The 54729-nt window shown below is 61.8% G+C and carries 60 protein-coding genes, 1 tRNA gene and 1 pseudogene (1 of these 62 running past the window's edge); 41 read left to right on the forward strand and 21 right to left on the reverse strand.

The genetic code is table 11. The features are described 5' to 3' along the window. The 3 genes in view from C7I87_RS13855 to C7I87_RS13865 are tightly spaced (at most 22 nt apart) and all read right to left on the reverse strand, a layout consistent with a single transcriptional unit that may run on beyond the window. Positions 1–447, reverse strand: partial view of an ATP-dependent Clp protease proteolytic subunit gene (locus tag C7I87_RS13855; protein WP_149904748.1) — the 5' portion only. It extends 159 nt beyond the left edge of the window; the window shows 447 of its 606 coding nt (coding positions 1–447); its start codon is at positions 445–447; its stop codon lies beyond the left edge, outside the window. Between the two features lie 22 nt (positions 448–469). Then, positions 470–928 (reverse strand): SRPBCC family protein, encoded by a 459-nt coding sequence (locus C7I87_RS13860; protein ID WP_149904749.1) that lies wholly within the window; start codon positions 926–928, stop codon positions 470–472. Further along, a complete protein-coding gene (locus C7I87_RS13865; protein WP_149904750.1) occupies positions 925–1239 on the reverse strand; it encodes an ArsR/SmtB family transcription factor in 315 nt (104 codons plus the stop codon). The genes C7I87_RS13860 and C7I87_RS13865 overlap by 4 nt, the downstream gene beginning before the upstream one ends. 226 nt (positions 1240–1465) lie before the next feature. On the opposite strand from C7I87_RS13865, the gene C7I87_RS13870 reads away from it, so the two are divergent. Together C7I87_RS13870 and C7I87_RS13875 are read left to right on the forward strand one after the other, a co-directional pair. Next, a complete protein-coding gene (locus C7I87_RS13870) occupies positions 1466–1990 on the forward strand; it encodes a single-stranded DNA-binding protein (RefSeq protein WP_023773877.1) in 525 nt (174 codons plus the stop codon). A gap of 128 nt (positions 1991–2118) precedes the next feature. Then, positions 2119–2544, forward strand: a complete 426-nt coding sequence (locus tag C7I87_RS13875; RefSeq protein ID WP_149904751.1) for an OsmC family protein — start codon at positions 2119–2121, stop codon at positions 2542–2544. 16 nt (positions 2545–2560) lie between these two features. On the opposite strand, the gene C7I87_RS13880 is transcribed toward C7I87_RS13875, so the two are convergent. From C7I87_RS13880 to C7I87_RS13890, 3 genes are all read right to left on the reverse strand, one after another. Next, on the reverse strand, positions 2561–3190 hold the full coding sequence (locus C7I87_RS13880; RefSeq protein ID WP_149904752.1) for a MarC family protein: 630 nt from the start codon (positions 3188–3190) through the stop codon (positions 2561–2563). 122 nt (positions 3191–3312) lie between these two features. Next, positions 3313–3726 carry a hypothetical protein gene (locus C7I87_RS13885; protein ID WP_210250633.1) on the reverse strand — a complete coding sequence of 138 codons (414 nt, stop codon included), beginning with the start codon at positions 3724–3726 and terminating at the stop codon, positions 3313–3315. Positions 3727–3927: 201 nt separating this feature from the next. Beyond that, positions 3928–4461, reverse strand: a complete 534-nt coding sequence (locus tag C7I87_RS13890) for a hypothetical protein (RefSeq protein ID WP_149904753.1) — start codon at positions 4459–4461, stop codon at positions 3928–3930. Positions 4462–4546: 85 nt separating this feature from the next. Here C7I87_RS13890 and C7I87_RS13895 point away from each other — a divergent pair, with 85 nt between their 5' ends. Continuing rightward, positions 4547–5377, forward strand: a complete 831-nt coding sequence (locus tag C7I87_RS13895) for a helix-turn-helix transcriptional regulator (RefSeq protein ID WP_149904754.1) — start codon at positions 4547–4549, stop codon at positions 5375–5377. A gap of 23 nt (positions 5378–5400) precedes the next feature. Here C7I87_RS13895 and C7I87_RS13900 read toward each other — a convergent pair whose 3' ends face one another. Together C7I87_RS13900 and C7I87_RS13905 are read right to left on the reverse strand one after the other, a co-directional pair. Further along, positions 5401–6021 (reverse strand): ParB-like protein, encoded by a 621-nt coding sequence (locus C7I87_RS13900; protein ID WP_149904755.1) that lies wholly within the window; start codon positions 6019–6021, stop codon positions 5401–5403. Continuing rightward, positions 6018–7712: a SulP family inorganic anion transporter gene (locus C7I87_RS13905; protein WP_373424701.1), complete on the reverse strand. Its 1695-nt coding sequence runs from the start codon at positions 7710–7712 to the stop codon at positions 6018–6020. Before C7I87_RS13905 ends, C7I87_RS13900 begins: the two co-directional genes overlap by 4 nt. A 210-nt stretch (positions 7713–7922) precedes the next feature. On the opposite strand from C7I87_RS13905, the gene gyrA reads away from it, so the two are divergent. Continuing rightward, on the forward strand, positions 7923–10727 hold the full coding sequence (gene gyrA, locus C7I87_RS13910) for a DNA gyrase subunit A (RefSeq protein ID WP_149904757.1): 2805 nt from the start codon (positions 7923–7925) through the stop codon (positions 10725–10727). Positions 10728–10783: 56 nt separating this feature from the next. Here gyrA and C7I87_RS13915 read toward each other — a convergent pair whose 3' ends face one another. After that, positions 10784–10936 (reverse strand): hypothetical protein, encoded by a 153-nt coding sequence (locus C7I87_RS13915; RefSeq protein ID WP_149904758.1) that lies wholly within the window; start codon positions 10934–10936, stop codon positions 10784–10786. 194 nt (positions 10937–11130) lie between these two features. Between C7I87_RS13915 and coaD the strand changes: the two genes are divergently transcribed. From coaD to C7I87_RS13950, 7 genes are all read left to right on the forward strand, one after another. Next, the gene (gene coaD, locus C7I87_RS13920) at positions 11131–11631 is read left to right on the forward strand and encodes a pantetheine-phosphate adenylyltransferase (RefSeq protein WP_149904759.1); all 501 of its coding nucleotides are present in this window, start codon (positions 11131–11133) and stop codon (positions 11629–11631) included. A 110-nt stretch (positions 11632–11741) separates the two neighbouring features. After that, positions 11742–12236 carry a peptidylprolyl isomerase gene (locus C7I87_RS13925; RefSeq protein ID WP_246696279.1) on the forward strand — a complete coding sequence of 165 codons (495 nt, stop codon included), beginning with the start codon at positions 11742–11744 and terminating at the stop codon, positions 12234–12236. Positions 12237–12263: 27 nt separating this feature from the next. Then, on the forward strand, positions 12264–12776 hold the full coding sequence (locus tag C7I87_RS13930) for a peptidylprolyl isomerase (protein WP_109669164.1): 513 nt from the start codon (positions 12264–12266) through the stop codon (positions 12774–12776). A 12-nt stretch (positions 12777–12788) separates the two neighbouring features. Further along, the gene (locus C7I87_RS13935) at positions 12789–13238 is read left to right on the forward strand and encodes a DMT family transporter (RefSeq protein ID WP_149904761.1); all 450 of its coding nucleotides are present in this window, start codon (positions 12789–12791) and stop codon (positions 13236–13238) included. Then, a complete protein-coding gene (queA, locus tag C7I87_RS13940; protein ID WP_149904762.1) occupies positions 13238–14326 on the forward strand; it encodes a tRNA preQ1(34) S-adenosylmethionine ribosyltransferase-isomerase QueA in 1089 nt (362 codons plus the stop codon). The genes C7I87_RS13935 and queA overlap by 1 nt, the downstream gene beginning before the upstream one ends. 55 nt (positions 14327–14381) lie before the next feature. After that, entirely contained in the window at positions 14382–15512 is a 1131-nt protein-coding gene (gene tgt / locus C7I87_RS13945; RefSeq protein ID WP_149904918.1) for a tRNA guanosine(34) transglycosylase Tgt, read from the forward strand. Between the two features lie 154 nt (positions 15513–15666). Further along, positions 15667–17070 carry a glycosyltransferase family protein gene (locus C7I87_RS13950; RefSeq protein WP_210250634.1) on the forward strand — a complete coding sequence of 468 codons (1404 nt, stop codon included), beginning with the start codon at positions 15667–15669 and terminating at the stop codon, positions 17068–17070. Between the two features lie 22 nt (positions 17071–17092). On the opposite strand, the gene C7I87_RS13955 is transcribed toward C7I87_RS13950, so the two are convergent. Then, complete coding sequence (locus C7I87_RS13955) at positions 17093–17512, reverse strand: DUF4864 domain-containing protein (RefSeq protein WP_149904764.1); 420 nt, start codon at positions 17510–17512, stop codon at positions 17093–17095. A gap of 392 nt (positions 17513–17904) precedes the next feature. On the opposite strand from C7I87_RS13955, the gene C7I87_RS13960 reads away from it, so the two are divergent. From C7I87_RS13960 to glpK, 10 genes and pseudogenes are all read left to right on the forward strand, one after another. Continuing rightward, positions 17905–18141: an Lrp/AsnC family transcriptional regulator gene (locus tag C7I87_RS13960; RefSeq protein WP_010909609.1), complete on the forward strand. Its 237-nt coding sequence runs from the start codon at positions 17905–17907 to the stop codon at positions 18139–18141. Between the two features lie 170 nt (positions 18142–18311). Beyond that, positions 18312–19724: a circularly permuted type 2 ATP-grasp protein gene (locus C7I87_RS13965; protein WP_188393839.1), complete on the forward strand. Its 1413-nt coding sequence runs from the start codon at positions 18312–18314 to the stop codon at positions 19722–19724. Between the two features lie 126 nt (positions 19725–19850). Then, positions 19851–20792: an alpha-E domain-containing protein gene (locus tag C7I87_RS13970; protein WP_149904766.1), complete on the forward strand. Its 942-nt coding sequence runs from the start codon at positions 19851–19853 to the stop codon at positions 20790–20792. Between the two features lie 7 nt (positions 20793–20799). Further along, positions 20800–21594: a transglutaminase family protein gene (locus C7I87_RS13975; protein ID WP_149904767.1), complete on the forward strand. Its 795-nt coding sequence runs from the start codon at positions 20800–20802 to the stop codon at positions 21592–21594. Positions 21595–21624: 30 nt separating this feature from the next. Continuing rightward, on the forward strand, positions 21625–22356 hold the full coding sequence (locus C7I87_RS13980; protein WP_149904768.1) for a proteasome-type protease: 732 nt from the start codon (positions 21625–21627) through the stop codon (positions 22354–22356). 117 nt (positions 22357–22473) lie between these two features. Beyond that, positions 22474–23886 carry a pyridoxal phosphate-dependent decarboxylase family protein gene (locus tag C7I87_RS13985; RefSeq protein ID WP_149904769.1) on the forward strand — a complete coding sequence of 471 codons (1413 nt, stop codon included), beginning with the start codon at positions 22474–22476 and terminating at the stop codon, positions 23884–23886. A gap of 127 nt (positions 23887–24013) precedes the next feature. Beyond that, complete coding sequence (locus C7I87_RS13990) at positions 24014–24781, forward strand: DeoR/GlpR family DNA-binding transcription regulator (RefSeq protein WP_149904770.1); 768 nt, start codon at positions 24014–24016, stop codon at positions 24779–24781. A 126-nt stretch (positions 24782–24907) separates the two neighbouring features. Beyond that, positions 24908–26434, forward strand: coding sequence for a glycerol-3-phosphate dehydrogenase (glpD, locus tag C7I87_RS13995; RefSeq protein WP_149904771.1), 1527 nt, complete (start codon positions 24908–24910; stop codon positions 26432–26434). Between the two features lie 44 nt (positions 26435–26478). Beyond that, positions 26479–26731 (forward strand): annotated as a pseudogene (locus C7I87_RS14000) (carbohydrate ABC transporter substrate-binding protein); the annotation flags it as partial. 92 nt (positions 26732–26823) lie between these two features. Then, positions 26824–28314 (forward strand): glycerol kinase GlpK, encoded by a 1491-nt coding sequence (gene glpK / locus C7I87_RS14005; RefSeq protein ID WP_149904772.1) that lies wholly within the window; start codon positions 26824–26826, stop codon positions 28312–28314. Between the two features lie 70 nt (positions 28315–28384). Here the strand turns inward: glpK and C7I87_RS14010 are convergent, their stop codons facing one another. Beyond that, on the reverse strand, positions 28385–28852 hold the full coding sequence (locus tag C7I87_RS14010) for a BA14K family protein (protein WP_149904773.1): 468 nt from the start codon (positions 28850–28852) through the stop codon (positions 28385–28387). Between the two features lie 259 nt (positions 28853–29111). On the opposite strand from C7I87_RS14010, the gene C7I87_RS14015 reads away from it, so the two are divergent. Further along, positions 29112–29187 (forward strand) — tRNA-Lys (locus C7I87_RS14015). Positions 29188–29245: 58 nt separating this feature from the next. Here C7I87_RS14015 and C7I87_RS35225 read toward each other — a convergent pair. Continuing rightward, on the reverse strand, positions 29246–29767 hold the full coding sequence (locus C7I87_RS35225; protein WP_246696280.1) for a hypothetical protein: 522 nt from the start codon (positions 29765–29767) through the stop codon (positions 29246–29248). 138 nt (positions 29768–29905) lie between these two features. On the opposite strand from C7I87_RS35225, the gene C7I87_RS14030 reads away from it, so the two are divergent. The 5 genes from C7I87_RS14030 (at position 29906) to C7I87_RS14050 (ending at position 36083) form a co-directional block, all read left to right on the forward strand. After that, positions 29906–30967, forward strand: a complete 1062-nt coding sequence (locus C7I87_RS14030; protein WP_149904774.1) for a glycosyltransferase family 4 protein — start codon at positions 29906–29908, stop codon at positions 30965–30967. A 44-nt stretch (positions 30968–31011) separates the two neighbouring features. Further along, entirely contained in the window at positions 31012–33174 is a 2163-nt protein-coding gene (locus C7I87_RS14035; protein WP_149904920.1) for an amylo-alpha-1,6-glucosidase, read from the forward strand. Positions 33175–33280: 106 nt separating this feature from the next. Further along, entirely contained in the window at positions 33281–35071 is a 1791-nt protein-coding gene (locus tag C7I87_RS14040) for an alpha,alpha-trehalose-phosphate synthase (UDP-forming) (protein ID WP_188393846.1), read from the forward strand. Beyond that, positions 35071–35871 (forward strand): trehalose-phosphatase, encoded by an 801-nt coding sequence (gene otsB, locus C7I87_RS14045; RefSeq protein ID WP_149904775.1) that lies wholly within the window; start codon positions 35071–35073, stop codon positions 35869–35871. The genes C7I87_RS14040 and otsB overlap by 1 nt, the downstream gene beginning before the upstream one ends. Continuing rightward, the gene (locus C7I87_RS14050) at positions 35871–36083 is read left to right on the forward strand and encodes a hypothetical protein (protein ID WP_149904776.1); all 213 of its coding nucleotides are present in this window, start codon (positions 35871–35873) and stop codon (positions 36081–36083) included. The genes otsB and C7I87_RS14050 overlap by 1 nt, the downstream gene beginning before the upstream one ends. Before the next feature lie 6 nt (positions 36084–36089). Here C7I87_RS14050 and dprA read toward each other — a convergent pair whose 3' ends face one another. The 4 genes from dprA to C7I87_RS14070 are packed head-to-tail and all read right to left on the reverse strand — an operon-like array spanning position 36090 to position 40125. After that, positions 36090–37223, reverse strand: a complete 1134-nt coding sequence (gene dprA, locus C7I87_RS14055; RefSeq protein ID WP_149904777.1) for a DNA-processing protein DprA — start codon at positions 37221–37223, stop codon at positions 36090–36092. Next, positions 37220–37807 (reverse strand): glycerol-3-phosphate 1-O-acyltransferase PlsY, encoded by a 588-nt coding sequence (gene plsY / locus C7I87_RS14060; protein ID WP_149904778.1) that lies wholly within the window; start codon positions 37805–37807, stop codon positions 37220–37222. Before plsY ends, dprA begins: the two co-directional genes overlap by 4 nt. A 54-nt stretch (positions 37808–37861) precedes the next feature. Beyond that, the gene (locus C7I87_RS14065; RefSeq protein WP_149904779.1) at positions 37862–39148 is read right to left on the reverse strand and encodes a dihydroorotase; all 1287 of its coding nucleotides are present in this window, start codon (positions 39146–39148) and stop codon (positions 37862–37864) included. Beyond that, on the reverse strand, positions 39145–40125 hold the full coding sequence (locus tag C7I87_RS14070) for an aspartate carbamoyltransferase catalytic subunit (protein ID WP_149904780.1): 981 nt from the start codon (positions 40123–40125) through the stop codon (positions 39145–39147). The genes C7I87_RS14065 and C7I87_RS14070 overlap by 4 nt, the downstream gene beginning before the upstream one ends. Positions 40126–40308: 183 nt before the next feature. Between C7I87_RS14070 and C7I87_RS14075 the strand changes: the two genes are divergently transcribed. From C7I87_RS14075 to C7I87_RS14085, 3 genes are all read left to right on the forward strand, one after another. Further along, a complete protein-coding gene (locus tag C7I87_RS14075; RefSeq protein WP_135915885.1) occupies positions 40309–41937 on the forward strand; it encodes a DNA alkylation response protein in 1629 nt (542 codons plus the stop codon). A 136-nt stretch (positions 41938–42073) separates the two neighbouring features. Next, positions 42074–42622, forward strand: a complete 549-nt coding sequence (locus tag C7I87_RS14080) for a hypothetical protein (protein ID WP_149904781.1) — start codon at positions 42074–42076, stop codon at positions 42620–42622. Then, on the forward strand, positions 42622–42963 hold the full coding sequence (locus tag C7I87_RS14085) for a DUF6105 family protein (RefSeq protein WP_149904782.1): 342 nt from the start codon (positions 42622–42624) through the stop codon (positions 42961–42963). The genes C7I87_RS14080 and C7I87_RS14085 overlap by 1 nt, the downstream gene beginning before the upstream one ends. On the opposite strand, the gene ruvX is transcribed toward C7I87_RS14085, so the two are convergent. Beyond that, complete coding sequence (ruvX, locus tag C7I87_RS14090) at positions 42881–43387, reverse strand: Holliday junction resolvase RuvX (RefSeq protein ID WP_149904783.1); 507 nt, start codon at positions 43385–43387, stop codon at positions 42881–42883. The genes C7I87_RS14085 and ruvX overlap by 83 nt on opposite strands. Positions 43388–43512: 125 nt before the next feature. Between ruvX and C7I87_RS14095 the strand changes: the two genes are divergently transcribed. The 7 genes from C7I87_RS14095 (at position 43513) to C7I87_RS14125 (ending at position 48142) form a co-directional block, all read left to right on the forward strand. Further along, entirely contained in the window at positions 43513–44220 is a 708-nt protein-coding gene (locus tag C7I87_RS14095) for a metal-dependent hydrolase (RefSeq protein ID WP_149904784.1), read from the forward strand. A 101-nt stretch (positions 44221–44321) separates the two neighbouring features. Next, entirely contained in the window at positions 44322–44609 is a 288-nt protein-coding gene (gatC, locus tag C7I87_RS14100) for an Asp-tRNA(Asn)/Glu-tRNA(Gln) amidotransferase subunit GatC (RefSeq protein WP_149904785.1), read from the forward strand. Between the two features lie 7 nt (positions 44610–44616). After that, positions 44617–45072, forward strand: coding sequence for a GNAT family N-acetyltransferase (locus C7I87_RS14105; RefSeq protein ID WP_149904786.1), 456 nt, complete (start codon positions 44617–44619; stop codon positions 45070–45072). Further along, complete coding sequence (locus tag C7I87_RS14110; RefSeq protein ID WP_149904787.1) at positions 45072–46637, forward strand: amidase; 1566 nt, start codon at positions 45072–45074, stop codon at positions 46635–46637. The genes C7I87_RS14105 and C7I87_RS14110 overlap by 1 nt, the downstream gene beginning before the upstream one ends. Before the next feature lie 4 nt (positions 46638–46641). Further along, positions 46642–46863 carry a hypothetical protein gene (locus tag C7I87_RS14115; RefSeq protein ID WP_149904788.1) on the forward strand — a complete coding sequence of 74 codons (222 nt, stop codon included), beginning with the start codon at positions 46642–46644 and terminating at the stop codon, positions 46861–46863. Between the two features lie 50 nt (positions 46864–46913). Next, entirely contained in the window at positions 46914–47342 is a 429-nt protein-coding gene (locus C7I87_RS14120) for a hypothetical protein (protein WP_149904789.1), read from the forward strand. Between the two features lie 2 nt (positions 47343–47344). Continuing rightward, on the forward strand, positions 47345–48142 hold the full coding sequence (locus C7I87_RS14125) for a YdcF family protein (protein ID WP_149904790.1): 798 nt from the start codon (positions 47345–47347) through the stop codon (positions 48140–48142). Here the strand turns inward: C7I87_RS14125 and C7I87_RS14130 are convergent. The 3 genes from C7I87_RS14130 to C7I87_RS14135 are packed head-to-tail and all read right to left on the reverse strand — an operon-like array spanning position 48091 to position 49553. Beyond that, on the reverse strand, positions 48091–48831 hold the full coding sequence (locus C7I87_RS14130; RefSeq protein ID WP_149904791.1) for a DUF599 domain-containing protein: 741 nt from the start codon (positions 48829–48831) through the stop codon (positions 48091–48093). The genes C7I87_RS14125 and C7I87_RS14130 overlap by 52 nt on opposite strands. A 27-nt stretch (positions 48832–48858) precedes the next feature. Next, a complete protein-coding gene (locus C7I87_RS36465; RefSeq protein WP_281409054.1) occupies positions 48859–48993 on the reverse strand; it encodes a hypothetical protein in 135 nt (44 codons plus the stop codon). After that, the gene (locus C7I87_RS14135) at positions 48990–49553 is read right to left on the reverse strand and encodes a cysteine hydrolase family protein (RefSeq protein ID WP_210250635.1); all 564 of its coding nucleotides are present in this window, start codon (positions 49551–49553) and stop codon (positions 48990–48992) included. Before C7I87_RS14135 ends, C7I87_RS36465 begins: the two co-directional genes overlap by 4 nt. Before the next feature lie 186 nt (positions 49554–49739). On the opposite strand from C7I87_RS14135, the gene C7I87_RS14140 reads away from it, so the two are divergent. The 3 genes from C7I87_RS14140 (at position 49740) to C7I87_RS14150 (ending at position 52633) form a co-directional block, all read left to right on the forward strand. Continuing rightward, entirely contained in the window at positions 49740–51143 is a 1404-nt protein-coding gene (locus tag C7I87_RS14140; protein WP_149904792.1) for an L-serine ammonia-lyase, read from the forward strand. Positions 51144–51219: 76 nt separating this feature from the next. Next, positions 51220–51657 (forward strand): DUF1489 family protein, encoded by a 438-nt coding sequence (locus tag C7I87_RS14145; protein ID WP_149904793.1) that lies wholly within the window; start codon positions 51220–51222, stop codon positions 51655–51657. Positions 51658–51931: 274 nt separating this feature from the next. After that, complete coding sequence (locus tag C7I87_RS14150; RefSeq protein ID WP_149904794.1) at positions 51932–52633, forward strand: DnaJ domain-containing protein; 702 nt, start codon at positions 51932–51934, stop codon at positions 52631–52633. Positions 52634–52679: 46 nt separating this feature from the next. On the opposite strand, the gene C7I87_RS14155 is transcribed toward C7I87_RS14150, so the two are convergent. Then, on the reverse strand, positions 52680–54101 hold the full coding sequence (locus C7I87_RS14155; RefSeq protein ID WP_149904795.1) for a D-alanyl-D-alanine carboxypeptidase: 1422 nt from the start codon (positions 54099–54101) through the stop codon (positions 52680–52682). A gap of 283 nt (positions 54102–54384) precedes the next feature. Here C7I87_RS14155 and C7I87_RS14160 point away from each other — a divergent pair, with 283 nt between their 5' ends. Beyond that, positions 54385–54714, forward strand: coding sequence for a phasin family protein (locus C7I87_RS14160; protein WP_095774324.1), 330 nt, complete (start codon positions 54385–54387; stop codon positions 54712–54714). The last annotated feature ends 15 nt before the right edge of the window (positions 54715–54729 follow it).

A 54729-nucleotide genomic window follows, 5' to 3' on the forward strand; every position in this document is an offset into this window, starting at 1 on the left:
CTGCCCGATGCGTTCGGCGTGCCGCTGGATGTCGGAAGCCTGGCCCTGGAAGCCGCCCAGCGGCTGATGCAGCAGGATGGTGGCGTTCGGCAGGGCGATGCGGCGCCCGGCCGTCCCAGCCATCAGCAGGAACGATCCCATCGATGCGGCAAAGCCCATGCACACGGTCGACACCGGGCAACTGATATACTGCATCGTGTCGTAGATGGCGAAGCCGCTGGTCACCATGCCGCCGGGCGAGTTGATGTAGAGCGAGATTTCCTTCTCGGGATTGTCCGACTCCAGCGACAAAAGCTGCGCGCTGACCAGCGCCGAGACGTCGTCATTGATCTCGCCGTTGATGAAGACGATGCGCTCGCGCAGCAGCCGCGAAAAAATGTCGAAGGCACGTTCGCCGCGGCTCGATTGCTCGATCACCATAGGCACAAGACTGGCAACACCGCTCATTTTCTTCTCCGATTTTCCGTGTTCAGGCCGCGCGCAGCAGAAGGTGTGGTGTGTTCGCGGCGATAGGCTTTCCGGCTCCGCGCAGCGAAAGCCGGCAGCCGGCGCCCGCCATGGCAACGGCAGGCATCGTCTTGCGGGCAAACCCGTCATGGATGATGCGCAGATGCGTGCCGCCGGAAACGGTACGGGCGAGCGTGAAGGTGACGGTGCTGTCGAGCGGGTGCGCCGCATCGTCCGACTGCTCGCGCCAGGAATAGCGCAGCAGGCGCTCGGGCTCGGCGTCGAGGATCTCGCATTCGATCACCGCCTCAGGCCCGGCGAAAGCAAAGCGGCTGCCGGCCTGCGGCCTGATGTCGTTCGGCATCATCCAGGCGGCGAGCAATTCCGGCACGGTCAGCGCCCGCCAAACCTTTTCCGGCGGCTCGGCAAGGTCGTATTCGAATTCGAGCGCATCCGGGGCGACTTCGTGTTGGCTCTTCATTGATCCATGTCCTTCAAAACGGCCTTCAGCCTTTCTATGCGTTCCGGCCAGAACGTCCGATAGCGTTCGATCCAGGAGAGCAGCGGGGCAAGTCCCCGCGGATCGGCGCGGTAATAGGCGTTGCGGCCGGCCCGCCGCTCGACCACGAGACCGGCACCGCGCAGCACCGCCAAGTGCTGGGAGACGGCCGGCTGCGACACAGTCAGGCCGCTGCGAAGTTCCGACACGCTCATCTCGCTCGTCGCGAGACGCTCGAAGACGGTGCGGCGCGTCGGGTCGGCCAGGGCACGGAAAATCTCTGCTTCGATCATGGCAAAAGCATAAGTCAATACTTATTGATTTGGCAAGCGCTGTTTTGAAACCCATATGCAGCCTTCAGGCATTGCTGCCATTCCTTGACAATCAGCGGCAGTGCATATAGGAACGAAAAGGGAACAAAAACCTTGTGGGAAAAGCCAGCCTTGGCAGGCGGCTGACGTTCGTAGCCTGTAAGGTGCTGCGACAAAAATTTGTTTCGGATGAGCGCGGAGAAATATCATGGCGGGTAGCGTCAATAAGGTCATTCTGGTCGGCAATCTCGGCGCGGACCCTGAAATCCGCCGATTGAATTCCGGCGAGCCGGTCGTCAACATCCGCATCGCCACGTCGGAAAGCTGGCGCGACAAGAATTCCGGCGAGCGCAAGGAAAAGACCGAGTGGCATAACGTCGTCATTTTCAATGAAGGCATCGCCAAGGTGGCAGAGCAATATCTGAAGAAGGGCATGAAGGTTTATGTCGAGGGCCAGTTGCAGACGCGCAAATGGCAGGACCAGACCGGAGCCGACAAATACACGACCGAAGTCGTGCTGCAGAAATTCCGTGGCGAGCTGCAGATGCTCGACGCGCGCGGCCAGGGTGAGGGCGGCCAGGTCGGCGGCTACAGCGGTGGCGGCAGCAGCCGCGGTTCCGATTTCGGCCAGTCGAGCCCGAACGAGGGGTTCAACCGCGGTGGCGGCAACGCCCCTAGGGGCGGCGGTGGCGGCGGTTCGTCGCGCGAGCTGGACGACGAAATTCCGTTCTGATCGGAAGCCATACCAAACGGCGAATGCTTGTGCTTGATATGCCCCGGGGGTCCTGCATGGACTTTCGGGGTTTTGCATTGTCGATTGAGCTGACGCCAACTCGATCAAGGGATTGAAAGGACAGGGCGATGAAGGCACGGGTAAAATGGGTCGAGGAACGCACTTTCGTCGGCGAGTCCGGCAGCGGCCACAAGGTCGTGCTGGGCACGGCGTCCAGCCCGGAAGGCAGGACGCCGGGACCGAGCCCGATGGAGCTGGTGCTGATCGGCACTGGCGGCTGCTCTGCCTATGACGTCGTCCATATCCTCGAAAAGGGCCGCGAGGCGGTCGAGGACTGCGTGGTCGAACTCGACGCCGACCGTGCCGAGACCGACCCGAAGGTGTTCACCCGCATCCACATGCATTTCATCGTCAAGGGCCGCGCACTGTCGCGTGACAAGGTCGCGCGCGCGATCGATCTGTCGATCGACAAATACTGCTCGGCTTCCGCCATGATGGCCAAGACGGCCACGCTTACGCATGATTTCGAGATCGTCGATACGACGGCGAAGTAGGGCCGTAGGGTACCGCTCAACCCGCCATCAGCGCCTTGATACCATCCGCCACGAACTGCACGGCCAGTGCCGCCAGGATGACGCCGAGCAGGCGGGTCAGGATCGAGCGGCCGGTCTGGCCGAGGATGCGGTCGATGCGTTCCGACAGCACGAACACCAGATAGGTTATGACCAGGCAGACGAAAATGATGCCGACCAGGGCCGCCTGAGCGGCAAAACCCTGAAACGAGCCGGAGAGCAGCACCGTCGCTGAGATCGCGCCGGGCCCTGCGATCAGCGGGATCGCCAGCGGGAAGGCGGCGATGTTGTGGATCATGTCCTTGGTGATGGCGACGTCGCCGATCTTCTCCTTGCGGTCCTGCCGGCGTTCGAAGACCATTTCGAAGGCGATGAAAAACAGCAAAAACCCGCCGGCGACGCGGAAGGCGGGCAGCGTGATGCCGAACACCGACAGAATCGAGGCGCCCGCGACAGCGAACAGCGCCATCACCAGGAAACCGATGATCGAGGCGCGCACGGAAACCTGCTGGCGCTCGTCGCGGTTCATGCCGCGTGTCACGGCCAGGAACAGAGGCGCCAGGCCGGGCGGGTCGATGGTCACGAGAATGGTAACGAAGGCATTGAACAGGCTGTCGAAGCTCGGCATCGCTGACCCCTCCCGCCGGGCTGGGCCCGCACTCCGACATTGGTAGAGCAAAGCCCGGTCGGTGGGAACTGTCAGAGGGCTGGAGACTTCGATGCGGTATGGCGCGTCGCGTCGAAATGGATTCAGGCGACGCGCTTTGTTCGGTGGGCTAAATGTTCATAGGTGATTTGCCAAGGGTCGTTCTCGGAAGGTCTTTCCTCGCCGATCCAATGGAAGCTGTTGGCCGTGATCTCGGTGAAACGCCATCGAGTTTGCAGACCGCGCGAGTCATCGCCGATCTGGACAATGTCCTTACCCTCGGCCCGCCCGATCTGGCGCGAGTAATCTTGGTTGAGCGGATCATTCCAGATGATGTGCCAGCCACCGATCCGAGGATCGAAGATGCGCAAAGTCGTGCCATACATAGTGGACCGCGCAGGGCGCCTTGGCCTGATCCAGATATCCTGAATCGCGCGGCCTTCGAGCACCCAGCCGAAATGGCATTCTCCAGTCCACTTCTGGATTGTGCCATCGTCAAGGTGGCGGACCGTGTCCATTTCCCAGCTTCCGATCAGCCATCCATACAGGTCCATGTCTTTCGCTCGGTCGGCTGGGGGAGCTTCGGATCCGAGAGCGGTGAGAAACGAAGAAATCGCCATAGTCACGAGGCCTTTTCGCATCTGGCACATTGGGCGTCGCGGATACCGATCGAGACATGATCGAACATGTTTTTCTCCATTCTTACAATGCTTTGGAGGTCATCTTGCAGATTGGCGGCGCGCCAGGAACTCGACTTCGAGGTGCCAGTCCGCACCGTCGTGCGAGCGCTCGCCAAGCCAGCGGAAGGAATTCTCGGTGATCCGAGAAAAGCTCCAGCGCACCGAGGAGCCCGTGTCATCGGCCCCGACCTGCACGATGGTGTCGCCTTCGGCGCGGCCGAGCTGGCGGCTGAAATACTGGTTGCGCGGATCGCTCCAGAAGATGTGCCAGGCGTCGACGCCGGGGTCATAGACCCGCAATGTCGTGCCGTAAAAGGTCCATTTGCCGAGCGATGGCGAGGGGCCGGCGTCGCGGGCGGGCAGGATCCAGACATCCTGGACGGCGCGGCCTTCCAGCACCCAGTCGAAATGCACCTCGCCACGGCCGGTCAGCAGCGTGCCGTCTTCGAGATGGCGCGAGGCGTCAAACGTCCAGGCGCCGACGAAGCGGCCGTAAAGGTTCAGTTTTTCGGCAAACTCTTCGATCGGTCCGGGACTGTGCAAGGCCTCGGCAAATGAGGATTGGTCGAACATGTCTGCGGTCTCTTCTTGTCAGGAGACCGCGAGGAATAGGCGCTGGCGGGGTTCAGGGCTTGGGAAAAATTGCTATATTTCGGCCATGACGGCGACGGCGAATATCCTTGCATCCGGACCTGGCTGGCAGGTGGCGGACGTGATCTGCACGGCAAGCGCCGGCGATCGGCCGTTCGAGGAAACGCATCGGGATTTTTGCGTCGCGGCGGTCACCAGCGGCACGTTCCGCTACCGCGCGCAGCAAGGCACGGCAATGCTCGCGCCAGGCAGCCTCCTGCTCGGCAATTCCGGCACGTGCTACGAATGCGGGCACGAGCACGGCGGCGGCGACCGTTGCCTCTCTTTTCATTTCGGGCCGGCCTATATGGACCGGATCGTGGCCGATGTGCCGGGCGCCAGGACGCTCACCTTCACGGCGCCACGCCTGCCGCCATTGCCGGCCTTGGCACCGCTGCTGGCCGAGGCGGAAGCCGCGCGCGACATGGCCGACGCGGACGCCTTCGAGGAACTCGCCCTGCGCATCGCGGGTGCCGCCGTGGCCACGATCTCCGGCGTCACGCATGCCGGGCGCGACCCAAGCCGCCGCGATCAGAAGAGGATCGCCCAGGCGGTGCGGCGGATCGAACTGGATGCCGACGGGCCGATCACGCTTCCGGCGTTGGCGGACGAGACCTCGACCAGTCCCTATCATTTCCTGCGCACCTTTCGGCAGGTTGCCGGCATGACGCCCTATCAGTACCTGCTCAGGACGCGGTTGCATCGCGCGGCGGTGCGATTGCACACGTCGAACGATGCAATCTCGGCGATTGCCTTCGAAGCCGGCTTCAACGATCTGTCGACCTTCAATCGCCGGTTTCGGTGGGTCATGGGGGAGGCGCCAGGCCGGTATCGTGCCAAGCGCGCGGGCGGCCGCTGAAAAAGTGCGTCATCACGGCGGCATCAGTCCATGGTCGGCCCGCACCAGCCGGGCAGATAGTCGGCGTCCTTGCCCTTGGCCAGCACGAGCGCATCCGTCATCGCCTTGTCGAAGTTTTTCGCGACCGCACTCCTGTCGATGCGCCGGCGCAGGAAATCCGCCCACAGGAATTCGCTGAACGGGGTGGTGTCCTTGGCGTAACCGCCCAGCCGGCGCAGTTCGCCCGCCATGCTCCGGTAGGGGTCATCGACCAGTTCGCCGATGGTCTTGGGCAGGGCGGCATAGTCGCGGCGCTGGCCGTTTTCATCGAATGGGTGCATCCAGCCACGGTTGTCGAGCATGAAAAGGAACGCGTCCTTGTCCAGCGCCGACAGGTCGCTGATCACCGTCACGAGCACATCCTTGACACCTTCCTCGATCAGGGCGCGGGCAAGATGATGGTGATCGGTGACGTAGTTGCGTTGTTTGGGACCCAACACGACCGGGATCATATGCTTACCCAGAAAGGCGCCTGTCTTTGCGGCGCTCTGTGAGCGGATCAACTGGCGTTTGAGGTCCACCTCGCGCATCCCTACGGTAATCTGTGTTGGTCGCAGTTCCTTGACGGGAACCGGGGTCACCAGCGGCTCTCTCGGGACGATCATGGTGTACTCTCCTGGTTTTCCGGCGGACCGGAATGCAGAGCCCTGACGGCTGCATCGACACTGTGGAAGATCCGCTGCGGGCCGACGAGATCGATGATGCCAAACCGCGCAAGGGCTGCCTGGGCACGCACCGATTCCATCCGAGCAATGGCGAATATTGCGCCCGCATTGCGGCAATGGGTGATGGTTTCGATCAATGCCTGGGCGGCGGTGTAGTCGATCTCGACAATGTTACTGGCCTCCAGCACGACGAGCTTCACATCGCCCTTGCCAGCGTCGACCAGATCACAAAAGCCGCGCTTGAAACGGTCGGCATTGACGAAGGACAGTGGCGCCTGGAACGCCGCGACCAGCACGCCGGGGAGTTGCTTGCCAGTGCTCGACTTGCCCGGCGGCCACCAGACGGAAGTTCCCGGCACTTGTTCCAGCTCGATCGGCAGCGTCCGGGTCGCGCTCCAGATTCCATGCAGCAGCGACAGGCCGATGCCGACCGCCACGCCGGTTTCGATGGGCAGCACGACGATGGCCGCCATGGTGATGAGGATCAACACGAATTCGACTGGCGCCTGCCGGTAGACATTGGCGAACACCTTCCAGCGCAGGATGTGCTGGGCGACGAACATCAGAACTCCGGCGAGGGCAGCCTGCGGAACATCGGCGAGCAGACCGCCGCCAAAGGCGCCGAGGGCTAGAACGATAGCCGCTGCAATGAGGCTCGAGAGTTGCGAGCGGCCGCCCGATTGGGAGACGATTGCCGTGCGTGGTGGGCTGGCGTTGACGGCGAAGGCGCCAAACAGGCTGGACGCGATGCTGCCGGCGCCGACACCGACGAAATCGCGATTGACGTCGGGCGCGTCGCCTTGCGGGGCGAAGGAACGGGAGGTGGCGGCCGTCTGCACCATGACGACGATGGCGATCAGCAATGCCAGCGGAACGAGCGCCTGCATGTCGTCGATGCCGGCCAGTGGCGACCCTGCCCGTGGCAGGCCATTCGGCAAGGCGCCAAGCACCTCGACACCACGATCCTTGAGGCCGAACACGGCGACTGCGACGGTGGCAAGCACCATGCCGATCAGCGCGCCGGGGATGCGGGCGCTGATACGCTCGGAAAGCAACACGATTGCGAATACCCCAAGACCGAGCGTCAGGCTCCAGGGGTTGGTGAGATGGAGGCTGCCGGCGATCTCGCCGATGCGCCGCACGGTTTCGCCGCTTTCCGCCGGCAGGCCGAGCAGTCCGGGCAATTGCGACACGATGATATGGACGGCAATGCCGGCCAGAAAGCCCGTCGTGACCGGCACCGAGAGCAGGTCGGCAATCCAGCCGAGGCGAAAGACGCCGCTCAGCATCACGATCAGCCCGACCAGCAGCGCCAGTGTGGCCGCCAGCGCCAGATAATGTGGCGATCCAGCGGTGGCGAGCAGCGCGAGGCTGCCGGCAAACAAAGGCGTGATGGTCGAATCCGCGCCGGCCGAAAGGTGGCGATTGGCGCCGAACAGCGCAAACGCCACCGAACCGGCGACAAAGGCGAAGAAGCCGACTTCGGGCGCAAAGCCGCCGAGCCTGGCTGTCGCCATCTGCTCGGGAATGGCGATCGCGGCCAGTGTCACGCCCGCGATCAGATCGCCATTGAAATCCCGGGGCGTCCAACCGTGCAGCGCCCGCAAAGGCAGCCATGAGCTCCAATTCATGGTGATCGCGGCTTTTGCTTGGGGAGTTGGTCCATTGCCGGCTTTTGCCTTGCTGGCGGCGAAAAGCGTAACGGCCATATCGTCGCAATTAGCGGTATCCTTTTGAAATTACCACTAAAAATGACACCGGAAAAGTGCCGTGAACATTGGAGTTTCGGCCGTGCTTCCTATATAAGCGGTCAGTGATTCCTGATTAGATTGTGATCCGATTTGACCGACCAAAAGACACCGCGCGGCGCCGACGGCGGCCCCACCGGCATCGAACCCATCTCCATCATCGAGGAGATGCAGAGTTCTTATCTCTCTTACGCCATGAGCGTGATCGTCAGCCGTGCGTTGCCCGATGTGCGGGATGGCCTGAAGCCGGTGCACCGTCGCATTCTCTATGCGGCGCATGAGAGCGGCTACCATTGGAACCGCAAATATGTGAAGTCGGCGCGTCCTGTCGCCGACGTGATGGGTAAATACCATCCGCATGGCGATGCCTCGATCTATGACGCCTTGGTGCGCATGGCGCAGGACTGGTCGCTGCGAGTGCCCTTGATCGACGGACAAGGCAATTTCGGCTCGATCGACGGCGATCCGCCGGCGGCGATGCGCTATACCGAATCGCGCCTGACCAAGGTCGCGCATGAGCTTCTGGAGGATATCGACAAGGACACCGTCGATTTCCAGGACACTTATGATGCGTCGGACACCGAGCCGAAGGTTCTGCCGGCGCGCTTTCCCAATCTGCTGGTCAACGGCTCGGGCGGCATTGCCGTCGGCATGGCGACCAACATACCACCGCACAATCTCGGTGAAGTCTGTAATGCCGCGATTGCCGTCATCGACAATCCGGCGATCGACCTGCCTGCGCTGATGGAAATCATTCCGGGCCCTGATTTCCCGACTGGCGGCATCGTGCTTGGCCGTTCCGGCATCTACAGTGCCTATTCGACCGGGCGCGGCTCCATCGTCATGCGCGGCAAAGTCAACATCGAGCAGCGCGGCAATGACCGTGAATCGATCATCATCACCGAGGTTCCCTATCAGGTGAACAAGGCCTCGATGATCGAGAAGATGGCCGAACTGGTGCGCGACAAGCGCGTCGAAGGCATTTCCGACATCCGCGACGAAAGCGACCGCCAGGGCTACCGGGTCGTCGTCGAGTTGAAGCGCGACGCCGTCGCCGACGTCGTCCTCAACCAGCTCTACCGTTTCACGCCGCTACAGACTTCTTTCGGCGCCAATATGGTGGCTCTGAACGGCGGCAAGCCGGAACTGCTGAATCTGACCGATATGCTGAAGGCGTTCGTCACCTTCCGCGAGGAGGTGATCAGTCGGCGGACGAAATTCCTGCTCCGCAAGGCGCGCGACCGTGCCCATGTGCTGGTTGGTCTGGCCATCGCTGTCGCCAACATCGACGAAGTCATCAAGCTTATCCGCACCGCGCCGGATCCGCAGACGGCGCGCGAGCAGTTGATGGAGCGGCGCTGGCCTTCGGGTGACGTCGAATCGCTGATCCTTCTGATCGACGACCCCCGCCACCGCATCAACGAGGACGGCACCTACAATCTGTCCGAGGAACAGGCGCGCGCCATTCTCGAACTGCGCCTGCAGCGCCTGACTGCGCTTGGCCGCGACGAAATCGCCGACGAGCTGAACACGATCGGCGACGAGATCAAGGACTACCTCGACATCCTGTCGTCTCGCGCGCGTATCCAGCAGATCGTCAAGGACGAGCTCGCCGCCGTGCGCGACGAGTTCGGCACGCCACGCCGCACCGAGCTCACCGATGGCGGCGCGGACATGGAAGACGAGGACCTGATCCAGCGCGAGGATATGGTCGTGACGGTGAGTCATTCCGGCTACATCAAGCGCGTGCCGCTTTCGCTCTACCGGGCGCAGCGCCGCGGCGGCAAGGGCCGCTCCGGCATGTCGACCAAGGAAGAGGATTTCGTCACCCGGCTGTTCGTCGCCAACACGCACACGCCGGTGCTGTTCTTCTCCTCGCGCGGCATCGTCTACAAGGAAAAGGTCTGGCGCCTGCCGATCGGCAATCCGCAGTCACGCGGCAAGGCGCTGATCAACATGCTGCCGCTGGAGCAGGGCGAGCGCATCACCACGATCATGCCGCTGCCCGAGGACGAGACGAGCTGGGGCGAACTTGACGTGATGTTCGCCACCACCCGCGGCACCGTGCGCCGCAACAAGCTTTCGGACTTCGTCCAGGTCAACCGCAATGGCAAGATCGCCATGAAGCTGGAGGAGGAGGGCGACGAGATCCTCGGCGTCGAGACCTGCACCGACAATGACGACGTGCTGCTGACCGCCAGCTCCGGCCAGTGCATCCGCTTCTCCGTGGGCGACGTGCGCGTCTTCCAGAGCCGCAACTCTGTCGGCGTGCGCGGCATCACCATGGCTGACACCGACCGCATCATCTCCATGTCGGTGATCGAGCATGTCGATGCGCCACCGGCCGAACGGGCCGCCTACCTCAAGCGGGCGGCGGCCGAACGGCGGCTTGCCGCCGGCATTGCGGCCGGTGAGGAGGAAGAGATCGCGCTGACCAACGAAGAGGTCGGCGAGGAGACGGAGCTTACCGACGAACGCTACGAGTTCCTCAAGATGCACGAACAATACGTGCTGACGGTGACCGAGTATGGTTACGGCAAGCGCTCTTCGTCCTATGACTTCCGCCTGACCGGACGCGGCGGCAAGGGCATACGTGCTACAGATGTATCGAAGGCGGCCGAAATCGGCCGTCTTGTGGCAACCTTCCCGGTCGGAAATGACGACCAGATCATGCTGGTGTCGGACGGCGGCACCGTCATTCGGGTTCCCGTCAACGGCATCCGTTTCGCCAGCCGCGCCACCAAGGGCGTAACCATCTTCAACACGGCTGAAGGTGAGAAGGTGGTTTCGGTCGAGCGGATTTCTGAGCCGCAATCGGACGAGGAAGTGGCAGAGGCCGTCGAGGGTGGCGCGGAGCCCGATTCGACGACTGAAAGCAGTCCGGACAGCGCCGAATAGTCCTGGGTCTGACATAGCAACGCCGGCCTGATGGCCGGCGCGGCAGCAAGTCGAGATTAGTAGTGACGATACGGCTTGCGCGAGCCGAAGCCTTCCAAGCGCTTGGTGGTTGCCTTGACCCGGATGCGCTGTGCCTCCTGATGCAGCCCGAATACTGTGGCGATCAGCATGGCGACGGTCATTGCGGTGGCGAGCATGTAGATCAGCATGTGCGTGTTCTCCTGCGCCTTACAACGGATATATGGGACATTGGTTTCATCTTATTAAGGGTGCAACCTAGTGAACGCTGCGTGAAGGCTTCGTGATCAGCGTATTCATCTGTCGTTCATGTGCCGGAAAAGGTTCATGGGCCGCCTGCCAATCGGATTTGCCTTTGTGAGAGAGGCTCGCTAGAAGCTCCGGCATGACCGAACGCATCGCCCTTTATGCGGGCTCCTTCGACCCGCTGACCAACGGCCATCTCGATGTGCTGAAAGCCTCGCTGGCGGTTGCCGACATCGTCTATGCCGCGATTGGCATTCATCCGGGCAAGAAGCCGCTGTTTTCCTTCGAGGAGCGGGTGCAGATGATTGAAGCCGCCACGAAAGCGGAATTCGGTCGTGATGGCGCCCGCATCAAGGTCGTCGCCTTCGATGGCCTGGTGATCGATGCCGCCAGAAGAGAAGGCGCCTCGATCATGATCCGCGGTCTGCGCGATGGCACCGACCTCGACTACGAAATGCAGATGGCCGGCATGAACGAAACCATGGCGCCGGAGCTGCAGACGGTTTTCCTGCCCGCCAGCCCGTCGGTGCGAACCATTACCGCCACACTTGTGCGCCAGATAGCCTCGATGGGCGGCGACATCCGTCCCTTCGTACCGGCCGCCGTGGCCGGTGCGCTCGCCGCAAAATTCGCGAAATAAGCTCGGAGAAAATCCTCATGCAGCTCCAAAGGCTCGCCTCATTCCTTGTTGTGTTCGCCGGTCTCTTGACGGCATCCGTTTGTGCCCATGCCGCCGATCCGGAAAACACCATGATCATCACGCTCAAGGATGGCGACGTGACCATCGCGCTGCGCCCCGACCTGGCGCCCAAGCATGTCGCGCAGATCAAGAAGCTGGTGCGTGATCACGCCTACGACAACGTCGCTTTCCACCGTGTCATCGGCGGCTTCATGGCGCAGACCGGCGACGTCAAGTTCGGCAACATGGAGAAGGGTTTCAATGCCCAGGCCGTCGGCACAGGTGGTTCCGACCTGCCCGACCTGCCGGCCGAGTTCTCGCAGACCGAACACTACAAGCGTGGCGTGGTCGGCATGGCCCGCTCGCAGGATCCGAACTCCGCCAATTCGCAGTTCTTCATCATGTTCGCGCCGGCACCGCCGCTCGATGGTCAGTACACCATCGTCGGCAATGTCGTCAGCGGCATGGACCTGGTGGACAAGATCAAGAAGGGCGACGAGGCGGACAATGGCACGGTCACAGATCCCGACCGCATGATCAAAGTGCGCATCGCCGCTGACAAATAATTCCATCTTTTAAAAAGGACATCTGACATGGCTGAGATCAAGGACCGCGAGAACGCGCTCATCATGGAAACGACCAAGGGCAAGGTCGTCATCGAACTGTTTCCCGATTTGGCGCCCGGCCATGTCGCCCGCATCAAAGAACTGGCGCGCGAAGGCGCCTATGATGGCGTCGTCTTCCACCGCGTCATCGAAGGCTTCATGGCGCAAACCGGCGACGTCAAGTTCGGCAATTCGAGCAAGCCGACCTTCGCGCCTTCCCGCGCGGGCATGGGCGGCTCGGAAAAGCCTGACCTGAAAGCTGAGTTCTCCAACGCGAACCACGGCCGCGGCACCTGCTCGATGGCCCGTTCGCAGAACCCGAATTCGGCCAACTCGCAGTTCTTCATCTGCTTCGACGATGCCGCTTTCCTCAACCGCCAGTACACGGTCTGGGGCCAGGTCATCGAAGGCATGGACAATGTCGACAAGATCAAGCGCGGCGAGCCGGTGCAGGATCCCGACAAGATCGTGTCGCTGAAGGTCGCGGCAGACGTCAAGTAAGGCGAAACGACAATGATGGGCGTCGTCTGGTCGCTTCTCGGCATCCTGTCCGGTGCCTTCATTGCCATTCAGGCGCCGATCAACTCGCAGCTTGCGCGCGGCCTGGGTCTCCCGGTCGCGGCGGCCGCGTTTTCTTTCCTTTCGGGCGCGGTCGTGCTTGGCGTCATCTCCGTCGCGGTGGTGAAGCTGCAAGGCATTTCGCTTGACTGGAAGGCGCCGGCGCCCTGGTTGTTCGTCGCCGGAGGCATTCTCGGCGGCTTCTATGTCACGCTCTCCACCATCCTGACGCCACGCATCGGTGCTGCCGCCCTGATGGCATTCCTGGTGGCGGGTCAGTTGCTCGCCGGCATGCTCATCGACCGCGTCGGCTTCCTCGGCGTCGCGGTGCGTGAAATCTCGCTCGGCCGCATCGCCGGCGCCGTGCTGCTGCTGGCCGGAGCGCTGCTCGTCCGGCTCTACTGATGCGTGTCGACCTCTTTGATTTCGACCTGCCGGAGGAGCGCATAGCGCTTCGCCCGGCAGAGCCGCGCGACAGCGCCAAAATGCTGGTGGTCAGGCCGGGCGAGGAGTTGGAGGACCGGACGGTTGGCGACCTGCCATCCTCGCTCCGCGCAGGCGACGTGCTGGTCTTCAACGACACCAAGGTCATCCCAGCGCAGCTGAAGGGCATCAGGCGGCGCGGCGAAGCGGCTGCGCAGGTCGAGGCCACGCTGCACATGCGCATGGCTCCTGACCGTTGGCTGGCGTTCATGCGGCCGGGAAAGCGCATCGCCGCCGGCGACCGCATCCATTTCGGCCATGACGGCAATTCCTGTTTCCTCGGCCAACTCGACGCCACCGTGGTCGAGAAGGGCGAGGCGGGCGAAGCCTTGCTTGGCTTTGATCTATCCGGGCCTTTCCTGGATGAGGCGCTGCACGCGGTCGGCCACATTCCGCTGCCGCCCTACATCGCCTCGAAGCGCGACGATGACGAGCGCGACCGCGCCGATTACCAGACCATCTATGCCAGGGAAGAGGGTGCGGTAGCGGCACCCACCGCGGGCCTGCATTTCACGCCGCAGCTTTTTGCGGCACTGGATGCCAAGGGCGTCGAGCGCTGCTTCGTCACGCTTCATGTCGGCGCCGGTACGTTCCTGCCGGTGAAAGCGGACGACACCGCCGACCACAAGATGCATGCGGAGATCGGTTCGGTCAGCGCGGCGACCGCCGAGGCGCTCAACGCCGCGAAGGCGAGGGGTGGGCGCATTGTTGCGGTCGGTACGACCTCACTGCGCCTGCTCGAGAGCGCGGCGCGTGAAGACGGTACGCTGGCGCCATGGTCAGGCCCGACCGACATCTTCATCACGCCGGGTTACCGCTTTCGCACCGCCGACATGCTGATGACCAATTTCCATCTGCCGCGCTCGACACTGTTCATGCTGGTCTCGGCCTTCAGCGGTCTCGACACGATGCGTGCCGCCTATGTGCATGCCATCGCGAACCGCTACAGGTTCTACTCCTATGGCGATGCAAGCCTGCTCTACCGAGCGGAGATGAGCGATGGACGATGATCTCGGCATGCTGGACAAACAGGATCCGGCGCGCCAGTCCGTGAGAAGGAATTCAATGGCTGATACGTTCACCTTCAAGGTGCTGGCGACCGATGGCAAGGCGCGGCGCGGCCTGATCGACATGCCGCGCGGCGAAATCCGCACGCCGGCCTTCATGCCGGTCGGCACCGGTGGCACGGTCAAGGCCATGTACATGGACCAGGTGCGCGGCGTTGGCGCCGACATCATCCTGGGCAATACCTATCACCTGATGCTGCGGCCCGGCGCCGAGCGTGTAGCGCGGCTCGGAGGTCTGCACGAATTCGCCCGCTGGCCCTACCCGATCCTGACCGACAGTGGCGGTTTCCAGGTGATGTCGCTGTCGAAGCTGAGGAAGCTGACCGAGAAAGGCGTCACCTTCCGCTCCCACATCGACGGTGCGCCCTACGAGATGTCGCCGGAGCGCTCGATCGAGATCCAGGGACTGCTCAATTCCGACATTCAGATGCAGCTCGACGAATGCACCGCGCTGCCAGCCGCATTGAAAGAGATCGAGCGCGCCATGGAACTGTCGCTGCGCTGGGCGGAGCGCTGCAAGACGGCGTTCGGCGACCAGCCGGGCAAGGCGATGTTTGGCATCGTGCAGGGTGGTGACAACGCCGCACTCAGGGCGCGCTCTGCGCAGGCGCTGAGCGCGATGGACCTCAAGGGTTATGCTGTCGGCGGCCTGGCTGTCGGCGAGCCGCAAGCGGTGATGCTCGACATGCTCGACATCACGTGCCCGGAACTGCCCGACAACAAGCCGCGCTATCTGATGGGCGTGGGCACGCCGGACGATATCCTGAAATCGGTGGCGCGCGGCATCGACATGTTCGACTGCGTGATGCCGACGCGAGCCGGCCGGCATGGTCTTGCCTATACGAGGCGCGGCAAGGTCAATCTTCGCAACGCACGCCACGCCGACGATCCGCGCCCGCTCGACGAAGAGAGCGATTGCCCGGCGGCCAGGGATTATTCGCGTGCCTATCTGCACCATCTGGTGCGCTCGCAGGAGGCACTCGGGGCGATGCTGCTGACCTGGAACAACCTTTCCTACTACCAGAAACTGATGCAGGACATCCGGGCCGCGATCGAAATCCGTGCCTTCGAACTGCGCGCGGGAGAAATATCCGAGGGTTGGGCCAAGGGCGACCTGCCCGTACTTTGAATTGTAAGCATCCGGATACTCTTTCTAAACAGAACCAAGAGTAATTGTTCCGAGCTATATTCAGGCAAGGGGCAAGAAACTGTTCACAACAGCAGATGAACCTGTCGATAATTCTAAATTAGCATTACCTAATACGTATGCTGATCTGCCGCATTTGGCGGTGCGCAAGCATTGGAGTTTCGACCTATTCTTGGCGATTGCCGTGATTGCAGCAATCGGCCTTGTTTTGCGATTGCTGGGTGCGCGCGGCGATCTCTGGCTGGATGAGATCTGGAGCTTCTTGCTGCTCGAGCCGCTTACCTCGGTCGACCAGATATTCTGGCGCGTAAACCACGACAACAACCATTTCCTCAATTCGGTCTACCTGTACCTGATCGGTCCTTATGCCTCGCCATTGCTTCAGCGCGGCCTGTCGATTGCGCTCGGCGTCGGCACAATCATTGCCGCGGCCGTGGCTGCGCAAGGCCGATGGGCTGGTGTCATCACAAGCATGCTGTTTGCGGTGAGCTATCCGATGGTCCACTACGGCTCAGAGGCGAGAGGCTATGCCGGGCTGGTGCTGTTCACGCTTCTCTCCGTCGTCTTCCTGGAACGCCGGTTCGACACAGGCCGTTCAGGCATCGCGTTGGCGGTGATCGTCCTTCTCGGTTTTTTGTCCCACCTCACGATGGTAGAAACGGTGGTGGTCCTGGTGGCCTGGAGCGCTTGGCTCATCTGGCGGCGCACCGGCAGTCTCGGTCGCGTCAACGTCGAACTGGGGCAGATATTCACTCCAGCCTTCCTGGCCGTGTTACCGCTCGCCGTCTGCGTAGTGATCGGTAGCCAGATGTTTGGCTTCAAGGTTGGTGGCGCTTCGCCGTTCTCGCTCCAGGCCTTCGCCCAAGGGTACGGCGGAATGATCCGCAGTCTGTTTGGCCTGCCGCCTTGGATCAGCAACTTGGCCTGTATTGCCTTGGCCTGCGGGCTTGTCTGTGTCTTCGCCGGTATCCGGCGCAATCGGCGGGCCAGTCTCTATGTCATCGGGATTATCGGACTGCCTATTCTGATGGCGGCAGCGCAACTGCCGAACCTCGATTTCCCGCGCTATTTTCTGGTCAGTGCAACATTGCTGTTGCTTTGCGCGGGAGAGTTGCTTGCGCTCGGGTTCGCCGCCGCTGGCATATATCGGCTTGTCGCCGTGGGAGCGCTCGTGGCAATCCTTGCCGGCACGATGACGTTTCTGTTGCCATTCTACGAAAAGGGACGAGGATCCTATGCCGACATCGTTGAAGAGATGATGCGCAATGGCACAACGAGCTACGCCAGCAATCAAGATTTTCGGATCCCCATGATTGTCAACTATTTTGCCAAACGCCTGGGACGCCAGCCATTGCTCGTCGCGGCCGACAAAATATGTGACGAGCGTCCATCATGGCTGATCCTCGAGGGCGCCGTGGACCAGCAGCCGGAGCATGTCGCCGCCACGTCCGGCTGCAGCTTGACCTACGATCGCATCGATGCCTCGACGAGTTGGGGACTATCGGGTCAGAGCTGGACGCTTTATCGGCGCCAGGATTGAGGTGAGCTCGCCGAGGACGGGTTCAGGTGCTCAGCGAATTCGACGCGCGCAGGCTGCAGCCGGTGATCTGGAACGTGCCGTCGGGCTGTTGCTGTAGCGTGTAGACCGCCTCGTAGTCCTTGCCGTCGGGGCCGACGATCAGCACTTGCTGGACGATCGAACCCGGACCGGTCTCCTCGACCTTGCCGAAGGAATAGGACTGTGGCTTGCGCACCGGTGGGTAGCCGTTGGTCACCATGTTCATGAAGGCATCGACAGTCGGGAAGACCTGTTTCACGTTCGGGGCGGCGAAGCTGTAGGCCTTGGCGCCGTCATTGGCGATGAGGGCCTTCAATTGACCGTCGATGACGGCCTGGCCAGCCTTGATCTCGACATCGCCGGCAAACGCCTGGGAAGCCAGCATGAGCGAAACGAACGCGAATGCGAAAAAGCCGCGGCGCATGGCCTGTCTCCACCGTCCCTCGAAAAGCCGCCTCCAGGAAAGCTGTTCCGGGAGGCATCCTAACATACGGGTGACGGCGCTTCACGGTTTCAACGGTCGTCAATATTCGTCCCACCCCGGCGAATTCCTACGCGTAAGCTTCCTTTAAGGCGGGGCGCTCAGGTGGACCCTTGAGGGAGAGAGCGTGCAAAACCCATGGCACGAATGATATTGCAGGGCATGCCAGCGCTGGTGATCGGTGGCAGGCTGTTCAAGCGCGGCATGCCGGTTGCGGAGCTGCGCGAGGCGGTGGCCAAGGTCCGCGCCGGCTAAGTGCGCATTCCAGTGCTTGAAAGGCCGCCTCCAGTCTGCCAGAAGGGCCGCTTGGACCTGGAAGTTAGCGGGACGAAGCCATGAAGGCGTTTTTCGTGCAGATCAAATGCGAACTGGGCAAATCCTACGAGGTTGCCAGCGCGCTTGCCGACGCCGAGATCGCCTCGGAAATCTACTCCACCGCCGGCAATTATGATCTGCTCGCCAAATTCTATGTCGATGACGAGGAAGACGTCGGCCATTTCGTCAATGAGAAGGTGCAGATTCTTCCCGGCATCAAGGACACGTTCACCGTCGTCACCTTCCGCGCCTTCTAGCAGCGCGAGGCACTGCCCGGGCACGAGGCAAAGTCTGATCAAGCTCATATTTCAGCTGCCTCAATTTTAGGCAGCCGCGACATACTGATCATCAGGATCTCCCAAATCACCGATTGCGCTTGATTTTCTCCGGCGACGCCAGTGAAATGGCGTCACAGGGGAGTATGCGATTGGCAGCGTTCGATGAAATGCTTCCGGAGGTCTCCGGACTTAGAAGACCGTACTCGGCTTACGATCGCTGGCTGAAGGAGCAGGATCCAGCCAGACTTACCGAAAAGATGCAGGACGCCGAACGCGTCTTCCGCAAGACCGGCATCACGTTTGCCGTTTACGGCGAGCAGGAAGCTTCCGAACGGCTGATCCCGTTCGATATCGTTCCCCGCATCATTTCAGGCAATGAATGGCGGCGCCTGACGCAAGGCATCGAGCAGCGCGTACAGGCGCTGAACGCCTTCCTCGACGACATCTATCATCGCCAGGAAATCCTTCGCGCCGGCCGCGTCCCAAGAGACCTAATCGCCAGGAACGAGGCTTTCCTGCCGGAAATGATCGGCGTGCGGCCGCCGGCCGGCGTTTACACCCACATTATCGGCGTCGACATCGTCCGCATCAGCGAGGACGAGTTCTACGTGCTGGAAGACAATGCGCGCACACCGTCCGGTGTCTCTTACATGCTGGAGAACCGCGAAACGATGATGCAACTGTTTCCCGAGCTGTTCCAGAAGATCAAGGTGCGGCCGGTGGAGAACTATCCGCAGCTGTTGCGCCAGTCGCTGGCGGCGGTTCGGCCGCAAGGCGCCAAGGGCGCGCCGACCATCGCGGTGCTGACGCCCGGCAGTTTCAATTCCGCCTATTTCGAACACGCCTTCCTTGCCGACCAGATGGGTGTGCAGTTGGTGGAGGGGCAGGATTTGCGCGTCGTCGATGGCCATGTCGCGATGCGCACGACCGAAGGCTACAAGCAGATCGACGTTCTCTACCGGCGCGTGGATGATTCCTTCCTGGACCCGCTGACCTTCAGGCCGGATTCAGCCCTTGGCATACCCGGCATCATGGATGTCTACCGCGCTGGCAACATCACCATCGCCAATGCGCCGGGAACCGGCATCGCCGACGACAAGGCGATCTATTCCTACATGCCCGAGATCGTCGAATTCTACACCGGCCGTAAAGCGATCCTCGGCAATATCCCGACCTGGCGCTGTTCGGAACCGGACAGCCTGAAATATGTGCTCGAGCATATCCACGAGCTGGTGATCAAGGAGGTGCATGGCTCGGGTGGCTACGGCATGCTGGTCGGACCTGCGGCGACCAAGAAAGAGTGCCAGGATTTTGCCAAGAAGCTGCAGGCCAAGCCGTCCAATTACATCGCCCAGCCGACGCTCGCGCTCTCCACGTGTCCGATCCTGACTGAAAAGGGCTTGGCGCCGCGCCACGTCGACTTGCGGCCTTATGTGCTGGTTTCCGATCGCATTCAGATCGTACCCGGCGGGCTCACGCGCGTCGCACTCAAGGAAGGCTCACTGGTCGTCAATTCCTCGCAAGGCGGCGGGACCAAGGATACGTGGGTGCTGGATGATTGAGATGAGTGAATAGTCAGTAGTCAGTAGTGAAAAGGTAGGGAGAGGGACATGCCATATTCCATTGAGATTCAAGCGCTTACTATTCGCTGCTCACTATTCGCTACTCACTAGCCCGAAAGGCCCGACATGCTTCTCGGCCGCACCGCCAATGGGCTCTACTGGATGAACCGCTATATCGAGCGGGCCGAAAACATGGCGCGGCTGGTCGATGCCGGCCTGCGCATGGCGCTGACCCGTACTCAAAGTGCTTCGGAGGAATGGAACTCGGTGCTGCTGAGCGCCGGCTCCGACGCCGCCTTCAAGCAGAAATACCCGGACTATACGGCGGCCAACGTCTCCGACTTCCTCTTGCGCGACACGTCGAATCCATCGAGCACGATGTCGTCGATCGAGACGGCCCGCAACAATGCTCGCATGGTCCGCACCGCGCTGACGCGCGAGACCTGGGAAAGCATCAACGAAGCCTGGATGTCGCTGAAGCGGATGCTGGCGAGGCCGATCGACGAGCGTGACCTGCCAAGCGTCCTCGACGCGATCAAGCGCGAGACCGCGCTGATCCGTGGCTCGTTCTACGGTACCATGCTGCGCAACGAGATTTTCGATTTCTCGCAGCTCGGCACCTATGTCGAGCGCGCCGACAACACCGCGCGGATCCTCGACGTGAAATATTATGTGCTGCTGCCGTCGATCTCCTGGGTCGGCTCGACGCTCGACAACTATCAGTGGGAATCGATCCTGCGCTCGGTGTCGGCGCATCGCTCCTACCGCTGGGTCTATGACGCAGATTACAAGCCGACCAACATCGCGGACTACCTGATCCTCAACGTCCGCATGCCGCGCTCGCTGACCTTCTGCTATCGCTTCCTGGCAGAGCATCTGAAGTTTCTCTCCGACGACTATGGCGAGCGCCATGCGTGTCACGCAACGGCGGAAAAGACGCAGGCAATGCTGAAGGCAGGGTCGATCAAGGATATATTCGACGCCGGCCTGCATGAGTTCCTGGCCGGGTTCATCCGCGACAACACCAGGCTCGGTGACGAGATAGCGCAAGACTACAGGTTTTATTGAGGAAGCCATGCGGCTGAAAATCACGCACCGGACCGAATACCGCTACGATGCGCCGGTGCAGTATTTGCTCCAGAGGCTGCGGCTGCTTCCCATGAGCGGGCCGACCCAGACCGTGCTGTCCTGGGCGCTGAAAGTCGAAGGCGCCCGCGAGGAAGTGCGATTTACCGACCATTACGGCAACGATAACAGGTTGTTGAGCGTCGAAGGTGACCACGACTTCATCACAGTCGAAGCGTTGGGCGAGGTGGTGACGCGCGATACATCAGGCGTTTGCGGGCCGCATCAAGGCTTCGCGCCGCTCTGGTTGTTCGCGCAGGAGACCGCTTTGACCACCATAGGCGGCGGCATCCGTGATCTTACCGAGGCGGTCGGCAAGGGCAGCGACCTCGAACGGCTGCACCGGCTGATGGCCGCCATCGGCGAGCGCGTCGCCTACACGCCGGGAGCCACCAATGCAACAACTCCGGCCGAAGAGGCCTTGGCGCTGAAAACCGGCGTCTGCCAGGATCATAGCCACATCTTTGCCGCCGCCGCGCGCGCCATGGGATTTCCGGCCCGCTATGTCAGCGGCTATCTCATGATGGATGCAGCGGTGGAGCAGGCGGCCAGCCACGCCTGGGCCGAGGCTCATGTCGCGGGCCTCGGCTGGGTTGCCTTCGATCCGGCCAACGGTATTTCTCCCGACGAACGCTATGTGAAGGTGGCCACAGGCCGCGACTACCGTGACGCTTCGCCGGTGTCGGGAATTCGACTGGGACAGGCGGAAGAACTGCTTGCGGTCACCGTCACGGTAGAGCAGTAATCCCCCAGGATTGCTGCCTTAAGAGATTCCATGACCTATTGCGTCGGCCTCAAGATCGATCGCGGGCTCGTGTTCATGTCGGACACGCGCACCAATGCCGGCATGGATTCGATCTCGACCTTCAAGAAGATGCATGTCTGGGAACAGCCGGGAGAGCGCGTCATCGTCTTGATGTCGGCCGGTAACCTGGCGACGACGCAGGCCGTGGTCAGCCTGCTTGACGAACGCACCAAGGCGGTGACCGACCGCCACGAGAAGCTGCTCGAAACGCCATCCATGTACCAGACGGTGCGGCTGGTCGGTGAGACGGTGAAAGAGGTGATCGCGCAATCGTCGCCCGCCGGCGAGAAGGCCGATTCCTATTTCAATGCCTCCTTCATCCTCGGTGGGCAGATCAAGGGCAGCCCGCCGCGCCTGTTCATGATCTATCCCGAAGGCAATTTCATCGAATCGACCGACGACACGCCGTTCTTCCAGATCGGCGAAACCAAATATGGCAAGCCGATCATCATTCGCGCCTACGAAAAGACGATGAGCCTCGCCGAGACGGTGAAACTCCTTCTGGTGTCGTTCGATTCGACGCTGAAGTCGAATCTGTCGGTCGGCTTGCCGCTCGACCTGCTTTTCCTGGAACAGGACGCCTTTCAGGTCGGCCTTAAAAAGCGGATCGGCCAGGACGACCAGTATTACCGCACGATCTCCGATGGATGGTCGAATGCCCTGAAGACGGCGTTCGCCAGCCTGCCGGATTTTCCTGGCTAGCCTGTATCATCTCGCCGCTCGATGGCGGTTGCAAATATTTCACATGTTAATTAATATCTGATCTTGAAGAGCCGGCGGCAAACCACCGGCAGCGAAAGGTCATGTCGGGAGGACAAGATGAACAATGATGATTTCCGGCAATGGTCCCAACGCGCCGCCGATTGGGGCGCCGACTATCGCAACAATTTGCGCGAGCGGCCGGTGCGGCCGCGGGTCGAGCCAGGCGACATCTTCCGGAATATAGAGGCATCGCCGCCCGAAGACGCGGAACCGATGGACAGGATCTTCGCCGATTTCGAAGCCAAGATCGTGCCGGGGATGACACATTGGCAGCACCCGCGCTTCTTCGCCTATTTTCCGGCCAACGCGGCGCCGGTCTCGGTGGTGGCGGAATACCTGGTGTCGGCGATGGCCGCGCAATGCATGCTTTGGCAGACGTCACCGGCGGCGACCGAGCTTGAAACGCGGACCGTCGATTGGATGCGCCAGGCGCTCGGCCTGCCGGAAGGCTTTTCCGGCGTGATCCAGGATTCAGCCTCGTCGGCGACACTCAACGCCGTGCTGACCATGCGCGAACGGGCGCTCGACTGGCAAGGCAACAAGAAGGGCCTGGCCGGGCAGGGGCGGTTGCGCATCTATTCTTCCGACCAGGTGCACACATCGATCGACCGCGCGATCTGGGTGTCGGGCATCGGCGAGGACAATCTCGTGCGCATTCCGGTCGCCGGTCGTTTTCGCGCCATGGACACGGCAGCCCTCGAAGCCGCAATCGTCGCCGACAGACAAGCCGGCATGCTGCCGGCTGGCATTATCGCCTGTGTTGGCGGCACCAGCACCGGCGGCACGGACGATATTGCAGCGGTTGCGGAGATTGCCAGGCGGCACGGGCTCTACCTGCATGTCGATGCGGCCTGGGCCGGGTCGGCGATGATCTGCCCGGAATATCGGCATTTCTGGTCCGGCGTCGAAGGTGCGGACTCGATCGTCTTCAATCCGCATAAATGGCTGGGTGCGCAGTTCGATTGTTCGATCCAGTTCCTGCGCGATCCGTCGAGCCATGTCAGGACGCTGGCCATCAAGCCCGACTACCTCAAGACGCACGGCCATGATGGCATCATCAACTACTCAGAATGGTCGGTACCGCTCGGCCGGCGCTTCCGCGCGCTGAAGCTGTGGTTCCTGCTACGCGCGCATGGACTGGAAAACCTGCGAACCATGATCCGCAATCATGTCGCCTGGAGCGAAGGCCTTGTCACGCGTCTGGCAGGGGAGCCGGATTTCGAGATCGTCAGCGAGCCGATGCTGTCGCTGTTTTCGTTCCGGCACAGGGCAGCCTCAAGCGCCGATGCCGATGAGCACAATCTGCGGCTGGTCAATGCGATCAACGACGATGGCCGCATCTACCTGACGCAAACGAAAGTCGATGGGAGGGTGGCGATCCGCTTCCAGGTCGGCCAGTTCGATGCGACGGCAGAGGACGTCGACGCCGCTTTCGCCGCCATCACCGAAATTGCCCGTGCCACGGCCTGAAAAGACTGGATCGAGGTCGCGCCACGGTTCGTGCGTGCAATCACAGGATTTTCGTTAGCCGGCTTGCACCTTTTCATCGGTTTCGTTTTCGATTATAAGCAAGAAAAACGAAAACGGGAGATGCCTGATGTATCTGTCGCCGCGCCATGCCGAGATCATCCAGATGGCCAAGGACAATGGCCGTGTGCTGGTCGATGATCTGGCCACGCATTTCAACGTGACGCCGCAGACCATACGCAAGGACCTCAACGATTTGTGCGACCAGCGGCTGCTTTCGCGCATCCATGGCGGCGCCTTGTTCCCGTCCGGAATCGAGAACATGGAGTATGAAGCCAGGCGCAAGATCGCAGCGGACGAGAAGGAAGCGATTGGCCGCGCGGCGGCCCAACTGATCCCCGACAACGCCTCGCTGTTCATCAACATCGGGACCACTACGGAGGCAGTCAGCAAGGCGCTGCTCGATCACAACGGCTTGATGGTCATCACCAATAACATCAATGTTGCCAATAGGATGCGTATCTATCCGTCGATCGAGGTGGTGATTGCGGGCGGAGTGGTGCGCGGTTCCGACGGCGGCGTTGTCGGCGAGGCGGCAGTCGATTTCATAAGGCAGTTCAAGGTCGATTATGCCGTCATCGGCGCCTCCGCGATCGATCATGATGGAGCGCTGCTCGACTTCGATTTTCGCGAGGTCAAGGTGGCGCAAGCGATCATCGCCAATGCCAGGCACGTCATCCTGGTATCCGACCAGACCAAATTCGAGCGTACGGCGCCCGTGCGCATTGGCCACCTGTCGCAGGTCGACACCTTCATCACCGATCGATGCGATATCGCATCGGTGCGCAAGATCTGCCAGGAGACCGAGGTTCAGCTGATCGAGACGTCGCTTGGCTGAGGCATTTTGCGATCTTCTCACAGGCTTGTTATATTTCGTTTGACATTCGTTATGAGTTCGAAATAATCCCGCTACGGTTTCGTAAAAGACCAAAAGTGGTGCAATGCGAAATCGTGGAGGAATTAGGTGGACACATCTTCAGTCCGGGACATTTTCGTCATAGGCGGCGGCATCAATGGCTGCGGCATTGCCCGCGATGCCGTCGGACGCGGGTTTTCGGTCTTTCTAGCCGAGATGAACGATCTGGCCAGCGGAACCTCGTCCGGCTCGACCAAGCTGATCCATGGCGGGCTGCGCTATCTCGAATTCTACGAATTCCGCCTGGTGCGCGAGGCGCTCATGGAGCGCGAGGTTCTGTGGAAGAACGCGCCGCACATCATCTGGCCGATGCGCTTCGTGCTGCCCTATGCCAAGGGGCTGCGCCCGGCCTGGCTGATCCGGCTCGGCCTGTTCCTCTACGACCATATTGGTGGGCGCAAATTGCTGCCGGCGACCAGGACGCTCGACATGACGAGCGATCCGGCGGCCAAGCCTTTGAAGCCGCTGTTCAAAAAGGCCTTCGAATATTCGGATGGCTGGGTCAACGATGCGCGGCTGGTGGCGCTGAATGCACGTGACGCTGCTGACCGGGGCGCAACGATCCGGACTCGCACGAAAGTGGTTGGAGCCCGTCGCGAAGGCGGCATCTGGACGATAAAGATCGAAAACCTGCAAACCGGTGAGACCGAAGAGGTCAAGGCACGGTTGCTGGTCAATGCGGCGGGCCCCTGGGTCGACCACGTGCTTTCCGGCGTTGTCGGCCTCAACGACGTGCACAATGTCCGCCTCGTGCAGGGCAGCCACATCGTCATCGCGAAGAAGTTCGACGACCCGCGCGCCTATTTCTTCCAGAATAGGGATGGCCGCATCATCTTCGCCATTCCCTATGAGGACGAGTTCACGCTGATTGGCACCACCGACCAGGATTATCCGGGCGATCCGCATGATGTGAAGATCAGCGACACGGAGATCGATTATCTCTGTGCCGCGGCCAGCGAGTATTTCGCGATTCCCGTCAAGCGTTCGGACATCGTCTGGACCTACTCGGCCGTGCGTCCGCTCTATGATGACGGTGCCTCCAAGGCACAGGAAGCGACGCGTGACTACGTGCTGAAGGCCGATGGCGGCGATGGCGCCGCGCCGCTGGTCAATGCTTTCGGCGGCAAGATCACCACCTACCGCCGGCTGTCGGAATCGATGCTGGAGAAGATCGAAGGTTTTCTCGGCAAGCGCGGCAAGCCGTGGACATCAGACGCGCCGCTGCCTGGCGGCGATTTTCCGGCCACCGGTTTCGATGCGCAGGTGGCGAAGCTGAAAAGCGCCTATCCTTTCCTCGATCAGCGCTTGGCGCGCCGGCTGACCAGGCTTTACGGGACGCGTGCACAGGTCCTGCTCGGCTTGGCCAAGTCGATTGCCGATCTCGGTCGCAATTTCGGTGGCGATCTCCACGAGGCCGAGGTGCGCTATCTCGTCGAAAACGAATGGGCTGTCACGGCGGAAGATGTTTTGTGGCGGCGGACCAAGCGCGGCCTGCATCTTGGCCGTGAGCAGGCAGCGGCACTCGATGAATTCATGCGCGGCATAAGCCGGCGGCATGTCGCGGCCGCCGAATGAAGAGGGTTTTGGGCTGATGCGGAAACCCTGGGAGGAGGCGTCATGCTGGCGCCAAGAACGCGCCGGAAGCGATGGACTCGCTCTGGGCCGGGCAGGAAAAGGTCATGGGCCGCATCGAGAAGTCCGGTGTCCACGTCGACATCGGAACGAAGCTCGCTGAGGACGATGATCTTGCCTACTGGAACACCGACGCGACCAAAGGCCGGCGATCTCGCTCCGCAGCTGAAGATCGACAACGAGAAGGAAAAGCCGATCACCATCAACTACGACGAACTGGTGAAGAACTGGCAGAAGTAAGACGGTCTATGCGGGCGTTCGCGCCCGTGTGAAATTGGGGGAGGCGGCGCGTTGCCGTCTCCCTTCTTTGTGTCAAGGCGGAGGATGCGGGAATGAACGGTTTTGTGCTGGCCATCGACCAGGGAACGACATCGACCAGGGCGATCCTGTTCGACGGTCAGATGAAGGTCGTGGGTAGCGGTCAGAAGGAGTTCACCCAACACTATCCAGCCTCCGGCTGGGTCGAGCACGATCCGGAAGAGATCTGGGCAAGCGTCGTGACCACCGTGAAGGCCGCGTTGAAAAAAGCCGGCCGCGAGGCTTCCGACGTGGCGGCGATCGGCATCACCAACCAGCGCGAGACCGTTGTCATCTGGGACAAAGCGACGGGCAAGCCGATCCACAATGCCATTGTCTGGCAAGACAGGCGCACCGCGCCTCTGTGCCAGAAACTCAAGAAGCACGGGCTGGAGAAGAAATTCACGCGCAAGACCGGCCTGCTGCTCGATCCCTATTTTTCGGGCACCAAGATCGCCTGGATGCTGGACAAGGTGAAGGACGCGAGGAAACGCGCCGAGAAGGGCGAATTGTTCGCGGGTACCATCGACAGTTTTTTGATCTGGCGCCTGACCGGCGGCAAGGTGCACGCCACCGACGCCACCAACGCCTCGCGCACGCTGGTCTACAACATCGAGAAGAATGCCTGGGATGACGAACTGCTTTCCATCTTGCGCATCCCCGCCGCGATGCTGCCCGAAGTCAAAGATTGCGCTGATGACTATGGAATCACGGAGAAAAACCTGTTTGGCGCCGAGATAAGGATCCTTGGCGTTGCCGGCGACCAGCATGCCGCGACCATCGGCCAGGCCTGTTTCGAACCAGGTATGATGAAATCCACCTACGGCACCGGCTGTTTTGCGCTGCTCAATACCGGCAGCGATCTGGTGCGCTCCAAGAACCGCCTCTTGACGACCATCGCCTACCGGTTGAACGGCAAGACCACCTATGCGCTGGAAGGCTCGATCTTCATCGCTGGGGCTGCCGTGCAGTGGCTACGCGACGGCATCAAGGTGATCGGCAAGGCCGAGCAGAGCGGCAAGCTCGCGGCGGAAGCCGATCCGACGCAGAACGTCTATCTGGTGCCGGCCTTCGTCGGGCTTGGCGCGCCGCACTGGGACGCCGAGGCGCGGGGGGCTATCTTTGGGCTGACCCGAAATTCCGGTCCGGCCGAGTTCGCCCGAGCGGCTTTGGAATCAGTTGCTTACCAGACACGCGACCTGCTCGACGCCATGCACAAGGATTGGAAGGGCGCCAAGGCAAAGACGGTGCTCAGGGTCGATGGCGGCATGGTGGCTTCGGACTGGACCATGCAGCGCCTGGCCGACATACTCGACGCGCCGGTCGATAGGCCGACAATCCTGGAGACGACCTCGCTGGGGGCCGCCTGGCTCGCCGGTTCGAAGGCGGGCGTGTGGCCTACGGCAAGGGAGTTTGCCAAAAGCTGGGCATTGGAACGGCGCTTTCAGCCGGAGATGGACTCTTCCAGTCGTGCCGCCAAACTAGCAGGCTGGCGCGATGCCGTGCGCAGGACACTGAGCCCATAAGGAAGGCCCGCGCCGTTTCTGCCGCGGGCCTTCCACTCACGCTTTTAGGCCACTCATACTTACCCGTGGATCAGTAAGGCGAACGGCACTCCCGACGAGGACCATAGTTCGGCTGGAAGGTGTTGTCCGAAGCGCGGTAGCTCCGATAATGATCGTAGCACCACTGCACATGGGCACTGCCTTCATAGCGGTTGTTCTCGCTGTTGACGATCGCGCCGGTGATCAAGGCGCCAGTCGCGAAGGCGGCCAGCGGGAACCAGTAGTCGCCATGGCGGCGATAGCCGGGGCGATATTCACGATAACCGCGATGACCATTCCAATACATGTTACCGTTGCGGCTAAAGCTGCGATTGCGCGAGAAATTGCGGTCAAAGGAGCGGTTTCTCCTCCACTCCTGGTACTGCACTGTCTGCACATCCGGCGTTGTCGCCTGGGATAATGGCACGTAGGCCGGCTGGGCGTTGACCGGCACCGCCTCCGCCGCGACGAATGTTGCCGAGAGGGTGGCGGCAAGCAGGCCCGTTGTGATTCTATTCATTGGTATTCTCCTCAAGGGTTTTGTCGGACGTCCCTTTGGAAAAAAAACGATGGTGCGTCGGATTTGTTCCGCCGTGTCGGCGGCCGCTGCCGACTGAGGTCGAGACAGCCGGGCCGCTCGCCGGAAACTCGGGGAATAGGGGAAGGGGCAGTGATTTGCGGCAAAGAGCGGGTTTGGAGCCTATCTTTTCCGGTTGACCGGTCGCGGCACTCTCCCTATGTTCCGCGCAATTTCGAGGGCGGCCTTTTCGAGCCCGCGGGAGCGCGTAGCTCAGCCGGTAGAGCAACTGACTTTTAATCAGTAGGTCATGGGTTCGAATCCCATCGCGCTCACCATTGTCGAATGACATGCGAGCGCTCTTGATTTGCCATCTTTGCGACGCGTAACGACCGCTTAGACGCCTTGCGACAAATGCACGCCCAAAACGGCGGCTTTCTTGGCAATCAGTCCTTCCAGATCCGCGTCGGATCGCTTGGTGCCGGTCCGTTCGCGCAGCAACGAGATCACCGCGCGCATCGAAAGCTGGGCGGTGCCACCGCTCAGGATAGCATCCACCGCGCTGGCAACATCCGGGGTCTCCGTCGGTGCTCGCATCGTCGGTTCCTTTCTGTTCAGGTCGGCCTCGGTGCCGTCGGCCCGCATGCCACGGTCGAAGACGACGGCAAGGCCGTTCTTTACGGCCAGCGCGGCGACCATGTCGTCGAGGTCGCGATCGGAAAGTGCTGGCTCAGAAGGATCGGATTTCAGCGTTCTGCGGATCACTCGGCCAGCCTGGTCCGTCGACACAAAGCCAAAATGCCGTTTTCTGGCCTCGACATATTGTTCGATGATCATGCTCAGACGCCGGGCTGCGACATCCCTGGGTTCCTGCATCTGGGCCTCCTTCGGCTGCCCTAAGCGCACGGTCGGCAGCACCAACAGGAAATAGGGCGCCTGATCGAATCAAACAGGGGAAATGGATCGATCATTCGACGCATCTTCCAATGATGCAGGAACGATCCCGCGCCTGAAGCATTTTGGTTCCATGACCAGCTCATTGAGGGACGCCGGGACATGAAGATTGCCCATGTCGCACCACTTTACGAATCGGTGCCGCCAAGACTTTACGGGGGTACCGAACGCATCATCTCATACCTTACCGAAGCTCTCGTCGACCTCGGCCACGACGTGACATTGTTCGCCAGTGGCGACACGAAGACCTCCGCCAAACTGGTGGCGTGCCGCGAAAGGGCGCTTCGTCTCGATCCCCGTCCGCTGAAATCCGAGATCGCGGCGCATCTGTCGATGCTCGACGAAGTGAGGAAACGGGCCGACGACTTTGACGTCGTTCATTTCCATCTCAGCCATTTCCTGCATTTTCCGTTTTTCCGCGATATGCCGCAACGCACGGTGACGACCCCGCATGGCAGGCTGGATTACGCGGACCTCGCGCAGGCCTATGACCGGTTCCCGCGGTTTCCCATGATTTCCATATCCCGCAGCCAGCGGGCGCGGTTCGCATCCGCGAATTGGCTGGCGACAATCCATCATGGGCTGCCGCTCGGGCTTTATGAGCCCGATTTCGAGGCGGGCTTGGATGGCACCTATCTGGCGTTCCTTGGCAGGATGTCGCGCGACAAGCGGCCCGACCGGGCGATCGAGATTGCCCGCCGCACCGGCCTGAAACTGAAGCTCGCCGCCAAGGTCGGCGATGGCGATCGCGCCTATTTCGAGGAGGTCGTGCAGCCGCTGATCGATGGCGACCGGGTCGAGTATGTCGGCGAGATCGGCGAGGACCAGAAGAGCAGGTTCCTGGGCAATGCGGCTGCTTTGCTGTTTCCCATCGACTGGCCTGAACCCTTCGGGCTTGCGGTGGTCGAGGCCATGGCCTGCGGAACCCCGGTCATGGCCTGGAGTTGTGGCGCCATGCCCGAGATCATCGATCATGGGATCACCGGCTTTGTCGTCGAAACCATCGAAGATGCCGTCGCCTCGATGCCGGCTCTGCTGCAACTCGACAGGCGACGAATAAGAACCGTCTTCGAAAGGCGGTTTTCGGCCGACAGAATGGCCAGGGATTACGTCGAGGCTTATTCGCGGCTGGGCAACGGCATCGAGGAGAGCAGAGCCTCGTAAACCTTCACCCGTCCAGAAATCAGCACGGGACAGTCTTCTTGACCATTACCCAACTCGACGAGCGCAAGCTTGATCCTGCAATAGCACTGGCTTCCCTGGACGAAACCGCGCCCAGGGAACCGCATCGGCTTTACGCCCTCAAGCATGGCGATTGCTTTGCCGTCGCCGATGCCTATGGCGACATACGCGGCGCTGGCGACGGCTTCTTCCGTGACGACACGCGCGTGCTCTCCGAATTTCGCCTGACCGTTGGCGGGCGGTCGCTGTCGTTGCTTGGCGCATCGCTTAGTCAGGACAACGTCCTGTTCACCAGCAACCTGACCAATCTGCCGATCGAGAGCGCCGCGGGCCGCCAGATTCCGCAGGGTGCGATCCATATCGAGCGGGTCAGGCTTCTGTGGGAGGAAAGGCTATATGAACGTATCACCCTCTCCAACTATAGCCGTGAGCATTCGACGGTCCTGGTGTCGCTACGCTTTGGCGTCGATTTTCGCGACATGTTCGAAGTCCGGGGTTCGACCCGTTCCAAGCGCGGCACCGCGCACACGGCCGAGATCGACCAGGGTTCGGTCGTGCTCCGCTACGAAGGCCTGGACAAAGTGGTGCGGACATCGGCGATCTCGTTTTCACAGCCGCCCGATAAGCTGACCTCCGAGCGGGCGGATTTCTTCATTGCCGTCACCAAGCGCAGCCGCCAGACGCTTTACGTGGAGGTGGGGAGCAAGACAGACGCCCGCCCGCAAAGTGATCGGTTCCGGGCCGCCGCGGCGCGCGCCCGTTTCGGCATGCGCGCCAAGCGCCGGCATGGGGCGACGCTCCACAGTTCGGGCCGCGTCTTCAATGATTGGATGGAGCGGGCCCGAGCCGATGTGGCGTTGCTCACGACGGAATTGGCGACCGGCCCTTACCCCTATGCCGGCATTCCTTGGTTCTCCACCGCCTTCGGCCGGGACGGCGTGATTTCAGCTCTGCAGATGCTTTGGCTCAATCCCGGCCTGGCACGTGGCGTGCTTGCGTTTCTCGCCCAGCACCAGGCGACCGAGACCTCTCCCTTCAGCGATTCCGAGCCTGGCAAGATCATGCACGAGACCCGCAAGGGCGAGATGGCGGCGCTGAGTGAGTTGCCGTTCGGCCGCTATTATGGTGGCGTCGACACGACGCCGCTCTACATCCATCTCGCCTGCGCCTATGCGGACCGCACGGGGGACACGGCTTTCATCGATAGCCTGTGGCCATCGCTGTGCGCCGCCGCCGAGTGGATCGAGACAGCGAGCAGTTCGACAGGCTTCCTTACCTACCAGCGCGCCGCGGAATCCGGCCTTGCCAACCAGGGATGGAAGGACAGTTTCGATTCCGTCTTCCATGCCGATGGCCGCATTCCGAAAGGGCCGATCGCGCTGGTCGAGGTCCAGGGTTACGTCTTTGCGGCGTACCAGGGATTGGCGAAGCTTGCACGGCTGCGCGGCGAAGAGGAGCGGGCAGAGAATTGGGAAGTGCGCGCCGATGCCATTCGCCAACAAGTCGAAAACCATTTCTGGATTGAAGATCTTGGCTACTATGCGCTGGCGATCGATGGCGATGGCCAACCTTGCAAGGTGCGCACGTCCAACGCCGGTCACTTGCTGTATGTAGGCCTTCCCAATCCGGATCGCGCACGCATCGTCGCCGACCAGCTGCTATCGGCTTCGTTCCATTCCGGCTGGGGACTGAGAACCCTGGCGGACGACGCGATCTTCTTCAATCCGATGTCGTATCACAACGGGTCCATCTGGCCGCACGACACCGCGATCTGCGCCGCCGGACTGGCGCGCTACGGCATCCGCGACAGCGTGGTGCGGTTGATGAGCGGGACCTTCGAATCCGCGGTTCATTTCAACATGCGGCTGCCCGAACTGTTCTGTGGGTTCACCCGCGCGGCCGGCGAAGCGCCAATTGCCTATCCGGTGGCTTGCTTGCCGCAGGCGTGGTCCGCAGGCTCCGCCTTCATGCTCATGCAGGCCTGCCTCGGCCTTCGGATTGACGGTCGGACGAACGAAATTCACGTGACCCAGCCGCGCTTGCCGATCGGCATCGACAATCTCGTCATTCGTCATCTCTCGGTAGGACAGGTGGCGGTGGATCTGACGTTTCAACGCGTGGGAGATCGTGTCGGCGCCTTCCTTGCGGATGCGCATGAGGGACTGGTGCCTCTGGTGGTCAGGAGTTGAAAAATCGGAACCATCATGTGTGCGGAACGTTGGACCACCACGCCATGGATGCCGGAGTTTCTGTCGGTGGATTTTCCGCGTCCCATTGAAAGGTAGTCAATTCGAAATGCCCGACAACGGTTTGTCTCTAGTCGTTTCTCCGGCCGCAATGTGGCTCTTCATTCTCGCAATTGTCGGTATCTCATGCATCGCGCTTGCGGTGGTAATATCGCGGGGGCATCGGGCTAGAAGCGCGAAGCTCGCCAGGTCTGAAGCAGAGCCCATGCGCGGCCCCTTGCCGGAATTCGAGAAGAACGGGCAATCCGCGACCGCCGCGCTCGTCCAATGGTCGCCGGAAACATTGCGTCACATTTTGGCAAAAGAACTTCCGGATGCGCAGGTGATCGTGGTTTCAAATCGCGAACCCTACATCCACAACCGCAAGGGGGATGATATCCAGCTGGTCGTGCCCGCCAGCGGGCTGGTCTCCGCGCTGGAGCCGATTACGCGCGCCTGCGCCGGCACATGGATCGCCTATGGCGGCGGCTCGGCCGATGCGCTTGTCGTCGACGAAAATGACCGCGTCGAGGTGCCGCCTGAAAATCCTTCCTACACGTTGCGCCGTGTCTGGCTGAGCGAGGAAGAGCAGCAAGGCTATTACCTCGGCTTTGCCAATGAAGGGCTCTGGCCTCTGTGCCATATAGCCTTCACCCGGCCGATATTCCGCGCCTCCGACTGGGAGGCCTATGAGGCGGTCAACCGCAAATTCGCCGACACCGTCGTCAAGGAGGCCCGCAACGAGCGGCCCATCGTGCTGGTCCAGGACTATCATTTCGCGCTGTTGCCTCGGATGATTCGGGAGCGTCTGCCGGAAGCGATCATCATCACTTTCTGGCACATTCCGTGGCCGAATTCCGAAGTGTTCAGCATCTGCCCATGGCGTGAGCAGATACTCGAAGGATTGCTGGGTAGTTCGATCGTGGGCTTTCACACTCAGTTCCATTGCAACAACTTCATCGACAGCGTCGACCGCTTCCTGGAGAGCAGGATCGAGCGCGAGGATTCCGCCATCTCCTATGGCGGTCAGATCAGCTTGGTTCACGCCTATCCGATTTCAATCGAATGGGAGCCGCCGCGTCTGAGCAAACTGCCTGCCGTTGCAGAATGTCGCCGGCTTATTCGCGAGAAATTTGGCCTGGCCGAAAACGTCAGGCTGTGCGTCGGCGTCGAACGCCTCGACTATACCAAGGGCATCCTCGATCGCTTCAACGCACTCGATGAATTGCTGACCCTGCATCCGGAATGGATCGGCAAGGTGGCGTTCCTGCAGGTCGCCGCGCCCAGCCGCGGCACCCTGCCTGCCTATCAACAATTGTACGAGGAATGTTTGCGCCATGCCGAGGATCTCAACCAGCGCTATGGCCGTGAAGGCTATACCCCCGTGGTGCTGGTGACCGAACATCACTCGCAAGTGCAGGTCTACGAGATTTACCGGGCCGCCGACGTCTGCATGGTCACCAGCCTCCACGACGGCATGAACCTGGTTGCAAAGGAGTTTGTGGCGGCGCGCGAGGATGAGCAGGGCGTGCTGCTGCTCAGCATGTTTGCCGGCGCGTCGAAGGAGTTGCTGGAGGCGTTGATCGTCAATCCCTACGACGCGGCAATGATGGGCGATGCCCTGCTGCAGGCCTTGACCATGTCATCAGAGGAGCAACGTCAGCGCATGCGACGCCTGCGCGAGGTCGTGCGCGAAAACAATGTCTATCGATGGGCGGGCAGCATGCTGTTCGACGCGGCGCGCCTGCGCAAACGCGATGCGGTAGATCGTGCGGTCAGCGGTGCCCCCGGTTCTCCTGGCCTCGGTTCTCCCGGTAATGTGATATCGCTGCTCGACCGCAAGCGTGTGGCAGCGCTGTGATGTCGACATTGTCAAACTTGACCGAACCCGACGTCCCGCAGGATGCGTGGGCTTTGTTCCTGGATATTGACGGCACGCTTCTCGAACATGCCGCGCATCCCGATGCGGTGGTTGTCGGCGATGAGTTGCGTACGCTGTTGGCGGCGCTCGAATTGCAATTGGACGGAGCTCTCGCGTTCATCACGGGACGGTCGATCGCCGCGGTCGACCATCTCTTCCAGCCCCTGAGATTGCGCGCCGCCGGGCTTTACGGCCTTGAGCATAGGCTCACCCGCGATGGTCCGGTCGAGGCGGCGGGAGAGCCGGACGACATTGCGGCGCTTGCCGAGGAAATCGAAGCGGAACTGGACAGCGCGGACGTCTATATCGAGCGCAAGGGTCCGATCCTGGCAATCCACACACGCGCGGCACCGCAATTGCTGCAGCGCGCGACACAACTGGTCGAACAGGCGCTGGGCAGGTTGCCCACGGGATATCGGGTGCTGGCCGGCAATGCCGGCGTTGAATTGATGCCGCTTGAGGCAGCGAAGGGAGCCGCAATCAGGCGCTTTTTGGATCTGCCGGCTTTCGAGGGGAGGCGGCCGGTGTTTCTGGGCGACGACACATCCGATGAGAATGGTTTCGAGGCCGTCAATGAGATGGACGGCATTTCGATCCGCATCAAACCGCAAGGACCGACAGCGGCGCGCCATGCGCTTGCCGGCGTTGGCGAGGCTTTGGCTTGGTTGGGTGCGGTGAGCCAGCGCAATTTGGATGGATCGACCGGTCTGGTCCATCCCTTGAATCGAAGGAGTCGGTGATGACCCAATTCACCAGTCTCATCCTGGAGATCATGCCCTCCTGGCTACATCGGCGATCGCTGCCCAATGCGCACGAGAGCGAGCCGAGTTTCGATCCGTCGCGCCCGCGGAACGCGGATGAGGTCTGGCGCCAGGTTGTCGAAAAAGATCTCTTTGGCGCCAACACGCAGGATTACGCCGAGACCGGGAATAAAAAGACCAGCCGCCACTGAGGGTGGTCAGGCCTCCCCGAAAACCAGCGAGACATTGCCGCCGGCGTGACGCTCGAGGCGGCCGGCGAGGTCGAGTTCCAGCAGCACCATGAAGACCTGGGCCGGGTGCAGGCTGGTGTGGCGGATGATCTCATCGATCGGAACCGGTGTCGGGCCTAGCGCCTCAATCACCTTGGCGCGGTCGCTCTCGCCGGGTGGCGTCGTGGCTGAAAAATCGGGCGGGTCCTCAAACGGCGGCAGATCAGGTGCTCGCATGCCGGTCAGCGGGAGGATCGCCCTGGAAATGTCTGAAGCTTCGGTGACCAGCGTAGCGCCGTCCTTGAGCAGGCCGTTGGTACCGGCTGCGCGCGGATCAAGCGGCGAGCCTGGCACGGCGAAGACAAGTCGGCCCATCTCGCCGGCAAGCCTGGCGCTGATCAGCGAGCCTGAGCGCTGCGCTGCCTCGACCACGACCAGTCCGAGGCTAGCACCGGCGACAAGGCGGTTGCGGCGCGGGAAATCCTGGGCACGCGGCTGCCAGCCGAACGGCATTTCCGAGATGATGGCGCCACGCTCGGCAATCTCATCGCACAGGCCCGCGTTTTCGGGCGGGTAGGGCAGGTCGAGGCCTCCGGCAAGAACACCGACCGTCCCGGTCGAGAGGCTGCCCTGATGCGCCGCCGTGTCGATGCCGCGTGCCAGGCCGGAGATGATGCCGTAGCCGTCTTTTCCAAGATCGGCTGCCAGCATGCGCGCCATCTTGATGCCGGCAAGCGACGCGTTGCGGGCGCCGACAATCGCGACCCCTGGTAGCCGGAACACCGCGGCATTGCCCTTGACCGCCAGCAGCGGCGGCGGATTGTCCATGCTGCGCAACAGCGGCGGATAGTCTGCCTCGCCGATGCCGACAAAGCGTGCACCGATCCGCCGCGCGGCCTCCATCTCGGCCTCGGCTTCGGCAACGGAAGGAATGCGCACGAGCCGGTTGGCGCCACCGGAAATCATCAGTTCCGGCAGCATTTCCAACGCGACCTCGGCCGAACCGAAGCGGTTGATCAGGTCGCGAAAGGAGGCTGGACCGACATTCTGGGTGCGGATCAGCCGCAGCCAGCTCAGTCGCTGGCGATCGGTGAGACGCGGCCCGGCGGCCGGTTCGCTCACCCCTTGGCTCCGATCTTGCCCTCGGTGCCATCAATCAGACGCGAAATGTTGGCCCTATGCTTGATGAAAACGATGATGCTCATCACCACGAACAGCGCTGCAGTCCGCGGTGTGCTCATGAAATACAGGGCGATCGGGATGACGACGGCCGCCGCGAGCGCTGCCAGCGAGGAGAAGCGAAACAGAAAAGCCATCACCAGCCAGACGACGGCGAAGATCAGCGCCACCTGCCAGGCAAGGCCGACCAGCACACCGAGATAGGTCGAGACGCCCTTGCCCCCTTTGAACCCCAACCATAAGGGAAACAGGTGGCCCAGAAAGGCGCCAAGGCCAGCCCAGACGGCCGTTTCAGGCGCGAAATGCCCGGCTATCAGCACGGCGGCCGTGCCTTTCATCGCATCGAGCAGCAAGGTCGCGGCGGCAAGCCCCTTGTTGCCGGTGCGCAGCACATTGGTGGCCCCGATATTGCCGGAGCCGATCTTGCGCACATCACCAAGGCCGGCCGCACGGGTGAGCAGCAGGCCGAACGGAATTGAGCCCAGCAGATAACCGAACGCCAGCGCCAGGATCAGGCCATAAGTCATTGTTTCCCCCGCATTTTCTCTAGCCATGCTCAATGTCGCATGGTTACCGCCGGCTCAGGCAGAAAATACTGTGCGGCCCGCCACCAGCGTTTGCAAGACCTTGCCTTGCAGCCGTGCGCCTTCGAAGCAGGTGTTTTTCGAGCGCGAGCGGATGCCGCTTTCATTGACGATCCAGGGTTCGTCGAGGTCGACAAGAGCGAGATCGGCTACCGCGCCCGGCTTCAGCGTGCCGCCGGGCAATCCAAACAGCCTCGCCGGCGCCGTGGACAAGGTTTCGATCAGCCTGAGCAAAGGCACATCGCCATTGTGGTAGAGCCGCAAGGCCGCACCCAGAAGGGTTTCGAGGCCGATGGCACCGGCTGCTGCGTCGGCGAAGGGCAGCCGCTTGGTGTCGACATCCTGCGGATCATGCGAAGAGACGATGACATCGACCGTACCGTCCCTGACCGCCTCGATCATCGCCAGCCGGTCTTCCTCGGCGCGCAGCGGCGGTGTCAGGCGGAAGAAGGTGCGGTACTCGCCGACGTCGTTTTCATTGAGCGACAGATTGTGGATCGACACTCCCGATGTCACGGCCGCGCCGTCAGCCTTCGCCCGCGCCATGGCGCTTGCCGCCATTGCCGTCGAGATCTTCGCGGCATGGTACGAACCGCGCGTCAGCCGCGCCAGCGCAAGGTCACGCTCGAGCGGGATGGATTCGGCTTCACGCGGAATGCCGGAGAGGCCGAGCCAACTGGCGTACAAGCCTTCATTCATGACGCCCGACGATCCAAGGTCGGCATCCTGCGTTTCATGGACGATGGTGGCGCCGAAATCGCGCGCGTAGGTCAGCGCGCGGCGCATCACCAGCGCGCTCGATATGGTATGCCGCCCATCGGTGAAGGCGACCGCACCTGCTTCGCGCAGCAGGCCGAACTCCGTCATCTCGCGCCCGTGGAGACCCTTGGTGATGGCGGCGGCGGGAAAGATGTTGACGACAGCCGTATCCTTGGCGGTGCGCAGCACGAATTCGACGAGCGCCACATTGTCGATCACCGGGTCGGTGTCGGGCATCATGACGATCGACGTCACCCCGCCGGCGGCCGCGGCGACACTCGCCGACGCGATGGTTTCGCGGTGCTCGCCGCCCGGTTCGCCGATGAAGACGCGGCCATCGATCAAACCTGGCATGATCGCCTTGCCGGCACAGTCGATTGCCGTAGCGCCGTCGGGGACGCCCTGGTTCAGCACTGCCTTGCCGGTGGCAACGATTTTCCTGCCATCGACTATGACGGAGCCGACTTCGTCGATGCCGCGCGAAGGGTCGACGATGCGGGCGCGTTCAAAGACCGTGATGCTCATGCGCCGCGGCCCTCTTGATTGCGGCCCTCTTGATTACGACGCGGATCGAGCAGCGCTTCCATCACCGCCATACGCACGGCGACACCCATTTCCACCTGCTCCTGGATGACGCTTTGCGGGCCATCGGCGATTTCGGAGGCGATCTCGACACCTCGGTTCATCGGGCCGGGATGCATGACCAGCGCGTCGCCCTTGGCCGCCTTCAGCTTCTCGGCGTCAAGGCCGAAATAGCGAAAATATTCGCGCACCGACGGCACGAAGGCGCCTTCCATGCGCTCGCGCTGCAAGCGCAACATCATCACCACATCCGCGTCCTTGAGACCTTCCGCCATCGAGCGGCAGACGATCACGCCCATCCTGTCGATGCCCGAGGGCAACAGCGTCGACGGCGCCACCACCCGTACCTGTGCGCCGAGTGCGTTGAGCAGCATGATGTTGGAGCGCGCCACACGCGAATGCAGGATATCGCCGCAGATCGCCACGATCAGTTTCGACAGTGGACCCTTGGCGCGGCGGATGGTGAGCGCGTCGAGTAGCGCCTGTGTCGGGTGCTCATGCGCGCCATCGCCGGCATTGACCACCGAGCAGCCGACCTTCTGTGCCAGAAGGGCCGCGGCGCCCGCCGACTGATGGCGGATGATCAATATATCGGGCCGCATGGCGTTCAGTGTCATCGCGGTGTCGATGAGCGTTTCGCCCTTCTTAACGGAAGAGCTCGCCACCGACATGTTCATGACATCGGCGCCGAGCCGCTTTCCGGCCAGTTCGAAGGACGACTGCGTGCGGGTCGAGGCTTCGTAGAAGAGGTTGATCTGGGTGCGGCCACGCAGTGTCGAGGTCTTTTTCTCGGACTGCCGCGAGATCGCGACCGCCCGGTCCGCCCTGTCGAGCAGCAGCTCGATGTCGGCGGGCGAAAGATCGCTGATGCCCAGAAGATGGCGGTGAGGATAGAGTGGCAGGGACGAAGCGTCGGTCATCTCAAGGGGCTGCTATAGGGTGCGGATTTCGCGCCCGCAAGCACCCGCTTTGGATTGACGCCGTTCTCCCCGGTATTTTCGTCGCGCGCGCAGCTACGCTTGGCTATATCTAGCCGATGGCCTCGGATTCGAGGCTTTCCGACGACAGGGCCTTTCTAGAAGGCTTGGCTAGAAGGATTGGGCGTGACCGACGACGTAACGAACCAGCCGCCGCCGCTGACGGGCGGCAACGCCTGGCGAGGCGATCCGTTGCTGATCCAGCTTGCCGAACGCTTTTCGGATCCGGTGCGCAAGGATCTCGACGGGCTTGGCCGTTTCGTGCTCACGCAAGAAGCGCAGGAACTGGCGCGCCTCGCCAATGTCGAGACGCCGAAACTCAGGACGCACGATCGCCAGGGACGGCGCATCGACCTGGTCGAATTCCATCCTGCCTACCACGCCTTGATGCGCCGTTCGGTGGCCAACGGCCTGCATTCCTCGGTCTGGGAAAACGGCGACGCCGAGATCGGCCGCCGCCACCAGGTGCGAGCCGCACGTTTCTACCTGACCGCCGAGCTCGAGACCGGCCACCTTTGCCCCATCACCATGACCAGCGCCTCGCTGGCGGCGCTGATGGCCAGCCCAAAACTGTTTCGCGAATGGGCGCCGCGCGTGACGACGCGCAAATACGACCAGAGCCAGAAGCCGCCGGTCGAGAAGACCGGACTGACGCTCGGCATGGGCATGACCGAGAAACAGGGCGGCACGGATGTGCGTGCCAATGTGACCAGGGCCGAACGCGTCGGAAGCGGGTTCTACCGCCTGACGGGACACAAATGGTTCATGTCGGCGCCGATGTCGGATGCCTTCCTGGTGCTGGCGCAGGCGCCGGAGGGACTGTCCTGCTTCCTGGTGCCGCGCGTGCTCGGCGACGGGTCTGGCAATGGCTTTCGCTTCCAGCGGCTGAAGGACAAGCTCGGCAATCGCTCCAACGCGTCTTCCGAAGTCGAGTTCGTCAATGCCATCGGCGAAATGGTCGGCGAGCCCGGTGCCGGCGTCAAGACGATCATGGACATGGTGACGCTGACCCGGCTCGATTGCGCGGTGGCGTCTTCGGCGATCATGCGGGCGGGGTTGGCCGAAGCGATCCACCATGCCCGTCATCGCCAGGTGTTCGGGACGAACCTGATCGAGCAACCGCTTATGCAGCGCGTGCTGGCCGACATGGCGCTCGATGTCGCCGCGGCGACCGCGCTGTCATTCCGGCTGGCGCGTTCCTTCGACGAGGCGGCGAGCGACCGCGGCGAGGCGGCGTTCGCCCGCGCCATGACGCCGGTCGTCAAATACTGGGTCTGCAAGATCGCGCCGCCGCTGCTCTACGAGGCGATGGAATGCCTTGGCGGCAACGGCTATGTCGAGGAAGCTCCGCTCGCCCGCTATTACCGCGAAGCGCCCGTCAACGCGATCTGGGAAGGATCAGGCAATGTCATGGCGCTCGACGTGCTGCGCGTGCTTGGCCGCGCGCCCGGCCTTTTCGAAGAGGTGCTGGGAGGCATCGACCGCGACCTCGGCGCCGGCGGGCGCGGCACGATCGGTGTTCTGAAGGCGGCCATGCAGGTCGCTTCGACCGACGAGGGCTCGGCCCGGCTGCTGACGGAACAGCTTGCGCTGTCGGCGGCGGCCGCCGAGTTGCGCCGGCTGGGGGCAGGGCGGATCGCCGATGCTTTCGTCGAGACGCGGCTCGCGGGCCAATGGCGCAATACCTACGGTATGCTCGATTCGCGTCACGATGCGCGCATGATCATCGATACGCTCTATCCGCCGGTGAATTGACGCAATGAAATTCATCTTCGAGTGGCGTTGCCGGAATTCCCACTGACCCACCGGCGCCGTTAACCTTAACAAATGGTTTCCATTGCGGCGGCGAACCGCAAAGCCCACTGTCATTCCTGTCGAAGCAGGAATCACGATGCGACACGTATTGACCTCTTTTCTGTCGGTGCACTGGGCGATCGTTTTCGCTCTGCTCGCGCTGATCTGTATCGATGGAAATCGAGGCGTGGCGGCGGCCCTTGGCGTACTCGGCGTGACCGTCGAGAGCGCCCGATTGATCAATCTGGAGAACATCGTCGTGGTCGCTCCGCTGGCGACCGCATTGCTGGTCGTGGCGGTGCTGTTCTTCTGGTCCTTTGTCGATACACTGATCAACGACGCGTCCAGCCCGGGCGCCGACAGCGTCGTTCGAATCGCGTTTATTTCCGCCTCCGGCGTGATGTCGATGATCCTGATCGGGGGCGCGGCCCAAGGCATCAACGGCCTGTTCATGGTGGTGGCCGTGCAATTGGCCGCACTTCTGGCCTCCTATGTCGCAATGCTCGCCGAACGGCGTTCGGTAGCCGCGTTGGATGAGGACGATTTCCACGCCACGGCGCACGGCATGGCGAAGGCCGCGGCGCACAATTCACTGCTCTCCCTGATATCGGGCCGGACCGGCCCGAACGGCAAGGGAGGTCGCTGATGCGCTACATCTTCGCATTGTGGGCGGCGCCGATGGCGCTGTTCTGGGGCTGGTTCTACCTGTCGCTCAACGACATGAATTTCGGCTATGTGATGCTCACCCGGCAGCTGCACGATTTCGTGTTCCAGCTCTACGGCCAGCTGCTCGGCATCGATCCGGCAATTATCCCCGGCATGGTGGCAAAAGCCTGCGTGTTCGATGGCTTGCTACTCGTGGCGATATGGGTGTTTCGCAGGCGCCGCGAGATTTTGGGTTGGGTCAGGCGCCGCTGGACGGGTCCGGTTCCGTTCGATCGGCTGCATCGAGCGACTGAAGCCGGTCCAAAACTCCCTGCAGAATAAAGGCGGCTGCAGCCGAATCGATCTTGCCGGCGCGTTTGGCGCGCGAAAAGTCCATTTCGATCAGCGTCCGTTCGGCCGCGACCGTCGACAGTCGCTCATCCCAGAACACGAAGGGCAGGTCGCTCAGTTGCGCCATATTGCGCACGAAGGCGCGCGATTTCTGGGCGCGCGGGCCTTCCGACCCGTCCATGTTGATCGGCAGTCCGATCGCCACCGCACCGACATTCTCCTTCTCCAGCAAGGCCAAAAGGACGGCGGCGTCGAGCGAGAATTTCTTTCTGAGGATGACCGGGCGGGGATGAGCGAAGGAGAAACCGCGGTCGGAAACCGCGACGCCGATCGTCTTGTCGCCGAGATCGAGCCCCGCCAGGGTCCTGCCGTCGGCGAGCCGTGCCGGCAATTGCTCAATCGTGATGACAGCCAACGGTCTTCCCTCGTCTTTTTCAGCGCCTCGCGTCTTTTCGAATGCGCGGCGGACACTATACCCTATGATCTCGGGGCCATCGGCGTTCTATCGTCTGGCTCGGCAAAAATCGAGGATATGCATTGATGAAACTGACCTGGTACGGCCACTCGGCCTTCCGCATCGAAACCGGCGCCGTGAAAATCCTCATCGACCCTTACCTGATCGGCAACCCGTCCTGGACGGGCGGTTGGGAGGGGCCGGCCGAAGGGATCACACATGTTCTTTTGACGCACGGGCACAGCGACCACATCAGCGGCGCGCTGGAAGTGCTCGGCAAGAGCGGCGCCCAACTGGTCGCCAATTTCGAGATCTGCATGTACCTGGTCGGCAGAGGCGTCAGCGACAAGAAGATCAATCCCGGCAATATCGGCGGCACGGTCGATTGCGGCGGCTTCACCACCACCTTCGTCCAGGCGCTGCACTCCTCCTCGTTTGGCGAAGACGGCGGCAAGAACGTCTATCTCGGCAATCCGGGCGGGCTGGTTCTGCATTTCCAGGAAGACAGGACGCTCTACCATATGGGCGATACCGACATCTTTTCCGACATGGCGCTGATCAATGAATTGCATGAGCCGAAGATCGGTATCGTTCCGATCGGCGACCGCTTCACCATGGGCGGCGCGGTGGCAGCCCTTGCTTGCCGCCGCTTCTTCAAGTTCGACACGGTCGTCCCTTGCCACTTCGGCACGTTTCCAATGATCGACCCGACGCCTGAGAAGTTCGAAGCCGGCCTGGAAGGCTCCGGCGTCAAGCTCGCATTGCCGAAGATTGGCGAAACGATTACCATCTAGTGCCCTGCCATGAAGCTGTTTGCCTGATTGTCGGCCGGCGCATGTTGCGCGCCGCGCGCCGCGCCGCTATAGCCCGGACTGGTTTTCCCCGAGGCAAATACATGTCCGTTGATGTCAAGACAGTGAAGCGCGTCGCGCATCTCGCCCGCATCGCCGTGAGCGAGGACGATGCCGAGCGCATGACCGGTGAACTGAACGCCATACTGGGTTTCGTCGAGCAGTTGAACGAGGTCGATGTTTCCGGTGTCGAACCGATGACTTCGGTCACGCCGATGGAGATGAAGAAGCGCGGGGATGTCGTCACCGACGGCAACAAGGCGACCGACATCGTTGCCAACGCACCGGCGACCGACGAGAATTTCTTCCTCGTACCGAAGGTCGTGGAGTAAGGCACCGATGGCAATCGAGATCGCCATCGAGACGCCGCTGCAGGACGACGTGCGCGGCTTGGTCAGGGAACTCAACGAAACCTTGCTCGAATTGACGCCGCCGGAGCATTGCTACCATCTGACGGTCGAGCAGATGGCGGGCCAGGACACGACGGTTTTCATCGCTCGCGACAACGGTATCGCCATTGGTTGTGGCGCCCTGAAGCGGCATGGCGACGCCGTCGGCGAGGTCAAGCGGATGTACACGCGGCCTTCGCATCGCGGTCAGCGAATCGGTGCCAGGATTGTGGAGCGCGTCGAAACCTTGGCGCGCGATGAAGGGTTGAAGCGGCTGGTGCTGGAGACCGGCGATCGCCATCCGGCCGCCTGGACCGTCTATGAACGTGCCGGCTTCTCGCGTTGCGGCCCGGTGCTGGATTATCCCGATTCCGAGTGGTCGGTGTTTTACGAAAAGAGCCTTTGATGAGCGACCTGACACATCTGACGATTTCGCAGGCGCGTGCCAAGCTGCGCGCCAAGGAAATCACCGCGACCGAGATCACCGAGGCCTATCTCTTGGCGATCGATCGCGCCAATCCGGCGCTCAATGCCTATGTCGCGGTGACCGGCGACAAGGCGCGCGACATGGCCAAGACGTCGGACGCCAGGCTGCTTAAGGGTGAGGGCGGTGCGCTGGAAGGCATTCCGCTCGGGATCAAGGACCTGTTCGGCACCGAAGGCGTCCATACCCAGGCCTGCAGCCACGTGCTCGACGGTTTCAAGCCGCGCTATGAATCAACCGTCACATCCAATCTGTGGGCCGACGGCGCGGTCATGCTGGGCAAGCTCAACATGGACGAATTCGCCATGGGCTCGTCCAACGAGACCTCATACTACGGCCCGGTCATCAACCCGTGGCGGCGTTCGCGCCTCGATACAGTGGTGATGCCGACGACGCATCAGGGTGATGGCGGCTTCGTGTCGGCCGGCGGCACGAAAACCCAGCGCAGCCTCGATAATGCACAGCTGGTGCCGGGTGGTTCTTCCGGTGGTTCGGCGACCGCCGTCTCGGCCTTCCTGTGTGCAGGTGCAACCGCCACCGATACCGGCGGCTCGATCCGCCAGCCGGCCGCCTTCACCGGTACCGTCGGTATCAAGCCGACCTACGGCCGCTGCTCGCGCTGGGGCATCGTCGCCTTCGCCTCGTCGCTCGACCAGGCAGGGCCGATCGCCCGCGACGTGCGCGATGCCGCCATTCTTTTGAAATCCATGGCCTCGGTCGATCCGAAGGACACCACGTCAGTCGACCGGCCGGTGCCGGACTACGAAACGGCGATCGGCAAGCCGATCAAGGGCATGAAGGTTGGCATTCCAAAGGAATACCGCGTCGACGGCATGCCGGAGGAGATCGAGGCGCTGTGGCAGAAGGGCATTGCCTGGCTCAGGGATGCCGGCGCCGAGATCGTCGACATCTCCCTGCCGCACACCAAGTATGCGTTGCCAGCCTATTACATCGTCGCGCCCGCCGAGGCCTCGTCCAACCTCGCCCGCTATGACGGCGTCCGCTACGGCTTGCGCGTGCCAGGCAAGGACATCGTCGAAATGTACGAGAAGACCCGGGCCGCCGGCTTCGGCCGCGAGGTCAAGCGCCGCATCATGATCGGCACCTATGTGCTCTCGGCCGGCTACTACGACGCCTACTACCTGCAGGCTCAGAAGGTGCGCAATCTGATCAAGCGCGACTTCGAAAACGTCTTCGCCGCCGGCGTCGATGTGATCCTGACCCCGGCGACACCGTCCGCCGCCTTCGGCATCGCCGACGAGGACATGGCCGCCGATCCGGTCAAGATGTACCTCAACGACATTTTCACGGTCACCGTGAACATGGCCGGCCTGCCGGGCATCGCGGTGCCTGCCGGCCTCGATCCCAAAGGATTGCCGCTCGGCCTGCAGCTGATCGGCAGGCCGTTCGAGGAAGAAACGTTGTTCCAGACCGCAGCCGTCATCGAACAGGCGGCAGGCAAATTTCAGCCGGAGAAGTGGTGGTAGCAAAATGGCCAATACGGTCCATGACACCACCGTTAAGCTACTGCTGCGAGACTATCCGTCGGCCAAAACAAAAAAGTTTCGTTCTGCGGTGGCCGCTATTCAATTGCTCGACATGCGCTTTGAGTCGCCGTCGTACCCTGCAATAGATATTTTTGATCGAAACACAGAAACAGATGAGGACATGCCCCCTCTCGATTGGGTGTGGTTTCTGAATACGGCGAGCTAGTTCGAAATTATCCAATTCCTGATGCTTGGATGGTTGATTTCGAGTGCCAGATGATCACCGTTTTTGAAGTGGAGGACTCGAATAAGATATCCATAGAGAAACTTGGTCTGTACTATGAGATATTTTATCAAGACATAGATCAGTATGGATGGGGCTTGTGTTTGGTGGCGGTCGATAGGTGGGGTAAGCGCGCTGCAATCCCTTATTTTGACTACAATTTTGCTGATATCCTACATGATGTACCGCAAGGCTCCGTCTTGTCGGCAATCAAGACAACATGCGATATCGAGTTTCGGTATGCGGAAAAAATCCTGCAGCCGGAAAAATTATGGGATCGGCAGCTTCTATGGGACATTATCAAGAGGGCTCGTGTTCATACAAATCCGGAAAAATGGACGGAACCTGCTACGGGCGCCGAGTTTTGGCGACTCATGAAGGAGAGAGGCCTCAGTAACGCTCCGATTGTAAGCAGAAAATAGTTGTGTTCTACTATCTTTCCAAGGTCTTCTGGTTCTTCATCCAGCCGCTCAACCTGACGATCTTCCTGCTTTTGGCGGGGCTGATCGCCGGGATGATCGGCCGCCGGCGAGTTGCCGTCACCGGCAGTGTGCTGGCGGTTCTGATCCTTGCGCTATCAGCCTGGACGTCGCTCGGCGCCATGATGCTCAACCCGTTAGAAGAACGTTTTCCCAAGCCGCCTTTGCCGGAGAAGGTGGACGGCATCGTCGTGCTCGGCGGCGGCTTCGAGGGCGCCATCAACCTTGCGCGTGGCGGTTATGAGTTGAACAGGGGCGGCGACCGCATGGTCGAGACCGCAATCCTCGCCCGGCGTTTCCCGCAGGCAAAAGTGGTCGTCTCCGGTGGAAACGGCTCACTGTTCTTCGACGGCGAAGGCGATGCCGACACCGCGCCGCGTTTGCTCGAGGCGCTGGGTGTCCCGGCCGATCGGCTGATCCTCGAAGACAAATCCCGTAACACTTACGAGAATGCAGTCTTCAGCCGTGAACTGGTCAAACCCAAACCGGGCGAGACATGGCTGCTGGTGACATCAGCCTTTCACATGCCGCGCGCCAAGGCGCTGTTCGACAAGGCCGGTTTTCCAACCATTCCGTGGCCGGTCGACTATCGCACCTCGGGGAAGGAAGGCGTCGGCCTGTTTCGCGACAATGCGGCCGATTCAGTGCAGAACACGACCATTGCCATCCGCGAGTGGATCGGGCTTTTCGCCTATTGGCTTTCCGGACGCATCGATGAGCCGTTTCCGGCGCCAGGCGGCTGACCGATGACGGCGCGACGCGCCGCCGAGAAGAACTGGCGTCGCACCAGCACTGCGAGCAGCAGAAGCGTCGACAGCACGAACACCAGGGGATCGACGAACCAGCCGAGATAACCGATCGAGAAGAACACGCCGCGCAAGCCCGAGTTGAAATGCTTACCGGCCAGCATGTTCATCTGCGTCGCGCGCCACACAGCCGTTTGCGTGACCGGATTGCGCGACGCTTCGCCGTGTGGGATCGGCACCGCGCCGATCAGGATCGAACAGTAGTTGAATAGCCGATAGGCCCAGCCGAATTTGAAGAATGAAAAGGCGAGAATCAGCCCCAGCCCCAGCACCTTGACCTGAAAAGCCGCCCGATCCGGTATGCCGCCGAGCGGCAGGTCGCTGAGGACCTCGATGACACGATCCGACGCGCCAAGCAGGGCGAAGCAACCGCCGAGCGCGATCAGCGAGCTGGAGGCGAAGAAGGCGGTTCCCTGCTGCAGGCCGCTCATGATGGCGGTGTCGACGATGCGGATCTCGCGCTCGGCCATGGTGCGCATCCATGCCTGGCGTTGCGCATTCATGGCCGTCGTCAGCGACATACGGTTGATCAGCTTGCCATCGGAAGCAAGCGTGTGCAGCACCCATGCGAGGAGGAAAAAGCCCAGCGCCGCGAGATCGGCCGTCGAAAGATTGGAAACGCCCATGCTTGTATCCCGGCTTCGATGTCTGGCCTATGTCGGCAAGGGCTCGGCTGCTTCCCTTTGAAGGGCTTCGACAACCATCTCGGTCCTGGTGATCCATCCCAAGGCGTTCTCGAAGTTCCACAATGTCGACTGGCGGTTGAAGTCCGGACCCGAATGGTTCATCGCATCCTCACCAGGATCGGCCAGAATTCCCGCGAATAGGCGTCGCGCGCGGTCGCGTCGACGCAAATGTTTGTCGCGACCCCGGTGAACAGGAGATGGCGGATTTTTCGGCCGTGCAGATACGCTTCCAGCTCGGTGTTGCAAAAACCGCTATAGCGCGATTTGCGGATGACCTTGTCGCCTTGCCGTGGCTTCAGCGCGTCGACGATTCGCCAGTCCCAGCTGTCGTCGATCAACAGTCTGCCGCGAAGCTCCGGACGCTCGCGCATCAACACCATTCCCAATTCCTTTTGATAGTTCGGGGAGGAAGGGTCTCCGGCGTCGCTGAGGTCGGGCTTGTAGGACATCTGGAGGTAGACCACCGGCACGCCGTTTTCGCGGGCCACGCCAAGGAGGCGCCTGTTGGCTTCGATGGCCGGAGCGGCGCCTGAAATGTCTATGCCTGCCAGGTCGAACATGCCGCCCGCCGAGACAAAGGCGTTCTGCATGTCCACCACGACTATGGCTGTCCGAGCGTGATCGATCCGCACCGGCCTTGGCCTGGCATTCAACAAAACCATCACATCCCCCTCGGTGACCGGAAACACGCTCTGCCTCAGAACAGGATAGCCGCGCCCCGATGGTCCGGCAATCAATGTCGCTGCCGGAGCAAACAAGGTCGGCAGGTGCTGCGCGGCGATTGTCAAAAGAGCGGAAACATCCCGGGAATTCCTATATGTAGTCCTCGACGTGATCCAGGAGACAGCGTGTTCCTTTCGGTTTTCGACCTGTTCAAGATCGGCATCGGCCCATCGAGCTCGCACACGATGGGGCCGATGACGGCTGCGCGCCGCTTCCTCGACGAGGTCGCGGGCGATGACTGGCCGCGCCCCGCCGGCGCAAAGGTCGATCGCATCGGCGCCAGCCTGCATGGTTCGCTCGCCTATACCGGCATCGGCCATGGCAGCGATCGTGCCGTCATTCTCGGCCTTGCCGGCCAGACGCCGCAAACGGTCGATCCCGATCAGGCTGACGGCATCATCAACCGCATCACCGCCGACAAGCTGATTTCACCGCCCGGTCACCCCTCCTACCATTTCGATCCGTCCGCCGATCTGGTGCTCGACCGCAAGACACCGCTCACCGGTCACGCCAACGGCATGGCATTCTATGCCTATGATGCCGGCGGCCGCTTGCTGCTCAAGCGCATCTACTATTCGATCGGCGGCGGCTTCGTGGTTTCGGAGGAAGAGCTGCAGCGGATGAAGGCCAAGGGATCGGTCACGACCGAGGGCAAGAAAGTGCCGTATCCCTTCAAGAACGCGGTCGAGATGCTGAAGATGGCGGCCAAGAGCGGCCTTTCCATCGCCGACATGAAGCGCACCAACGAAGAAACGCAGATGTCGCGCGAGGAGCTCGACACCGGCCTCGACGCCATCTGGGAGGCCATGAAGGGCTGCATCGATCGCGGCCTGTCGCAGGACGGCATCATGCCGGGCGGGCTGAAGGTTCGGCGGCGTGCCAGGCAGCTCCATGACAAGCTGCAGGAGCAGTGGCAGCAGAACCGGCCGAACCCGCTGCTCGCCAATGACTGGCTGTCGATCTATGCCATGGCCGTCAACGAGGAGAATGCGGCCGGCGGGCGTGTCGTCACCGCGCCGACCAATGGCGCTGCCGGCACGCTGCCGGCGGTGCTGCGTTATTGGCTGCATTTCCACCCCGAGGCGGACCAGCCGAGCATCCGCGACTTCCTGCTGACGGCAGCGGCCGTCGGCGGCATCATCAAGTCCAACGCCTCCATCTCCGGCGCCGAAGTCGGCTGCCAGGGCGAGGTGGGCTCAGCCTCGGCGATGGCGGCCGCCGGCCTGTGCGCCGTCATGGGCGGCACGCCCGAACAGGTCGAGAATGCCGCCGAAATCGCGCTCGAACATCATCTTGGCATGACCTGCGACCCGGTCGGCGGGCTGGTGCAGGTGCCGTGCATCGAGCGCAACGCGCTGGGTGCCGTCAAGGCGGTCACGGCCGCGTCACTGGCCATAAAAGGCGACGGCGTGCATTTCGTGCCGCTCGATGCCGCGATCGAGACCATGCGCCAGACCGGCCTCGATATGAACGAGAAGTACAAGGAAACCAGCCTTGGCGGGCTTGCGGTCAATGTCGTGGAGTGTTGAGGGCTGGTCCAAACCGGCACTGTGGAGAAGTCCGTCAGGCCGTTGACGTCTCGGCGCCCCGGACTAACCTTAGCGCATGGCTCTCAATCTCCTAAAGCTTTGCGTCGGCTGCGACAGTGTCGAGGATCTCGAAGAGTGGATCGCCTTCCGCCTTGACGAACGCCGCCGCGCCGGCGAACCAGCCGAACACTGGCACACCACCCGCATGGTTCCGACACGTGGCGACGAGGTCACCGATGGCGGCTCGCTGTACTGGGTGATCAAGGGCAGCGTGCAATGCCGCCAATTGATCACGGAGATCCGGCCGTTCACCGATGACGACGGCATCGGCCGCTGTCATTTGATGCTCGACCCCGAGGTGGTGCGCACCGATTGGCAACCGCGCCGCGCCTTTCAGGGCTGGCGTTATCTGAAGCCGGCGGACGCCCCGGCCGACCTCGGCAAGGGCAAGGCGGGATTGGTCGAGATGCCGCCGAAGCTCAGGCGCGAGCTGGCCGACCTCGGCTTGCTCTAGATATTGGGCGGAAGGATTGCCTGCTCCCGCCCGGTCTTTCTGGCCCTCAATCTTGCCTCGCGCTGGACTTGCAAGCGACGCGACAACGCCACATCTTGAAATCCATGCGCGATGAAGAACTGTCGAAGTCGACACAGGCCGCGGCGTTGGAGAACCGGTTCGCATGACGATCCTCGTCCGGCCCGGGTAAAGGCCATGATTCTGGCGCAGAAAAAGTGTTGAAGGACATCACGCGGCTGTCCAGGCGGACAGGATACCTGCGGGGCCATGGGAAATGTTAGTCGCAATTATCGTTGTGGTCGCGTTGTTGCTGGTGCTCCTGGGGGTAACCACGGCCTTTCTCCGCGCGGATCCGGCGCAACTCGCAAGCGGGATGAGAAAATTGGGGCCGATCCTGCTGGCGCTGGCCGGCGGCGCCGTGCTCCTGGTCGGGCATCAGGGCATTGGCGGCATTATCCTGTTCGTGGCAATCGCCTGGTACGGCGCCACACGTACGGGCCGGCCAAATGCCAGGCCAGCTCCTGGAAAACGCTCAACCGTGCGGACAGCAGCACTCGAGATGGAACTCGATCACGACACGGGCGGCCTTGAAGGGCTGGTTCTGGCCGGCCGCCACGATGGCAAGATGCTTGGCTCGATGACCCTTGCGGAACTGCAGTATCTCTATCGCGAGCTCTCCGGCGATCCGGAGAGCCGCCAGTTGCTAGAGACGTATCTTGATGGCAGATTTCCCGTCTGGCGCAAACACGCTGAGACGAACGGTGGCGAAGGGTTGGGTGTTGCGCCAGGTCCGGGCGCCATGACTAAGGAGGAGGCCTACAAGGTCCTTGGTCTTGAAGCGGGGGCCGCCGCGGCGGATGTCCGCAAGGCGCACCGCCGCCTGATGCAGCGCCTGCACCCCGATATCGGCGGCACGTCTTTCCTGGCGGCGCGGATTAACGAAGCCAAGGACGTCTTGCTCTCCAATCACAATTAGTCTCCTTCGACCCAGTATTTTTCCGGGAGATATCTTCCACGCCGTCCTATTGCTGGACGGCGTAGCACTCGATTTTCTTCTTCTTCAAAGCGGTGCAGGCCTTCCAGGCGGCATCCTTCGACCCAAAGCCGCCGAAACGGGCGCGGTAGTAGGTGACGCCGTCCTTGTCGAAAGCGACGGTGAAGCCGGTAGCATCGGCCAGCGCCTTGGGAGCCTGCTTGGTTGTGTTGTCGAGGAAAGCCTGGGCTTCCGACTGCTTGGGCGAGGAGGCAACCTGGATGGCCCAGCCTGACGGAACCGACGCGGTGTTGACGGGATCGACGGCCGGGGTGGGCTCGGCATAGGCGGCCACGACCTGTGCGGTGGCGACCTTGGGGGCGGAGACGATGACGGTCTTCACCTTCTTTGCCGGGACAACCAACTTTGGCGCCTCTGCCTCAGCTGTATCCTCGTCCTCGCTGTCGCCCTGGGCAACGGTCGCGTCGTCGGCGACGTCCGTATCGGCTTCCGCCACGGCCACCGGCTTTTCGTCCGGAGTCGGTGCGTCATGCTTGGGCAGGAGAACGTTCGCCAGTGCGCTGACGGGATTGCTGTCCGCCTTGGCGATCAGATCGCCGCCACCACGGGTCGAGGCCCTTGGCAAATAGGTGTTGATCAAGCCTGCCATCTGGTTGTCGCGGCTGCCGCCCGACGTGCCGCCCATGACAACGGCGACAAGGCGGCGGTTGCCGTCATTAACGGACGAGACGAGATTGAAGCCGGAGGCGCGGGTATAGCCGGTCTTGATGCCGTCGACGCCCTTGATGCGCCCGAGCAGACGGTTGTGGCCATTGATGCGCTGGCGACCATAGAGAAAGGATCGCTGCGCGAAATAGCCGTAGTACTGGGGAAAATGCTCCCTGAGCGCGATGCCGAGCGTGGCCATGTCGCGCGCCGTGGTGAACTGTCCCGGGTCCGGCAGGCCGTTGGCGTTGCGGAAGACGGTGCCGTTCATGCCGAGCTGTCGCGCCTTGGCCGTCATCATGCGGGCGAAGTTGGCTTCGTTGCCGCCGAGCATTTCGCCGAGCGCGGTCGCTGAGTCGTTGGCCGACTTCGTGACTATCGACAGGATCGCGGTCTCGACTGCGACCGATCCGCCCGGCTTCACGCCGAGTTTGGTCGGCGCCTCGGCGGATGCATGGGCGGAAAACACGACTGGCGTGTTTTTGCTGATCTTGCCCTTCGCCATCGCTTCGAAGGTCAGATAGAGCGTCATCATCTTGGTCAGCGAGGCAGGATAGCGCCGGCCATCCGCATTGGCCGAGTAGAGCACCTTGCCAGTCTTGGCATCGACGACGATGGCCGCCGACTTTGCCGCGAGCGACGAGGCGGCACCCGCGACGACGAATGTCATCGCCATGGCGAGGATCATGATCGTTTTGAGAGGGGACGCGGATTTGGAAACGATGCCCGACAACGCCTGACGCACTGGTAGTTCCTTTGAATTTCTCGTTGCGCTGGAGGCGGCAAAGGGATCCTGCCTCACTTCCGGCCAAGCTAGCGGGGCAGCGTTACCAATCCGTTTATGGTAACCGCCGCGTTCACCATTTTCCGGTGGTTTGAGCCTTCCTTTATTCGAATTTTAGCCACTGCCGACTTGGGAGCGGTCGCGAGCCCTTGAATTCTTGACTTTTGTGCGGCGCACAATATGTTATCATGCATTGCACAACGGCGCTCGGGGCAGGGCGCTTCAACCGTCCAGGGAGTACGAAATGACCCAGACCTATGAGGACTTCAGCAAATACGGCAAGGAGTTCGCCGACACCGGATTGAAGAGCTTCGCCTCTTTGTCCAAAGGCGCACAGGCGATCGCCACCGAGGCCGGCGAATATACCAAGAAGAGCTTCGAAGCCGGCAGCGCCGCGTTCGAGAAGTTGTTCTCGGCCAAGTCGCTGGACAAGGCGATCGAGATTCAATCCGATTATGCCAAGCAGTCCTACGAGGCGTTCGTCGCCGAGGCCACCAAGATTGGCGACCTCTATGCCGAACTCGCCAAGGAAGCCTACAAGCCGTTCGAATCGATCGTTGCCAAGGCGAAGTAATTTTCGCCCGAGAGT

The organism is Mesorhizobium sp. SARCC-RB16n (assembly GCF_008520305.1).
In the GTDB taxonomy this organism is placed as follows: Bacteria; Pseudomonadota; Alphaproteobacteria; order Rhizobiales; family Rhizobiaceae; genus Mesorhizobium.

Excerpts from the sequence above, each read along its gene's own strand:
- C7I87_RS13860 (WP_149904749.1), bottom strand. The coding sequence starts at position 928 with ATGAAGAGCCAACACGAAGTCGCCCCGGATGCGCTCGAATTCGAATAC.
- C7I87_RS13865 (WP_149904750.1), bottom strand. The coding sequence starts at position 1,239 with ATGATCGAAGCAGAGATTTTCCGTGCCCTGGCCGACCCGACGCGCCGC.
- C7I87_RS13870 (WP_023773877.1), top strand. The coding sequence starts at position 1,466 with ATGGCGGGTAGCGTCAATAAGGTCATTCTGGTCGGCAATCTCGGCGCG.
- C7I87_RS13875 (WP_149904751.1), top strand. The coding sequence starts at position 2,119 with ATGAAGGCACGGGTAAAATGGGTCGAGGAACGCACTTTCGTCGGCGAG.
- C7I87_RS13880 (WP_149904752.1), bottom strand. The coding sequence starts at position 3,190 with ATGCCGAGCTTCGACAGCCTGTTCAATGCCTTCGTTACCATTCTCGTG.
- C7I87_RS13885 (WP_210250633.1), bottom strand. The coding sequence starts at position 3,726 with ATGGACACGGTCCGCCACCTTGACGATGGCACAATCCAGAAGTGGACT.
- C7I87_RS13890 (WP_149904753.1), bottom strand. The coding sequence starts at position 4,461 with ATGTTCGACCAATCCTCATTTGCCGAGGCCTTGCACAGTCCCGGACCG.
- C7I87_RS13895 (WP_149904754.1), top strand. The coding sequence starts at position 4,547 with ATGACGGCGACGGCGAATATCCTTGCATCCGGACCTGGCTGGCAGGTG.
- C7I87_RS13900 (WP_149904755.1), bottom strand. The coding sequence starts at position 6,021 with ATGATCGTCCCGAGAGAGCCGCTGGTGACCCCGGTTCCCGTCAAGGAA.
- C7I87_RS13905 (WP_373424701.1), bottom strand. The coding sequence starts at position 7,712 with ATGAATTGGAGCTCATGGCTGCCTTTGCGGGCGCTGCACGGTTGGACG.
- C7I87_RS13915 (WP_149904758.1), bottom strand. The coding sequence starts at position 10,936 with ATGCTGATCTACATGCTCGCCACCGCAATGACCGTCGCCATGCTGATC.
- coaD (WP_149904759.1), top strand. The coding sequence starts at position 11,131 with ATGACCGAACGCATCGCCCTTTATGCGGGCTCCTTCGACCCGCTGACC.
- C7I87_RS13925 (WP_246696279.1), top strand. The coding sequence starts at position 11,742 with ATGATCATCACGCTCAAGGATGGCGACGTGACCATCGCGCTGCGCCCC.
- C7I87_RS13930 (WP_109669164.1), top strand. The coding sequence starts at position 12,264 with ATGGCTGAGATCAAGGACCGCGAGAACGCGCTCATCATGGAAACGACC.
- C7I87_RS13935 (WP_149904761.1), top strand. The coding sequence starts at position 12,789 with ATGATGGGCGTCGTCTGGTCGCTTCTCGGCATCCTGTCCGGTGCCTTC.
- queA (WP_149904762.1), top strand. The coding sequence starts at position 13,238 with ATGCGTGTCGACCTCTTTGATTTCGACCTGCCGGAGGAGCGCATAGCG.
- tgt (WP_149904918.1), top strand. The coding sequence starts at position 14,382 with ATGGCTGATACGTTCACCTTCAAGGTGCTGGCGACCGATGGCAAGGCG.
- C7I87_RS13955 (WP_149904764.1), bottom strand. The coding sequence starts at position 17,512 with ATGCGCCGCGGCTTTTTCGCATTCGCGTTCGTTTCGCTCATGCTGGCT.
- C7I87_RS13960 (WP_010909609.1), top strand. The coding sequence starts at position 17,905 with ATGAAGGCGTTTTTCGTGCAGATCAAATGCGAACTGGGCAAATCCTAC.
- C7I87_RS13970 (WP_149904766.1), top strand. The coding sequence starts at position 19,851 with ATGCTTCTCGGCCGCACCGCCAATGGGCTCTACTGGATGAACCGCTAT.
- C7I87_RS13975 (WP_149904767.1), top strand. The coding sequence starts at position 20,800 with ATGCGGCTGAAAATCACGCACCGGACCGAATACCGCTACGATGCGCCG.
- C7I87_RS13980 (WP_149904768.1), top strand. The coding sequence starts at position 21,625 with ATGACCTATTGCGTCGGCCTCAAGATCGATCGCGGGCTCGTGTTCATG.
- C7I87_RS13985 (WP_149904769.1), top strand. The coding sequence starts at position 22,474 with ATGAACAATGATGATTTCCGGCAATGGTCCCAACGCGCCGCCGATTGG.
- C7I87_RS13990 (WP_149904770.1), top strand. The coding sequence starts at position 24,014 with ATGTATCTGTCGCCGCGCCATGCCGAGATCATCCAGATGGCCAAGGAC.
- glpK (WP_149904772.1), top strand. The coding sequence starts at position 26,824 with ATGAACGGTTTTGTGCTGGCCATCGACCAGGGAACGACATCGACCAGG.
- C7I87_RS14010 (WP_149904773.1), bottom strand. The coding sequence starts at position 28,852 with ATGAATAGAATCACAACGGGCCTGCTTGCCGCCACCCTCTCGGCAACA.
- C7I87_RS14030 (WP_149904774.1), top strand. The coding sequence starts at position 29,906 with ATGAAGATTGCCCATGTCGCACCACTTTACGAATCGGTGCCGCCAAGA.
- C7I87_RS14040 (WP_188393846.1), top strand. The coding sequence starts at position 33,281 with ATGCCCGACAACGGTTTGTCTCTAGTCGTTTCTCCGGCCGCAATGTGG.
- otsB (WP_149904775.1), top strand. The coding sequence starts at position 35,071 with ATGTCGACATTGTCAAACTTGACCGAACCCGACGTCCCGCAGGATGCG.
- C7I87_RS14050 (WP_149904776.1), top strand. The coding sequence starts at position 35,871 with ATGACCCAATTCACCAGTCTCATCCTGGAGATCATGCCCTCCTGGCTA.
- plsY (WP_149904778.1), bottom strand. The coding sequence starts at position 37,807 with ATGACTTATGGCCTGATCCTGGCGCTGGCGTTCGGTTATCTGCTGGGC.
- C7I87_RS14065 (WP_149904779.1), bottom strand. The coding sequence starts at position 39,148 with ATGAGCATCACGGTCTTTGAACGCGCCCGCATCGTCGACCCTTCGCGC.
- C7I87_RS14070 (WP_149904780.1), bottom strand. The coding sequence starts at position 40,125 with ATGACCGACGCTTCGTCCCTGCCACTCTATCCTCACCGCCATCTTCTG.
- C7I87_RS14080 (WP_149904781.1), top strand. The coding sequence starts at position 42,074 with ATGCGACACGTATTGACCTCTTTTCTGTCGGTGCACTGGGCGATCGTT.
- C7I87_RS14085 (WP_149904782.1), top strand. The coding sequence starts at position 42,622 with ATGCGCTACATCTTCGCATTGTGGGCGGCGCCGATGGCGCTGTTCTGG.
- C7I87_RS14095 (WP_149904784.1), top strand. The coding sequence starts at position 43,513 with ATGAAACTGACCTGGTACGGCCACTCGGCCTTCCGCATCGAAACCGGC.
- gatC (WP_149904785.1), top strand. The coding sequence starts at position 44,322 with ATGTCCGTTGATGTCAAGACAGTGAAGCGCGTCGCGCATCTCGCCCGC.
- C7I87_RS14105 (WP_149904786.1), top strand. The coding sequence starts at position 44,617 with ATGGCAATCGAGATCGCCATCGAGACGCCGCTGCAGGACGACGTGCGC.
- C7I87_RS14110 (WP_149904787.1), top strand. The coding sequence starts at position 45,072 with ATGAGCGACCTGACACATCTGACGATTTCGCAGGCGCGTGCCAAGCTG.
- C7I87_RS14115 (WP_149904788.1), top strand. The coding sequence starts at position 46,642 with ATGGCCAATACGGTCCATGACACCACCGTTAAGCTACTGCTGCGAGAC.
- C7I87_RS14120 (WP_149904789.1), top strand. The coding sequence starts at position 46,914 with ATGATCACCGTTTTTGAAGTGGAGGACTCGAATAAGATATCCATAGAG.
- C7I87_RS14130 (WP_149904791.1), bottom strand. The coding sequence starts at position 48,831 with ATGGGCGTTTCCAATCTTTCGACGGCCGATCTCGCGGCGCTGGGCTTT.
- C7I87_RS36465 (WP_281409054.1), bottom strand. The coding sequence starts at position 48,993 with ATGAACCATTCGGGTCCGGACTTCAACCGCCAGTCGACATTGTGGAAC.
- C7I87_RS14135 (WP_210250635.1), bottom strand. The coding sequence starts at position 49,553 with ATGGTTTTGTTGAATGCCAGGCCAAGGCCGGTGCGGATCGATCACGCT.
- C7I87_RS14145 (WP_149904793.1), top strand. The coding sequence starts at position 51,220 with ATGGCTCTCAATCTCCTAAAGCTTTGCGTCGGCTGCGACAGTGTCGAG.
- C7I87_RS14150 (WP_149904794.1), top strand. The coding sequence starts at position 51,932 with ATGTTAGTCGCAATTATCGTTGTGGTCGCGTTGTTGCTGGTGCTCCTG.
- C7I87_RS14160 (WP_095774324.1), top strand. The coding sequence starts at position 54,385 with ATGACCCAGACCTATGAGGACTTCAGCAAATACGGCAAGGAGTTCGCC.